The following is a 46514-nucleotide window of genomic DNA, read 5'->3' as shown; positions in this document are numbered from 1 at the left end:
GCCGTGGAACCTGCATGCACAGGATTTAGCCATGAACCTGGCCGCCTGTGAATGATGGGGTTTGTGGATCGCTTACGATGAGCTGACGGCGCACGTGGATGGCGTGGCGCGTCAGGTGGCTGCGAAATCGGGCCTGACCGTCGCGATCGGCAAGAAGGCCTTCTATCGCCAGCGCGAGATGCCGCTGGCACAAGCGTACGAATACGCCGCGGGTGTGATGGTCGGCAACATGCTGGAGCACGACGCCGAGGAGGGGATCAACGCCTTTCTCGACAAGCGCGCCCCGCAATGGTCCGACCGATAGTGCCCAGGCCCAGGAGCGATGCCGTGACTCACCCCTTCAATATCGATCTCGACCGCAACCCGGCCAATTTCCAGCCGCTGACACCGCTGACCTTCCTCGAGCGTGCAGCGAGCGTGATGCCCGATCGCCTTGCCATCATTCATGGCGATTTGCGCTACACCTACGGCGAGTTTTATAGCCGCGCCAGACAGCTCGGCTCTGCATTGTCCGGAAAGGGCGTGGCCCGGGGCGATGCCGTTTCCGTTCTGCTTCCGAACGTGCCGGCGATGCTCGAAGCCCACCACGGCGTGCCGATGTGCGGCGCCGTTTTGCATGCGATCAACACACGCCTGGATGCCAAAACGCTGGCGTTCCAGCTCGACCATGCGGGTTCGCGCGCCCTTATCGTCGACGGCGAACTGTTGCCTCTGGCCCGGTCGGCGCTCGATCTCACGGTGACCGTGAAGCCGACGCTGATCGTCTACGCCGATCCCGAGGCACCCGGCGCGACGGAGAATACGTCGAACGCGCTCGACTACGAGTCGTTTCTTGCCACCGGCGACGCGCACTACGAATGGCTCATGCCCGAAGACGAGTGGGACGCGATCTCGATCAGCTATACCTCCGGAACCACAGGCGACCCCAAGGGCGTGGTCTACCATCACCGGGGCGCCTATCTGCTCGCCCAGGGCAACGCCCTGATCTCCAACATGCCGCGGTATCCCGTGTATTTGTGGACGCTGCCCATGTTCCACTGCAACGGATGGTGCTTTCCGTGGACGATGTCGGTCGTCTTCGGCACGCATGTATGCCTGCGCCAGGTCCGCGCGGAACCCATATGGCGGGCGATCGCCGAACACGGGGTCACGCATATGTGCGGGGCGCCGGCCGTGATGTCCCTGCTGGTCGCATCGGCGCCGGGGCGGGCGCGCCCGGGCGGGCAAACGGTGGAATTCTTCACCGCCGCGGCGCCGCCGCCGGAGAAGGTGCTGGCCGAAATGGAGAGCGCCGGCTTCAACGTGACGCAACTCTACGGCCTGACTGAAACCTATGGCCCGGCTGTGGTCAACGAGTGGAAGCCGGATTGGGATGCGCTCGATCCCACGGCGCGAGCCGCACGAAAGGCCCGCCAGGGCGTGCGCTACCCGCCACTCGAAGGGCTCGAGGTGATGGACCCGGAGACGATGGAAATCGTCCCGCGGGATGGTCAAACCGTCGGCGAGGTGATGTTTCGCGGCAACGCGGTCATGAAGGGCTACTTTCGTAACCCCGAGGCCAATCGAAAGGCGTTTTCCGGCGGCTGGTTCCACTCGGGCGATCTCGGCGTCGTGCACCCGGATGGCTATATCCAGCTCAAGGATCGATCCAAGGACATCATCATCTCCGGCGGAGAAAATATCTCGTCAATCGAGATCGAGGAGGCCCTGTACAAGCATCCGGCGGTCGCGGTGGCCGCCGTCGTGGCGATGCATCACGACAAGTGGGGCGAGACGCCCTGCGCGTTCATCGAATTCGCCGCGGGGCAAACAGCCACCAGCGAGGAACTGGAACAACACTGTCGAAACACATTGGCCTCGTACAAGATCCCGCGCCGCTTCATTTTCGAAGAAGTGCCCCGAACCGCCACCGGCAAGATCCAGAAATACGAATTGCGCAAGCGCCTGACCGGCGACCCCGAAACATAAACCGCGCCACGGGCGTTGCCGCCGCCGAGGCGGACATCGACGCCCGCCGGTAAGCATCCCGTGCTATGACCGAATCCGGCCCGGCAATACAAACGCATGTCGGCGCGCGGTCGGCTCCCCGGGGCTCGCGCGCCCGCGCTGGCTACCAAAAGCTATAGCGCTTATCCGCAGCCAGCGCGACCAGCGGGGCCCGGGCTACAACGCGCGGCCCCAGTTTCACGACCAGGTGCCCGATCGATTGCCCTTGCTTGACGGGCGCCATGATCGAACCGGGCAACTTCACGCTCGCCTTCAGCTGGGCGTATTGCCCGCGCGGTACCGTTACGTAAAGCGTCTTTCGCAGCCCCAGCGGGACCTTGTCCTGGTCTCCGTGTTTAACGGGCGCCTTGAATACGGACTGTCCCGCCGCGTACATCTTGTGCGTGGCGTAATTGTGGAAGCCATAGTCCAGCAGCGAGCCGGTCACCTGTGCCAGGTTGATGTAGTTCGCCGCACTCGATGCCTTGGGCTTGTCTGCGCCCATCACCACACCGATCAGCCGCATGCCATGGCGCTTCGCCGAAGCCGCCAGGTTATATCCCACCGCGCTCACATAGCCCGGTTTCAATCCATCGACACTCGGATCGCGCCACAACAGCTTGTTGTAGTTATTCTGATGGATGTTGTTCCAGGTGAATGATTTCAGGGCAAAAAAGCGCGCGTATTCGTCGGGGAACCGGCGAATGATCGCGCGCGACAACTTGGCCAGATCGAGCGCCGAGCTATGCAGGCCGGGGCGGGGCAGGCCGTTGGGGTCGGTGTAATGCGTGTCGTGCAGGCCGAGCTGGCGGGCGTCGCGATTCATCCGGGCCACGAACGCCTGCTCGCTACCGCTGACACCTTCGGCCAGCGTCATTGCCGCGTCGTTGCCCGAGGGCACCAGCATGCCTTTCAGCAGATTATCGACGCTCACGTGCGAGCCCACCTTGAGGAACATCCGCGAGCCGCCCTCATGCCAGGCCTTCTTGCTCACGCGGAACTTCGTGTCGAGCGTGATCTGCCCACGCTTGAGTTCCTGGAACACCACGAACGCGGTCATCAGCTTCGTGGTACTCGCGGGCGCCAGCTCCTTATCCTTATTCTTCGCGGCCAGTATCCGGCCCGTTCGATAGTCCATCAGCACATAGGACTTGGCGTCGAGCGGCGCCATATGCGGCACGATCACCGGCGGCGCGGCCGGCGTATCGGCCGCCTGCGCCGTTCCGGTGACGACAAAGACAAAGAGCAGGCACGAACAGAGAACTGACTTCCGCATGAGGCGATATGACCGTAAAAATGAAGGGGTTGAGGGGGGCGTGGATAATCGTCGGAGCCGGGGATTCTACATTCACGCCGCGAGATGTACCGTAAGCGTCCTGATCGGTCGCTGGGATAGCCGCCCAATATCCTCTCGCTCGGCGGTCGGCAGCGCCGGATCCGGCCGATCGATCCGTAGGGTATGCGAGCCGGCGCAGCGGGCGAGTTGTGAGCTGGCCGAAAAATCAGGCCTCGGCGCCGAGTGCGTCCCCGCGTGCCACGCTTCAGTTGCTTTGCGAGTTGTCCAACGGAAACTGCCCGGCGATCATTGCCACGCGTTCGCCATAGCGGCGTGCCGTTTCGAGATCGCCGGGTGACATCGCGGCGGGTGGTGCATTGGCATGGTCAGTCTTGCTGCGTCAACGCGCGCGATGCGTGCCGGACGGTGAACCTGCGGACAAGGCATGGCCGCACGCGGCGCGAATCAATGGTGCAGCACGCGGGCGAGGAACGACTGCGTGCGTTCGCTCTGCGGATCTGAAAAGAGCTGCTCGGGGGTACCTTCCTCCACGATGGCGCCGTGGTCCATGTAAATGACCCGTTCGGAGACCTCGCGTGCGAAGCCCATTTCGTGGGTCACCACGATCATGGTCATGCCGCTCTTGGCCAGTTCGCGCATCACGTCGAGCACTTCGCCGACCATTTCCGGGTCCAGCGCCGACGTGGGCTCGTCGAATAGCATGACGTTGGGATGCATGGCCAGGGAACGCGCGATCGCCAGCCGCTGCTGCTGGCCGCCGGAGAGCTGGCCGGGATACTTTCCAGCCTGATCCTTAATGCCGACGCGCTCGAGTAGCTCCATGGCTTCCTGGCGTGCCTCCTGCTGCCCGCGGCCGCGCACCTTGATCGGCGCCAGGGTGATGTTGTCGATGCAGCTCATGTGCGGGAACAGATTGAACTGCTGAAACACCATGCCGGCGTCGCGCCGAACCGAGCGAATCGATTGCTGGCCACCGGCCCCCATCTTGCCGTGGGGCAGGAGTTCGATGCCGTCGACCACGATGCGGCCGGCCTCGAAATCCTCGAGTGCATTCACGCAGCGAATCAATGTCGATTTGCCCGAACCGCTGGCACCGATGACCACCACCACTTCGCCCGTGCTGACCGTCATGTTGACGTCGCGGAGCACATGTAGGTCGCCGAAATGCTTGTGGACGTTCTCGATCTGGACGATGGGGTCGGCCATGAAGTATTCCCGGAAGTTGATATAGGTTTCGATCGTCGCGCACCGGTAGCCGTGCTCGGCCCGAATCATCGGTGGTGCGCTTCCCCTTGACGCATCCTATCGTTTTTTGCCGCGCACGGTGGGGGATTACCGCCACCGGGTGCGGCGGTCGATGTATGCAATACTGGAAAAGGGGATCGTCTAGAGCGATCAATTCAGATCAAATAGCGCGACGTTGAACGCCGCCGCTGCGCGACTACGCGCCAACCAGGGAGATCGTCCGCGTGAGTTTTCCGATCAGTATCAGCGATATCGAATCGGCAATGCCGCTCCTGCTGCAGGGGCTGCAGCTAACGCTCGAGATTACGGTCTTCGGTCTGATTCTGGGGTTTGTCATCGGCTTGTTCGTCGGCCTGAGCACACTCAGCCCGACGCGCTGGCTACGCTGGCCGGGTACGGCCTACATGGAGTTTTTCCGCGGCACACCGATACTCGTGCAGGCGTTGTTCATATTCTATGGTCTGCCCGACGTCATCGGCCATCCAATTCCGGCGTTCGCGGCCGGCGTGGCGGCGATCGCGCTCAATTCCGGGGCCTATATCTGTGAGATCGTTCGCGGCGGGGTGAAATCCATCGAGAAGAGTCAGCGCGAGGCCGGGCTGGCGGTCGGGTTGTCCAACGCCCAGACCTTTCGCTACATCATCTGGCCGCAGGCGCTGCGTCGCATCGTGCCGCCGCTGGGTAACCAGGGCATCATCAGCCTGAAAGACACGTCGGTTTTTTCGGTGATCGGCGTTGGCGAACTCGTGCGCCAGGGGCAGGTGTACATCGCCGCCACTTTCAATGCCTTCGAGATCTACTTCGTCGTGGCGATCATGTACCTGATCATCACGCTCACGTTTTCCTTCTTCCTGCGTAAGTTGGAGAAGCGACAGAACCGAGGATATGCCTGAGACGGGATAGGGCCGCATAAAAAAGGCCGCGCAAAAGCGCGGCCTTTTTCATTACCCGCCCGGGGCAGGGTTACTGGGTCAAGTCGGCCGGCGGTGCCTTGTCGAACCATTTCTTGTAGATCTTGGTGAACGTGCCGTCTTTCTTAATCTGCGTCAGCGCCTTGTTCACCGGCTGTACCCACTTGCTGTTCTGCGGGAAGGCGATGCCGTACTGCTGTCCGGCATACGTCGGGCCGACCGCCTTGACCTTGCCGTGCCCCTTGGTCTTGATGAAGTACAGCACATTGGGCACATCGTAGAACGCCGCGTCCACGTTGCCGCTGATCAACGCCATATACATTTGCGAGGTGCCCGGATACGGCACTACCTTGCCGATCCCCGGGACCTTGTGCGTCAGATAGTCGTAGCTGGTACTGCCGATCTTGGTGGATACCGACTTGCCCTTCAGATCCTTGATCGTCTTGATGGTGTTGTTGTCGGCGCGCACCATCAACTTCAAGCCCGAGTCGTAATAGGGATTGGAGAAGTCGACCTTCTGGGCCCGCTCCTTGGTGATCGTGATGCCCGCGATGGCCATGTCCACGCTCTTGGCCTGCAGCGCCGGGATAATGCCGTTGAAATCCATCGTCCGCAGATGGACCTTGAAGCCGGCGCGTTTCGCGATCGCATGGATGATATCGATATCGTAGCCGACGTGCTTGCGCGTCTTGATATCCAGCGACTCGAAGGGCACGAAGCTCGGGTCGGTGGCGACCGTCAGCGTCGGTTCGGCCGCCAGGGCCGAAGGCGCCGCACAGAACACGGTGGCAGCGGTCACCGCCGCAGCGAAGGCGCCGCGCAGACATCTTTTGATGGGCGTCATTATCAATAATCCTCGTTGTGGTTTTTGTATACCCCAAAGTCCGCGGGTGCGGACCATTCCTTACGAACAATGACCAGCGGTCAAAGCGCGTGTCAACTGACGCGCCTAGCCGCAAGAGCCGAATGCCGGCCGAGCTGGCGCAATTCAGCGTTGGAGAAATAATACGCCAGCGCAGGTAAAGCAACGCAGCACGATCTCAAGTGTGCCGCAAGCGGGCACGTCATCCTGGCTGGCGAAGACGGCGGCGTCGGACGAAGAGCGCCGGTCGATACAGCGCGCGCTTTGCCGGGCGTTTCAAACCGTGAGTTGAAGCGAGGTTCGCTTAACCCGTACGTTGAGGATGGCGGAGAATAGGCGCACGGCGTCGAGTGACCGACCTACGCGGAAACTCGGCCCATCTATACCCCGGGGCTGTTCATGGGTAAGTAGTGAGCGCTGCCGATCCCGGCAGCGGCGATCCGTGTGCTTCGGGTCGCTTCATTATTAACCCGGCACAAAAATAGATGATTTTTCGGGTTAATAACGCGCGTATGCGACCGCATGCTCGCTGCGGCCATCGGCCGCGAAGCCTTTGAAAATAAAAGACGGAAAGTCGCCGGCTTTTATTTTTGAAAGCGTTGAAAACAGCTGATGAAGTCAGCTGTCTTGATGCCGGATTAATAGGCTTTTGCTCTGTCCGGGCCGGATGCCTGTCACTGGTCGCATCGGCGTCGGTTTTGTTTCGGATCGTCCGGCGGCGTCTGCTCATGGTGTCATGGCCAATCGTGTGTCCGGCCTGTTGATCGGGCCGGCGTTCAGGACAAGCCGCGTCGCCCGGGCGGACAGGCGGCGGCAAGGACCAAATTGCGGCCGCCGATCGAGCGCACTACACTACTAGTGCCGCACCCCCGTTTCGGGCCGGGGGATCTGACGAGGACACGTTTCCAAGTCGCCGGCGGCGACCTTGTGAGTCGTGCCCGCCGGCGAAGTTGCGGCCCGGCGTATCAACCGGAATTGGCGGTACCGTAATCCATGTTGCGCAAGTCCTGCATGAGACCAGGCCCGGCCGGCGTCCAGCCCAGCCGGTCGCGGGTCAGTGTGCTCGAGGCCGGCAGGTCCATGGCCACGAAGGCGCCAAGCCAGCCGAAATGCGCTGTGGCCTCGTCGGTCGACAAGGATTTTACCGGCACGCCGAGCCCAGCGCCGATGGCCTCGGCGATGTCTCGGGCCGGCACCCCTTCCTCGGCAACCGCGTGCCAGCGGGCACCTGCCGCATGCTTGTCGAGGGCCAACCGGTAGAGCCGGGCGACATCATGTACATGCGCCGCGGGCCAGCGGTTGGTGCCGCCGTCGATGTACGCCGAGACGCCTTTCTCGCGCGCAAGCGCGATCAGTGGCGAGATCAGCCCCTGCCGAACCGTGTCGTGAACCTGCGGCAGGCGCACCACAGCAACGGATACGCCGCGCCCGGCCATGTTCTCGCCGGTCAGCTCGGACAGCCGGCGCGGATTGGGGTTATTACGGTCGAACACATCTTCGGTGGCCGTCGCGCCGGGCGCGGCGCTGCCCATGCCCGTTCCGGAGGTAATAATCAGTGGTCGGTCCGAGCCGGCCAGCACGCCCGCCATCGCTTCGATCACGCGACGGTCTTTCTCGCAATTCTCGGCGAAGCGCGAAAAGTCGTGGTCGAAGGCAGTGTGGATTACCGCGTCCGCTGCCGACGCACCGCGCGCCAGGCTGTCGGGGTCTTCGAGCGTGCCACGGTGCATCCCGGCGCCAGCTTGCGCAAGCCATCGCGCGCCGGCATCGGAGCGCGTCAGCCCGAGTACCTGATGCCCGGCGTCGATCAGTTCGTGCACGATCCTGGAGCCGATGAAACCGGTCGCGCCGGTGAGGAATACACGCATGGGAGGTCTCCTGTGTTGTCTTGGACCTCATGCTGGCCGATATCCGCTCCTGTTAAAGTAGTGATCGTATCCTGGTATAAAAACCAATAGGGTCACCATGGCTGCCACGACCGGCAATAGGCTCGGCACGTATCTGCGCGACCGCCGAAGCCGCCTCGATCCTGCCGCGTTCGGCTTTGCAACCGGTCGTCGTCGTACACCCGGTCTGCGCCGCGAGGAAGTCGCGCTGCGCGCGCATATCAGCCCCACCTGGTACACGTGGCTGGAGCAGGGCCGTGGTGGCGCACCCTCGGCCGACGTGCTCGACCGGATCGCAACCGCGCTGATGCTGACCGAGCCTGAACGCGAGCACCTGTTCATGCTGGGGCTCGGACGTCCGCCGGAGGTTCGCTACAGGCCGGTTGACGGCGTCAGCCCGCGCCTTCAGCGCGTGCTGGACGCGCTGGAGGTGAACCCCGCCATCGTCAAGACGGCCACCTGGGATGTCGTAGCCTGGAATCGTGCCGCGGCGATGGTGTTTACCGACTACGCGAAACTGCCATCCGGCCAGCGCAATATCCTGCGGCTCATGTTTGCCCATCCACAGGCACGGAGTCGTCAGGAAGACTGGGACAGCATCGCCCGTGTCGTGGTGGGCTCGTTTCGCGCAGACGTCGCGCGTGCCGGCGCGACCGCCGCCATCACCGAGCTTGTCGACGAACTGTCGCGAACGAGCCCCGAGTTCGATGTGCTCTGGCGCGACCACGACGTGGTCGCACCCGGCGAGGGGGTCAAGCGCCTCCACCATCCCGACCTCGGCTTGCTCGAGCTGGAGTTCTCCGCTTTCGCGATCGATGGCCGGCCGGAGTTGGGCATGATCGTCTATAACCCGGCGACCGACGCGCTGGCGGCACGCATACGCGCTCATCTTGCGAAGTGAGCGAGAGCCATCGCATACCCATCATGGGACGGACCGAGACCCGCGGCGCTTATACGGTGCTCCGGGTCACTGGTATTGGCGGCACGTCAAGGTCCGATCGTGCTCACCGGCGGATACGCTTCAACAACCGGCTTCGGTTTCGCGCGCTCCGAAAGGCGAATAGTCGGCTCCAAACGGGCCGTCTAAAGCGAATTTTTTGTCGATCATGTGAGGGTGTAGACAAACCCTTATTCCGTTTGCCGATTGTAAAAACAATGCCTTGGCGGCAGGTCGGATTAGCGCGCAGCGCGTAATCCGACGCTCAATCGGCGAGTTCCGGGGATCGGCTGTCGGATTACGGTGCAAGCACCTGATCCGACCCACGTAAGGATCTGATATTGCGTGTATCACCGGCGGTTGATTTGTCGACACCCTTTGTGCAAAGTTCGGTCAACGGCCTGACGCCGCGATTGGTCTCGCACCTGAAGCAGCATCGCCTTGATCTTCCTGATTATTTGCATTCATTCGCGTGCATTGGCGGACACAATGCGCTCTTGTTCAGTCCGATGCGTTTCGGGTCTGATCAAGATCGGTTTTGCATGCTGCTACTCAATACCGACCCGGGCGCCGCGACGCCAAATCCGCTCCGCGCTGCTTTTAGCGGCGGCGGGTGGCCGTGAGGGCTGAGTCCACGTGTGGCGTAGGCCCGGTCATGTCGTGAAGGTGAACATGACAGCGAGCAGGGCGAGGCCGAACACCGAGACCGCGAGCGCAAAGAACGTGGCCAGATAAGGGCCGTGCCGCGCCGGTAGCTTGTAGCTCCGTTCGTAGGCCCAGGCGTAGCGCACAAAGCGGAGACCCGTGACCACCGACATCAGTACGCCGAAGCTCACCAGCGCCAGGCCGCACCAGCTGGATAGGTCGTTCGAATGGACCAGCGAACCGGGTGGCTTGCCCGGCAGCCGTGAGATCAGCAGGCTGAATCGGTCGATTGCCATGCCAAAGACCATCAGGGCGAGCGCCGTGCGGATCCAGTTCGACAGGGTGCGCTCGGTATTTTGATAGCAGCGTTCGGCGGACATCTTTGTACGCTGGGCCGACATGGCGACCAGCTGATGCATGAGTCTGATCTGTTCGGGCTGTTGCGGCTGCTCGGGTGGTTCTTCTGCCATGGTCTGAATATTGTAAATGTGGCGATCTCCCCGCTTGGATCACGAGTGTACATCGGAGGCGACACCACGGTCAGGTCTCGATCATGCGTGCGCAGTGGCGGGATTCGTGCCCGAGGTTCGCGACACAAAGCGCGATCTGACCCCGCGGGCTGCAAGTCCACCTCGCAGAGCCGCCTGTGAAACGGCGCCGGCCGCTGCGGGCGCGACGAAGACAGCGGCGCTTCATGTCATCTGTGCAATTTAGGGTCGCGTACCACGAGTACCGGGCAATGCGCATGTCCCACCACGGATCCGGAAATACTGCCCAAAAACATATCGGCCAGCCTGGGGTCGTGTGCGGCCAATACAACCATGTCGGGATGTGTTCTGTTGATTTCGTCGATCAAATATCGCGGCATACGCCCGATGAGCACGCTCGTGGCGGAGTCGAGATCGGCCGGGATGTGCTCGGCCGCCACCTCGTCCAGTCGATCCTGAGCGGACTGACGCGATTCCTCGGTGGCCCGTACCGCCACATACGGATACATGCCGGCATTAATGTCCGGCAGTACGGTCACCAGGTGCACAAAGGCATCGCGCGCTCTGGCCCACTGCACAGCATAGGGCAGGGCCATTGCAATGGCATCGGGCTGGGAAAGATCGAGCGGCACGAGTATTTCGCGTGACATGGCAGTCTCCGTTGCAGTCGCCGGTGCAAAGACGAAAGGCGATTACGCCTCCCTGTCTGCAGCATGGCGCCGTCTAGGCGTCAGCGCCTTGACACAAGTCAACGAACGGGCCCGGGCGTTATTCGCGGCTAACGATAGGTGTTATGGGGGCATGCGAGCGGCAGACGGAAACGGTGCCACGCCAAGCACCACAAGCACCTGTCGGCGGCAGGCCGATCGCGGCGTGCATCCGTATCAAATCGTAACTTCAAGGCTTGCAATGACAGCAGTGGATGCGCGGCAGCACGCCGATATATCCTAACCCGGCGCCATTCGGGCCTGTCCGTCGTCATTTTGATGTCGGGACAGGCACTGTCGCGCCATCCGGCGCCAGTGTGCCTGCAACAAGCGCTGGCGATGCCCGCGCATATCGTCTCCGTCCCGATCGGGTCGTGGTTTACTGCCCTCGAAACCCCGCCACAGCTCGCGGTTATAGCTTGCGGTATTGAGCTGGTCCTGCACCTTGAAGTCTTGATCGCGCATCGTCGTCGCCCAGTACGTGGCACTCCGGCGCGACTGCGCAAAACAGTGATCCAGAATGCTCGCCTCGGCCGATGGCGGCTGTGCGTCGCTCGGAGCCGCGGGCACAGCGGTCTTCGGCAGGGGGAGTGTGGTACGGCGTAAAACGGCAGGCACAACCGCGTGGTAGGTCCAGCGTTTCTGATGAATGTCGAAAACCGCCGTCATGGGGGCGGCGAGTTCGTCGTTCAGCCCCATGGGCTGGAAGCCCAGGACATCCTCGATGGTCCGCAGCATGTTCACCGTGGTGTAACGCCGGGATACCACCGCGCCCTGTTTTACGTACGGACCGACCACGAAGGCCACGCTGCGGTGGGCGCTGACGTGGTCCGCGCCGGATTGCGCGTCGTCCTCGACGATGAAGACCAGCGTGTTGTCTTTATACCGACTATGCGCCACCCGCTGGACAAGTCGCGCCACGGCATAGTCGTTATCCGCCACCTGAGTAGCGACGGTATTCACGCCATCGATGGCGCTGGAAAAATTGCCGGTGTGGTCGCGCATCAACCGAACCTGTATCAGGTTGGGAAGATTGTCGTGGGCCACGTACTGGCTGAATTCCCGCGCCCATTCCTGCTCGCGCCAGTAGTCCGGATAACTGTTGTCGAAGCCGCGGAAATACGGGTCGCTATATTTCATCAGGGCCGGCTTGGTCGGGAAAAACTGGCGAACGCCGGCCGCGTGAGGATGTCGTGCCAGCGGCACGAACGCGGGATTTTTCGGCGATACGTAATAGCGCGACAGGTCGCCGAAAAAGCCGTAGTTACGAAGTGTCAACCCGGCCTTCAAGGCCTGATTCCAGATATACCCCTGGCCGTTATCGTGGTCGGTATCGGGCCCCGGGCCCTCGAGCGCCGCCACATCCACGGCGCCGGGCAGGAGGTTGGGTTTGTCCGGGACCGCGGGATTGAACTGCTGGCGTTTGGCCAGCGTCGCCAACCCGACGTTGACGTTACGGTTGGTGCCTTCCTGGTCGTAGGTAAAACCGCGGCCGGCATAGTTCATCGGGCCGGTCTTCTCGGTGTAGTCGTTGGTTCGCGCGGCTGTCGACCAGTCCCAGCCCATGTTGCTGCTTTCGCCGCTGTCGTAGAAATTGTCCAGGTCGACGAACTGGCGGGCCCAGCGGTGGTGGTTGGGCATGTAAGGCGCCAGAAACGCCAGGCTCGGGTCCCCGTTGCCCTCGGGCAAATCCCCCAGAACCTGATCGTAGGTGCGATTCTCCTTGACCACATAGATCACGTGTCGGATGTGGCGATGCAGAAACCGCATCACGGCTCGTTCCCGCCCGTAATCTTTCTGGTTCATGAAGTGATCGTTGTAAGCCACCTGGCGGGTGAGGCGGCCCAGCGCCCGTGGGTTGGGCGTGGGCATTGACAGCAAACCGGCTTTTTCGAGTTGCCAGACATATTCATTGGACCGGTGACAACTGCCGGACTGATGCGTGTTCGGTTTGTGCCCGCAATGGTCGGCATTGCCCCCGGGGGCGCTTTTGCCGTTGGCAATATACAAATGGCGACCGTCCGCACTCACGTTGACCGACTCGGGATACCACCCGGTGGGAATAAGCCCGACCACGCGACTCTGCTGATCGTGCGCATCCGTGGCATCTGCGTGCGATGCGGTGCCCGGGTCGTTCCCGGGTCGCGCGTCAGGCGTGTCGTCGCCCGGTCGAGCTCGCCGTGTCGGGCCCAACCCCGCGCCGGCCAGTTGAATGACGGCCACCGAATTCATGCCACCGTTGGTCACGAAAAGCCAGTGCCCGTTGGGCGAGAGCCGTACGCTGTTCGGCCCGGCCCCCTTGAATCCACCGCTGTTCTGGAAAACATGCGGCGGCGCCACCGTGGGAATGCTTTGCACGATATGGTCGGTCGCCGTATCGATGACCAGCACGCGATCGCTGTTGTCACTCGCGACATACAGGCGGTTGCCGCTCCGGTTCAGCACCATTTTGTTCGGCTGGCCCCGTGTTGGAATACGGGCGCGTACCCTCAGCCGCGGGGCATGCCGCGCGATGGCGAGCACGTCCAGCTCGCGGTCACGCTGGCTGCTCACATAAGCCTTGTCGTTGCCGTCGAACTGCACGGCTACCGGATATTCACCGCCGGGTACGCCGCTCCGGGCCGGGTCGATGATGCCGGGCCGCAGATCCTGCTCCGCGACCACCGAACGCGTGGCCAAATCGATCAGGCTGACGGAATCGTTTTCCAGATTGGCGACAAGCAGCCGTGTGCCGTCCGGACTCACCGACAACCCGGCCGCCATCGGCCGCACCTTGCCCAGTCCGTTGCCCCGGGTATGGCCCAGTTTGATCGGCGCGCCACTCGCCACGTACTGCCCATCCCGAAGCGTGTAAGCGTGAATATCGTCATCCACGCCGCCCGACACATAGAACGTCGGCCGTCCGGACTTCGGTTTCGGGTTCCAGGCGATGCCGAGAAAAGTATTGGCGACCTTGATCACCTGTGTCTTGCGTGGCATGCCCTGGCTGATGTCGTAGACGAACACGTATTCATCGGAGGCCGAATCGATCCGATGCCCCTTTGCGTCGTCCAGCCGATCATAGCCGCTGGTCAGCACCAACAATGTTTGCCCATCGGGGCTGATCGCCGTACTGGCCGCGTGATCGACTCGATAAGCGGGGTGGTCGGCCAAGCCAGGGTTGAGCTCATGGAATGCAGCGCCTCGCGCGGCGGTGGGTGTAATGGCGTAGCCGGTCGGCAAATACTGGCCGTGAATGAGGCCATCGTCCGGCGAGCGCGGGTGCGAAACGTCTTGCACCTGCGCCGTCGCGTAGCCGCAAACGGCCAGTCCGCCGACAAACAACACAGCCCAGCGGGCTGCGCGGGTTTTGCGTCTATATTTCATTTGCGAGTGTCCTGCCGGCAACGCGTCTGCAACTGATACCGGAACAGTAATAGCCCGACGTGACGCGGGTGTGATCAGGAAAGAGTGTTTTTCCCTGAGGACAAAAGCGGGATAGCAGGACCGTAACGATCGGCCGTGGTCTGCCGATATCATGGTGAGTGTTGTGCCGAGCATGTGACGCCGTGCCCGGTATAGTCGAGGTGACGAGTGGCGACCCTGTCGAAAGCCCCGCGTGCCGCGATCATCATTATTACGGCTATAAAACGCGCATTGAACGACAACGATTACAATACCGGGCTGCGGCGCACTCGGCAGGCGTCGCCGCAACATATCGAGCAAGGTCGCGAACAAGCCCGGTGCAGAATGCAGGGCTGTCGTGTGAGCAGTGTCCCAATCAGATGATGACGATATTGATGATTAGTATGCGCAGTGGTTTGCTGGCAATCGGTCTGACGCTTCCGGCACTGTTTTCGACCGGTGTATTCGCCACGGTTTCGGCAAAAACTGCGACGTCCACGGCGCCCGAGCATGACTCGACGTGGCAAACGATCAGGGTTCGCCGCGGCGGTACGCTCTCCGGCGCTTTCGCCAAAGCCGGGCTCGGCACGCAATCCTGGCGGCATGTGCTCGCGTTGGGCGGGCCCACCCAGTCGTTGACGCGACTGCACCCCGGCGACCTAATCCGGCTGAAAAAGAACAGCGCCGGCGAACTCACCCATCTGCGCTATCGCATGGGGCGACTCAAGACGCTGAGGGTCGACCGCCGCGGTGGCCGCTTACGCGCCCACATTCACAAGATCTCCCTGCATGTAGAGCGCCGCATGGTGGCCGGCACGGTGGGGACATCCTTGTCGGGCTCCCTGGCGGCGGCGGGCGTACCCGCCACGATTGCCAATAAACTCAGCCAGGTTTATCGGCCGCGCATGGATTTGTCCCGCCATATTCAGCGCGGCGATCAATTCCGCGTTCTTTACAAGGTGCGCTATGAAGGCGGCAAACGCCTCGGCCCGGGTTCCTTGCTGGCGGCGCGTTTCACCGTCGGCAAGCGCAAAGTGCGGGTTTTTCGTTTCCGCGAGCCCGATGGCCGGGTGCGCTATCTGAACGCCGACGGCAAGAGCTACAAGCTGGGGATCTCGCGCCATCCTGTCAATTACACGCGAATCAGCTCGCCGTTCATGAAGGAGCGCATGGACCCGGCGATTCACGTGCTCCAGCCGCATAATGGCACCGACATGGCCGCACCGGTCGGCACCCCGGTGCGGGCGGCGGCAAACGGCACGGTCAAATACATCGGCTGGGCCCGGGGCTATGGCCGCGTGATTTATCTGCGCAATTTCGACGGCTACACCACGCGCTATGCACATCTCCACAGCTTTGCCCATGGTCTGGCCAAGGGGGACCATGTGAAACAGGGGCAGCGCATTGGAACAGTAGGCAATACCGGCTGGTCGACTGGCCCGCATCTGCTGTTCGAGATCCGCAAGAACGGCGTGCCGCACAACCCCATGACCATGCCCTTACCCTCCGCTCGACCGTTGACCGGCAAACAGTTGGCCCAATTCAAAAAACGTATTGGCCCGCTTGTCGCGATGGTTGATCAACCGGTTCATTCGCGCGGATACGCCAGCGTTCTTGGTCAACACAAAGTGTGTTCAAGCCGTATCGTCGGCCCCGCCGGGCAGGCCACAAGCCCGGGGCGTGCGAGTCGCTCGATCTGTGTCGCCGGCTCGGGCCGATCCAGCTAGGAGCGCCTGGGCCGCGCGTTCAGGAGGGGCAGGGCCTGATTTGTGGGGAACCCTCCGGGTCGGGTTACGCTCGTGGCACTTGAGCGCCGGCCTTTCGTAATCGGTCCCCAGGGGGCGGGCCAACCATTGGCTTGATGCCCGGTAAGATGCCGACCCGTGAGAATTGGGGGGACGACCACGGTTTCATATGAACCCGATCCGGGGCTGATTGACGAGATTCGGAAAGCGACGAACGGCAACTATGTTGTAGGCAGCGACCGGTTCGAGGCCGAAGTAGCGGCGGCGCTGGGGCGCCGCGGGAGTCGCGGTAAGCCGGGGCGGCCGAAGAAGGAATCGAGCTAGGCGAGGGTGTCGGGAACCGTGGTCTGCCCCGGATTGTTCCGTGTCCCCGATGGTTCCTCGCGATTGTTCGGGTCAGTCGCGGTGTGTTGGGGCGGGCGAGCAAGGGGGCGAATAGCGCAGGGTGGCTGGAGGCCATGGTCATCCTCTATTGTGTCGGCCCCTGTTGTTCCTGCACCGACCGAGGCTCGCCTGTTGGCGTAGCGAACTGGCAGTGAAACACATGATCCCGATCGCACTGGCATCGTTATGACTGGCCAGCGTCAAAAGCGCTGAAAAGTGTCTTCCGGGTTTTGCAAGAACAGAATCCTACGCCGACTCAATCGATCTCATCATTTCGCTGATTCATCCCGCATTATGAAAACACCCAAAGCGCTGCTTCCCTTGTTTCATGACGGCATTATCGATGCGGTGGTCAGCCGGCTTCAGAGCGGCAAGGAAGCGACGGTTTATATTGTGACCAGCGGTTCAGAAACCCGCTGCGCCAAGGTTTACAAACACGCACAGCAGCGCAGCTTTCAGAAAGCCGCCGAATATACCGAGGGACGCAAGGCCCGGGGCAGTCGCAATGCGCGCGCTGCCGGCAAGCGTACCCATTACGGACGTAAGGTCCAGGAAACCGAGTGGAAAAACGCCGAGGTTGATGCCTTGTACAAGCTGTACGGTGCGGACGTTCGCGTCCCGAAACCGTTTGGCGTGTTCGACGGGGTGCTGCTGATGGAGCTCGTACTCGATTCGGACGGGCGTCCGGCGCCCAGGCTTGGCGAAGTCGAGATGACGCCCACGCAAGCGGTCGAATGGCACACGTTCATGATCCGGCAAATCGTGCGCATGCTCTGTGCGAGCCTGATTCACGGCGACTTGTCGGAATACAACGTGCTCATCGGCCCGGACGGCCCGGTTATTATCGACTTGCCGCAGGCCGTGGACGCAGCCGGCAATAACAATGCTTTTCGCATGCTTGCTCGGGATGTGAACAACCTACGCGCCACGTTCGGCAAGGTCGCGCCCGAGTTGCTGGAAACCGAATATGCACTCGAGATCTGGGGCTTGTACGAGGCGGCGGAACTCGCGCCGGACACGCCGCTGACCGGGCTATTCACGCGCGACGAGACGGCAGCCGACGTGGGCGCGGTTCTGGATCAGATCGAAGAAGCGCGGCGCGAAGCCGAAGCGCGCCAGCGTGGGCGCGAGCAGGCGCAGGACGATTCCTAGCCTGCATTGCATGTGTTGCCATCTGGGTGGGGGGCACCGAATACCGGAGGGTCAAGGGCACTCGAGAACCTGGATTGAACTATTCAGCTGAAGCTCGGCGGGCAATCGAACGTATTCAGCGCGAACTGCAATCTTATTGTGTCGACCACGACGCTTTGAAGCGTACCGGCCAGATCGATGCGCAAAGCGCAATGGCGCGAGCCATCGATTTGCTACGCTCCAGCATGGGCGCCATGGCGCGACAGCGGGCGCTCGATCTGATGAACCATTACACGCGACAAGCGATCGCATTCGGCAGCGTTAGCAAAGCGGCGGGCAATGTACTGTTATATGTAGCCTGTGGCTGGAGCGGCAAGCGATGCGGCAACACGAACCGGTCAAAGTAGTTGACGTCGGATAGGCCAGCTCAACCTGACCCAAACCCATGTTATTCCCAAGGCCGAAATACCGATGGCATGAATTGAAATTCGACGAGGATCCGAGTCAAATCATGCGGAGAATGGCTATTAGTGTCATGTCTCGCAAGTAACCTTACACTGCGCGCGGCCCTCAGCGCGTCTGGCCGCGTTGCGAAACCCAGCCGTATGCGGCCCGATACGACGGGGTCTCGCGCCTTGCCAGCCACGCCGATGGCTCACGCTCGTTGGATAAGAAAGTTACGAGACAGGACACTGGCGTTGCATTTCGACGCGTGACGCGCCTCCGGCTATGAGCTCGGCCGTGGCGCGCGCGATGGTGAACAGCTCACTTCGACGGGCGCCGGCCCGGGCGCGAACGGCCAAGCTGTGCAGAACGCTGGTTGCGATCCGCGCTAAAACGCCCGCATCGTCGTCCGTGCAATGATCCCCCTCGGCCTGAGCCTTGGCGATTCGAATAGCCATCATGGAATCGATTTCGGCCAGTATTGCTGCGAGCGTGGACCGAATCTCCGGATCCCCAGTGGCCTCACTAACCGCCGTGCAGATGACGAGGCAGCCGCGCGGGGTCTCATTGTCCGATACATAATCCTGGATCGCCCGCGCATAGAAAGCTTCAAGCGCCTCGCGAAGCGAGGGCTTTTCCAGGGCCTGCTGCAATTCGCGCCCTGACTCGGCTGCGAACATCCGAAGCGCCGTGAGGTACATCTCGCGTTTGTGCCCAAAGGCTCGATAAAGGCTTGGCCGATTCATGCCCGCGGCAGTGGCGATGTCGTCGAGAGATGTGGCCGAGAAGCCTTGATCCCAGAAGACGTCGCGGATAGCGCCAAGTGCCACGTCGCGGTCATAGGATAGCGGTCTGCCACGTCGGCGCGATTTTTTTGTACTGGTCGGCATAAAAAGTATTGCTATATTGTTTTCGATACGGTACAAAAATAACAGAAGGTGGCTGTGCGTACGAACCTGCGCGCCGCCGGCCTTGGCTGTTGACCATTGCCCCTGCTCACGTATGACCGTTGATCTCGCCACCCGGAGACCTCATGCCGTCCCTCACCTCGAGCCTCGCCGCCATGAGAATCAAATTCGCCAAGACGCTGCCTGCCAAAGCGAGCGCGGTGACCAACGCGCACTTCGAGCATCTTCGCGCCCAGGCCATGGATGGCATTAAAAAGATCGGCGATCGGGCGCCGACATTCGAGCTGCGTGATGGAACTGGCCAGATGGTCTCGTCCGCGGCATTGCTGTCGAACGGGCCTCTCGTGGTCAGCTTCACTCGCGGATCGTGGTGTCCCTACTGCACCGAGGAGGTGAAGGCATTGAACGCTGCTTATGAGCAGTTCCGCGCGCTCGGAGCCGAACTGGTTGTGATGTCTCCCCAGACTCAGGAACGCGCGGCGAAGCAGACGCAGGCGATGGGTCTGAAGTTCAGTGTCCTGTCCGATGAAAAGAGTGTCATTGCGAAGGCCTTCGGCTTGGCGTATCAGCTGCCCGACGACTTGAAGGACGTGTATCAGCACGTCTTCAAGATCGATCTGTCGCGCGTTAACGCCGGTGCGGAGTGGACGTTGCCGATTCCGGCGCGGCTCGTCATCGACCGCCAGAGCGTCATTCGTGACATCAAGGCCGACCCGGACTATCGGTATAGACCGGAGCCCTCGGACACCGTTGCGGTGCTCCGCGCGCTCTGATTGATTGTATCAAGCGCGAACGCACCGGCGATCGATGCTGAAAAATCAAGGGGAGATTGCAAAATGACGCAGACCGTCGAACCGGAAGCCACGCCCCCTTGGGATGCGGCGCAGGTGAAGCTTACATCGAAGGAACTGGGTCCCGGCGTATTCGCGGTCATGCCTGAGGACGTCTTCACGAAGGACCATGTCGCCACAACGGCAGGCTTTGTTATCGGCGAGCGCAGTGTTCTTGTCATCGAATCAATGTTGAATGGCGATCTCGCCTCGCAACTTATCGGGCTTGTACGCCAGAGAACGAAGAAACCGATCCGCTTTCTCGTCAACACCAGCTATCACGGTGATCACGCTTACGGGAACTACCTGTTTTCCGACAGCACCGCCGTGATCCAGCATCCGGCGACCAAACGCTACATGGAAGAACATTTCGAGGACGATCGCCGTTTCATGATCGGCCTCATGGGTAAGGGCAAGGGCATCGAACGCGTACAGGCACGCACCGCCGATATCACCGTTGCGGACATGCTAAGCGTGGATCTTGGCGGGCGCCGGGTTGAAATTCGCCACTTTGGGTTCGCGCAGACGCCCGGTGATCTCGTGATATGGGCGCCAGAGGCCAAGGTTCTTTGGGTGGGTAACATGATCCAGGCGCCGGCTCCGGCCCTACCGTGGCTTCTTGAAGGGCGGCACAGTGAGACGATGGCGACGCTCACCCGCGTGCGCGAATTCCTGCCGGAAGACGCAATCATCATCCCCGGTCACGGCAGGCCCATGCGCCCGGCGGACATTGAGTTCCCGCTTAACTATCTTCGCGAACTCGATAGCGCCGTGCGCGCGGCGATCGACGCGGGCTGGTCAGCCGAAGCCACGCTCGAGGCTGTCGACATGCCCCGTTATGCCGAGTACAGCCTGTTCGAGTGGGCCCACAAGTCTGTCAATGTGCCGGCTGCGTACCAGCACGTGCAAGAGTTGCGCGGCAGGACAACATAGGAAGAACAGACATGCCGGCACGCGAGACAGCAATCGTTTTCGGGGTAGGGCCCGGCCTGGGTTGGGCTCTGGTACAGCGCTTCGTAACGGCGAACATGCAGGTTGGCGCGGTGGCGCGCGACGAAGCGAAACTCAACGCCCTGATCCACGCCGTAGACAGTCAGGATGTCCGACCTTATGCGGCCGACGTTTCGAACGGCGAAGAGGTTCTCCGTGTCTTCGACCGTGTCGAACGCGACTTCGGGGTTCCCGACGTCGTCGTGTTCAACGCGGGCGCTTTCCAGAAGAACAATGTTCTCGATATCGATCCCGCCGATTTCGAGCGCTGCTGGCGCATCGGCTGTTTCGGCGGGTTTCTCGTCGGGCAAGCGGCTGCACGGCGCATGGCAGAGCGAGGACACGGCACGATTATCTTTACCGGCGCCACTGCAGCGCTGCGTGGTAGCGCCGGCTTCGCCAACCTGGCGGTTCCAAAGTTCGGTTTGCGCGCGCTCGCCCAGAGCATGGCCCGCGAGTTGTGGCCGCAAGGCGTACACGTCTGTTTCGTCGTCATAGACGGACAAATAGAGTCCGAACGCTATGAGTCTCTTATCGACGAACGCGGCGAGGATTCGTTACTCGCGCCGCCCGAGATTGCTGAATTGTATTGGCAGCTGCATCGGCAGCCACGCAGCGCCTGGTCCCAGGAAATCGATGTTCGCCCATGGGCGGAAAAATTCTAGGCCGCGGCTTCGCCCGGGGACATAGCTATGGGTAGGAACTCCTGATGAATCACGTCATAATATTCTGGATGCAACTTGTGGTGAGCTGCGTTGTCCTTGCCCTCATCGCGGCGTGGTACGTATGGCCATTGCTCACCAGGCTGTCACGTAATTCAGCACTAACCCTGCTGCTTTGGGTGCATGTGCCCCGCTATGTGGGAATGACCCTATTGGTTACGGGGATGGTCGACCCGAAACTGCCCAGCGACTTCCTGTCCGCTGCGGCTTACGGTGATCTCTTGGCAGCGGCGCTCGCACTCACGTCGATCGTTGCTCTGCGGAGCAACTGGCGAGGTGCTGTCCCGCTGGTGTGGGTTACCAACACGTGGGGATTCGTGGACCTTCTCAACGGCGTGCGCGGCGTCTTTCAGTTGAACGTTCCGAGCTTCGATCTCGCCACCTTTTGGTATATCTATACCTTTTACGCTCCCTTGGTACTGGTTTCGCACGTGATGATTTTTACGGTTCTGCTCAAGTCCCGTTCCTGGGAGAATCGGGCTTTGAAGGCCACGTCGCCGTCGAGTACGAATGTGGATATCCCAAAGCTGCGGTCCTGATGGCTGTGGGAGTGAAGTCATGGCTCAGCGTGTCGATGCTGCCGCCCGCAGCACAGACAAAAAGAACAGGCCAGAACGGCGCTAAGTTAATTAAGAGTGGATTCAATTTCAAGCTGCAAGGAAGGCCGCCTTTCGAGGGCCTCGCGAAGCGTTCGAAGTTGAATCTACCGCCTTTCTGATGACGATTGCCCGTGCTGTCCGCTGGGGGGAGCGCGCGCTCGGTTGCGCGAACGCAATCCGGCTAGTCGTTTCTCCATTCGTGGATCATGACTACGACCCCGGAGTCAGATCCTGACGTGTGACTGGGCCAGTCCAGTCTGTCCCGGCCTATTCGTGTTGCAGTAGAGAGTTCAGTTGACCTCGCGCCGCGCACATCGCAAGACCTGCCCCTGAGCGTCCGAGTCTGCATGAGATGGATGACCCTGGCAGGGGTTCACCACACTTGTGGTAAAATTTCATTGTTAGCGGTGGACGTACGGCAATGCGTCCCTCGTGTGATCTGCGGCCATGCAGGAGGTCGGTTATGGCTACTGAAAGTGTTCGTCTATCACGCGCCATTCTAGGTCAGGCGCGCAAAGAGGCGGGCGTGATGTCTCGCACCCTTCAAGCGCAACTGGAGCACTGGGCCCGCGTTGGCCAGGCGATCGAGAATGCGCCGGGGTATGACCGTAGCAAGGTCAACGACGCGCTTCGCGGGCGTATCTCTCCCGACGATCTGGACCCTTATCAGCGCGCCGTATACGACGTCGAACATGAGGCCATCATGGAGAAGGCGGGCGACGAAGAGCGCGCATTTTTTAAACGGCTGGCAGAGAAGCAGCGTGCCGAAGGCATCAAATCGGAAGATCTAGGCACCTGAGTTGGAATCGAGGCCGACGATGTACGTGCTCGCCGGCCCGAACGGGGCGGGCAAGTCGACGCTCTATGAGCAACGGGTTCGCCCGATCACTGACGCCCCATTCGTGAACGCCGATGAGATACGCAAGGAAAGACAGGCCCAGGGCGAAGAACTGGATGCCTACGAGGCCGCGCGACTGGCGGCGGCGAGGCGCGACACGTATCTGAACGAGAAGCGCTCGTTTGTCACCGAAACTGTATTCTCGCATCAGAGCAAGCTAAATCTCATCCGGAATGCCAAGGCCCAGGGTTTTCGTGTCGTGATCTTTCACGTCAACGTTCAGAGTGCCGACATATCCGTGGCGCGCGTGCGTTTCCGCGTCACTCAGGGCGGGCATGACGTGCCCGAGCATAAAATCCGCGAGCGATACGAGCGTAACAAGCGGCATATTCGCGCGGCCGTGGCATTGGCCGATCTCGCCCAAATCTTCGACAGCTCGAAGGCAAATAGCCCAGCCCGCCATATTCTCACCTTCAGGAATGGTCAGCTCGATAAGGCCGTGAGCTATATTCCGTGCTGGGCGAAGGATATCTACGGTCTGTAAGTGTTCGTCCGCCCAGCCGAACGAAATAGATGGCATGACGCACAACGCAAGACCTGACCCCGAGCCCTATGCGAGCCCTATGTGAGCGGCTCGGGGGGAGGTTCCCCGGGCCGACTCGACGGATAGGGGGGCGGCCGAAGAAGGAATCGAGCTAGGCGAGGGCGTCGGAAACCGTGGTCTGTCCCCTATTGTCCTACGATCTGACCCCGAAGCTTGAGACGGTCGCGCAAGCTTCGTGAGGCTACCTGAGACAAGGGCCGAGCGTATTTACTCCTTGACTATAGCCTTCATCTGGAAGGCCTTAGCGAGCAAAGGGCTAGGTCCACGGCCGCTAGTCCCAATCATTTGAACTTGGTATTTCGCACGAGTGACTGCGACGTAAAGCCTATTATGAGCAGCGTAGCGAATAAAATGCTTCCCCTCTTCAGTCAAGGCTTCGTCCGTAGGTGGGAGGCGACCGTCATCTGCCCCGACGACGATCACGCCTGAGAACTCCAAGCCTCCAACGTAATCGAGACCGCCGACGACAAACCTACCGCTTTGCTTAGCTCGCTGAACAACTTCTATATCGCCACGCGTCTTAATTAATTCGATAGGTTTATTCGATTTATCAGCGAACGATTTGATCTCTGCGAGCAACTTATTCGTTGTCGCAACTAAAAGGACTTCGGACTTAGAACACTCCATACTTTTGCACATAGTGCTCGCGTGATCGAAAGCCTTTTTCAACATCGCATCGTCGTCAGTACAAGATGCGTAACTCGGGACAATAGCTTTCGATTCCTCATCGTTAGTCATCAACGACATCGCATGATCGAGCGGGTTCTCAAAGTTGGTAAAAAGACTAGCCCCCGCTGTGGTTATATAAAAGGCCAATTCCACGATGGCGGGCGCGCACCGGAATATGTTGCGGATGCTAATGCTAGCCTCTTTCAATCCGTCCTTGGCTAGTTCGACCGATCCACCCCGGTCACCGGTAGCCTGAGAAGTGTCCCTAGAATACACGAAGTTCAAGTTGGTTTCGGCATCGGTAAGCAAATGGAACAACGATAACTCGTTCAAATTGAACAAGTGAATTTCATCCAAATAAATACTTGAATAACCCTCTCTTGATCTCCTGCGGCGCCATATAGGTGTGTCTAGCTGTCCAATAGCAGTTAAAATTATATCATCGCTATCAAACTGACCGATCGAGATGAGACGCTTCTGGTAAGATTTGAATATTTCAAATATAAAAGCGAAATCCGCTTCAATCTCTACTGGTATCCCATATTTGACGCGGCGAAGCTCTTGATAAGCGGACAAGCTCTCACCGCTTCTTCCCTTGATTTCGACAGCTATTTCATGCTGTACAAGCTCCGCAAGCGCCCACCTAGATTCGGAATCGATAAACCTCAGGAATCGCTCCGATAGCATTGGTCGATAACTGGAGAGCGACTTTTCTATTACTTCATCTATCGCTTCGAGAATGTATAAGACTTGTAATTCTTTGGCGTCTGCAGCATCCCTATCCAAGTATTCGGTTTCGGATAAGTCGTCACGCAAATGGTCAATACACCATTCTTGCAACGTCTCAATTTGCAGAGTCACGGGGGCATCGTTCCTCGATAATCCCAGGAATTCAGCGCCGCCGTTATTTTCGAATACTTCTTTAATATTGTTTTTAGTAGCCGAACTGTGTGCTACAAACAGCACATGAAATTCTTTATTATTCTTTTTTGCAGACTGTAGGTTGTTGATGGCCTTCAATGCCATACACAACGTTTTTCCCGTGCCTGCTGGCCCTTCAATGCGCTCAGGGCCATTTGATTCTGTCTTAACGAACTCTTTTTGGTCGCCAGTCAAGATTCTCAGCCAGTTTTCAAACCCAAATGAATTATGTATTGTTGGCCGATCTTGCTTGCCGAGCTCGAAAACTTGCAATGCCGTCGAAGAATGTTCTTGAAGCGCATCGTTCGTCTGCCTATTTTTAGCAATATCCTTTGCTTTAGGTAGGGAATCTATGGCCTTGCGGAAAATATTTAAGGCCGGGTCTGCGGCAGCTGCTCCTTTATCATCGTAACCTGCAGAATAAACCAGCAAAAAATTTCCACCGCGTTTGGCCAGCCGCTTCGCATCAGGTGCACGATCTACCGTTATTCTAAAGGATGACTGAGTAGTTATCGGGTAAGGGAAAATTACGGCCTTATTCGTTGACGATATGATGGTCTCACTTGAGCTTAAGTTAAGTTTGCGCCAATACTTTATTGAAAAACGTAATAGCTTTTGAACAATAAGAAGAAAATCAGAAATTTTTCTGTTATTTTGAAGCGCGCATTGATTAAGATCGAAGACTATGCCGGTATTTTCAGCTGGACCCTCGGCTTTCAAAAAGTATAAGCCGCCGTTGTGTTCTACTATTTCTGTTTTTTTGATTAATGGCGTCGTATCACTGCATTGCGTCAAATATAGTGCGAAAGCTTTTCCCAGCTCGTATTCGGTGCTTTGAAAAAATCTATTTTCGACAATTTGCGAAGCTGCATAATCGTCAAAATATATAAAGTTCCACATTATTTAGATTCTCCGGGAACATGGCGCTTTATTAATTGGTCAGCTGTTTCATTGGGATAGTCTTCAATTCCGATGCGGCTGAAGAGGGCGCTAAAAGATTGCATTAGATGTTCTACATCGGGTGATTTCAAGCAGCCGATAGGCATGGCTGCGCCATAATCACTATGGGATAAATAGTTGTAACCACCATTATTCATTTCGGCTATACGCGTGGTCTGCAAGCCGCGAGAGATCTTTTCAGCCAGCCAAAATGGTAATGTGTTTACTTGGCGCAACAGGACCACGTAACCGTCGTTTTCTTCTCCGCTTGTATCCAAGGAATCCAAAAAGTAGTAGCCGGAAAGTCTATGATCCACGAGCTCTCTCGTTAAAGAGGTCAAGTCTTTGGCTTTTTCTTCGAGTAGTCTTGTGTATTTTTCGCTGTCTCCCTTTAGCGTTTCATTACAGAGTCGAATTTCTTCTCTCGCGTCATCAAATATTTCCCCCTGTTTTTTGACGCGCTTATCGGCTGTGGAAAAATGCGCTGCGCGAATAGAGCTTAAATTAACTCCAGATACGAGTTCGGGGTCTATATCGATAGTTTTTAAGCAATTTTTTGCTTTTCCTATCGCGCTGTTTTTAATTCTTTCTGACAAGATTATTCGTCCGTCAAAAAAAAGCCAGTCGGTGAAATTAACTACCGGTAAATAATTTATTAGGCGTACTTTTTTGTTGGCGACGTCGCAGCGAGCGGTTATAACAATTCCAAACACTTGTTTGCCTTCGTAATTCTCAGCTCTCGCGCCGGTAAATATGTACCCTTGGTCTAGCTTATCTTTACGCGGGTTCGCGATTCGATGATTCGTAGGCACCGTGAGTTCCTAAGTCAGTTGCAGTAACGTTCGGCCATGGCGGACTGCATTGACGCTATATCTTTTTTTTCTGGATCGAAGTGCGAGAGGAGAGTGCCGACAAGCGGGTAATCCGCCGACCGACGGCAAGTCGCAGAGCCGCCCCCTCGGCAAACACAACCAACCGCGCCCTTGTCCGAGTCAACCCCGTATAAAACAACTCCCGAGTCAAAACCGGCACGTCATAATCCGGCAAAACGAGAGTAACGGAATCAAACTCCGACCCCTGACTCTTGTGAATCGTCATCGCATACACGGAATCGTGCGCGGGTAGTGCGCTCGGCAAGAAAGCCCGCAGGCCGTGGTCCCCCATGAACCAGACTCGAATTTGCCCAAATTCGTTGTATAGCGCAATACCCACATCGCCGTTATAGAGCCCGGTGCGATAGTCATTTTGTCTAACCATCACCGGGCGGCCGTGGTACCAGGCATCGGCCGGGTTGAAGTCGAAACGACGGGCCAGGCGTTCAGTAATCCCGGCGTTGATGGTTTCGCTGCCGGCCGTGCCTTTTCGCACGGCGGTGAGTACGCATTGCCGGCCGAGCTGGGCCAGGGCGAGCGTCGGGTCGGTCGTCTCGATGAGGCGGGCGTAATCCTCGGCGAGCCCATCCAAGAGTTGGCTGATGGCGGCGGCGTCGGAGCGGGGGGTATACGCCAGATCGTCGTGGCCGGCATTCAGCAGCGCTTCGGCGGCTTCCACGTCACCGGCGTTCACGGCGGCGGCCAGCCGGCCGATGGTGCTGTCGGCGTTGAAGCGGCGGCTGGTTTGCAGGGTGACGACGTGGTCGGCCAGGGCGTGGTTTGCGGATTCCATCGGCTTGGCGAGCAGGTTGCCGGCGGCGGCTTGTTGCTTGGCGGTGAAGCGGTTGACGCCGGCGTTGGAACAGATCTCGGCCAGCACGGAGCCGGATTCGACGGAGGCGAGCTGGTAGCGGTCGCCGAGCAGGATGAGGCGGGCGTCGTTTCTTATCGCATCCGCCAGCTTGGCCATCATCGGCAGGTCCACCATTGACGCTTCGTCGACGATGACCACGTCATACGGCAGCGGGTTGTCGGCGTTGAAGCGGGGCTGGGTGGTGGCACCGGTGAGGCCGAGCAGGCGGTGCAGGGTGCGGGCGGATTGCGGGATGTGTTCGCCGACGGCGGCGGTGTCGAAGTTTGCGTCCGCGCCCATGTCGTCAAGCCCTTTGCGGACCGATTCGAGCATGCGGGCGGCGGCCTTGCCGGTGGGGGCGGCCAGGGCGATGAGCGGCGGTGTTTCGTTTTTGTCGAGCGCGGCTTCGATCAGCACGCGCAGCAGGCGCACGATGGTGTAGGTCTTGCCCGTGCCGGGGCCGCCGGAAATGACGGTGAAGTGGTGGCGCAGGGCGGCGAAGGCGGCGACGGCCTGCCAGTTGGTGGCGGCGGGGCTGTCGGTGTCCGTTGGGAACAGGCCGTGGCCGGGCTTGAGTGTGGCCACGTTCACCGGGTTGGGTGTGGCCGCCATCAGTTCGCGCAGGCGTTCGGCGAGCCTGGTTTCGTAGGCGTGGTAGCGCTGCAGGTAGAGCCGGTCGTTTTCCAGGATCAGCGGTTTGATTTCGCCCGGTTCGCCGACGAGTTCGCTCGCCGCCAATGCGGTAGCCAGTTCGGCCTGGTTGGCTGCGCTCATCAAGCCAGTCGGGATCGCGTCCAGCGCCAGGCAGGTATGGCCCTGGGCGACGGCCCAGCTCGCCAGGGCGAAGGCGCGGGCGACCAGCCGGTCGGCGCCGTGGCGGGCCGCCCAGTGGGTCAGGGCGTTGTCGAGATCGGACAGGCCGGTGTCTTCGGCGAGTGCTACGGCGTCTATCGGCGTTTCGGTCGCGTGCTCGTGCGTCTTTGCCGGTTTGGACTCGGCCGGCGCGGAATCGAACAGGTCGCCGGTGCTTGATTCATTCATTGGCGGCCCAGCCCGTAATCTTGGTGACGTGCATGGTGGCGCACGACGAGTATCTGCAATATCTGGTTCTGGATGCGATACAGCACGGAGAACGGAAATCTCGGCAGTACGAACATCCGCAAGTTGCGGCGGCGTTCCGGAAACGCGTCGGGCATGGCCCGAATCACGTTGATCTTGCTCGCGTAGTACGCCGCCTGCTCGGCAATATCGGCTGCGGCGTCGGGGTGTATGACGAGCCGCACTAAGACAGCGTGTCGCGAATGCGTTTCATCTCGTCGTGATAGTCGAGCGCGGTTTTCTCACCGGTATCAAGCTCGCGAGCGCGTCGCTCGGCGAGGTCCAATGCCGCCTGCTCGGATAGGCTGGAACGCGTCGCGCCGGGCACGCTGGCCAGCAGTCGGGCGGCCAGACGCAAACGCGCATCAGGCGGGATTTTCAGCGCGTCGTTTTCCGGATCCATTTCGGTTCGCTTTGACATATCGCGCTCTGGTATCGGCATTATCGTCTTCCGATTATGACTCAAAACCGCAAACGCCAGTCTGAGCTTATTGTGCAGTTGTCCGTGCACGGTTCGGTTATTGCCGAGCTCGTCTATTTTCGGCGTTCGGCTTTGTGTGTACAGCGTCAGCGGCGCCATGAGGCGATCCGGTCGCGCATTGTGGCGTTCGACAAGGTTCTGTCCGCGGCTGAATCCGCCAAGCCTCGTTGTACCATCCGCTCGAATGCGGGCTCTTGCTGAGGTTCCTGCTCCGAAGCGTGTTCAGATTTCTTCGTGAAGGAGTGTATGGAATCGCTTTTATCGGTGTTCATCGTTTTTGTGTCCGGTATTGGGTTGGGGTTTCGCACTGCTGTGCAAGTCATTTTGCCCGCCAGTGCTCGCCGCTGTGTCCAAAGCGTCGGAAGGCGAGACGAGCACGGCAAGCCTGCCGCCGGGCACCGGCTTGAGATGTTGCGAGGCGACTATCGGGCATTTCATAGCATGCGAATCAACGGCCAGTGGCGGATCGTATTTCGATGGCAGAGTGCGGATGCGCACGACGTTGCAATCGTGGATTACCACGCGTGAACGATTCAACATCATGCTTTTGGAGGCAATGACATGATTTCGACACATAGAACGGCCACGCGCCCCGGCGTGATCTTGCTGCGCGAATTTCTTGAACCGCTGGGGTTGAGCCAGAAAGCGCTGGCGGCTCATCTGGGTGTTTCGGTTCAGCGCGTGAATGAGATCGTTCGTGGCAAGCGCGGTATTTCGGCGGATATGGCCTGGTTGCTGTCCGAGGCGTTCAATACGTCGCCCGAGTTCTGGATCAATTTGCAGACGACGTGCGATTTGTCGGCGCACCGGCCGACGCGGCATGTCGAGCCGATTGTGGCGGCTTAGTACGTTTTGATGCAGGTAGGCGCTCGCGGGCCTGCGGTCTGTTCGGGCCACCGGGTCGGTCTGAGAGGCGTGCGACTTGAATCGGCGATGAGTTGCGTTCAGCTTGGGGTTTCGCGCTGATGCGCGAGTCACTTTCGTTTGCTTGTCCAAACGAAAGTAACCAAAGGAAACGACACCCTGTCTTGCGCCGATGCTGCGCATCGGTTCCCTCCCACCGCGGACCGCAAGCGGGACGGCCGGAAACTCGCTGACGCTCAAACATCCGGCCGTCTTTTTCCGCTTGCGGTCCGCGCTGCTCGGCGCTACGCCCAAGGGAACAGAATACAGGCAAGCTCGCTGTCGCTCGCTCAAGGTTTCCGCGTGTTCATGTCCGATTGGCCGCAGGCCAATCCGACGGTGGCAGCGCACCGAGTCGGCTTATGGCCTGCGGCCTGAGCCGACCTGCGTGGGGCGTGGGGCTCATGCCGGTATTTCCCGGTCCGCGGTTTGCCCGTCGAACAATGCATCAAGCGCCTCGATAAGCTCGATCGGAGGGCGATCGGAAAACACGCCGATATCGCTTTCGCCGTCCATGGCCCGTACGAACAGATACTGCACGCCGCCCAGATGCGTGGCCGGGTCGTAGGCCTCGCCGAGACAGCGCCGCAGGTGCCGGTGCAGGGCGACGTTGTAGATCAGGTACTGCAGGTCGTAGTGGGCACGGCCGATGGCGCGCGCGAGTGCTTCGTCGCGGTAGGCGGCGGGGGTGTCGCCGAGGCGGTTGGTTTTGTAGTCGAGGATGACGTAGGCGCCGTCGACTTCCACCACCAGGTCGATGAAGCCCTGCATGAGTCCATACAGGACCTGCGCCGGATGGCCGCCAAGGGCAGCGGGCAGGTAGCCGGCGTCGCGCAGGGTGTCGACCAGCGCGCCGAGGCGATGGCCGGACAGCCGCAGCATGAACTCCATTTCCGTGAGCAGTCGCCCGCGATCCAGGCCGGCCAGCGGGCCGATGACGGGCAGCGGTGTATGCAGCGTGCGGGCGACGAGGTCGGCGGTGTCGTCGATTCGCGGGTCGGTTTCGTCCTCGGCGATCAGGCCGTATTGACGCAAGGTGTCGTGGACCTGTCGGCGGTGGGCATGGGCGAGTGGCTGGCCGGGGGCCGGCCAGGGGCCGTGCCTGGCATGCTTGAGCTGTTCTTCCAGCAGATCGTGCACGGCCGAGCCGAAGCGCACGCCGGACAGGCGAGCATCCAGCCGCGGCAGTTCGCCTTCGGCTCCGGCGTCCAGTGCGTCGCCGGGCTGGCTGGCCCGTTCATCCGCGGCCCCCGGCTCGGGCAACTCGGCCGGGGCGGTATCGGCCGGAGCGTGGGCCAGGCGCGAAAAACTGTAGGTGGACCAGCGCGGGCGGGCCGCGGGCAGGTCGCTGCGGGCGGCGCTGAGTTGTTCCGTGTCCAGGGCGGCCGGCGGCTCGACGGCCGGCGCCGGGCGGCTGACGTCGACCCGTTCGACGGCGATCGCCTCGGGCGCGGCCTGTTGCAGGCGATCCAGCGCGCCGCCGCCGGCGATGCCATCGCGATACAGCAGGTCGCCGAGCGCGCCGGATGTGCCGTAGTCATCCGGCTCGCGCCAGCCGACGACGAGCGCCTGTTCGGCGCGGGTGAGTGCGACGTAGAGCAGACGCAGGGCTTCCGAGCGGGCTTCGACGACGGCCTGTTTGACGTTCGCCGGGTCGTCGCCGACCAGATCGATCATGGCCTGGCTGTCGGTGTCGTCTTCGCCCCCGTCGTCGTTTGGGGCGTGAAAGATCAGCGGCGGCTTGTCCGGCGCGCCGGCGGTGCCGAGCCATTGCGCGAACGGCAGGAACACGATCGGGTATTGCAGGCCCTTGGCGGCATGCACGGTGCTGATGCGCACCAGGTCGGCATCGGATTCCAGGCGCAGTTGGCTTTCGTCCTCGGCGCCGAGGGCGCCATCCTCGGCGGCGGCGATGCGCTCGTCCAGCCAGCGCACGACGCTGGCCATGCCGAAGCATTGGCCTTCCGCGTTGGCCAGCAGTTCGCCGAGCTGCAGATAGTTGCTCATGCGGCGCTCGCCGTCGGTGAGCGCGAGTACACCGGGGGCGGCGGCCACGAACAGCTCTTCCAGCGCCGAGAGCACGCCGCGCGCCCGCCAGGCGTCGTGCAGGGCGTGAAAGCGCTCGATGGCGAGTTGCATCGCGTGGTCGTCGTCGGCCAGGGCGATAAGGTCGGCCAGACGCTTGCCGAGCAGTGCGGTGGGCTGGGCGGCGCGCACCGCGGTGGCGTCGTCGGGCTGGGCCATGGCCCGCAGGACGTGCCGCAGGTCGGCGGCCTCGGCGCTGGCGAATACCGAATCCCGATGCTGGCAGACCGCCCGAATACCATGGGCGGCGAGTGTGGTCTGCAGCGTGGTGGCTTCGCGATGATTGTTCACCAGCACGGCGATATCGCGGGCGGCGACCGGCTGCGTGGCGCCGTCGGCCCGCTGCCAGTGGGCGGAGTCGCCGTTCAGCAGCCGGCCAATGGCGGCGACGGTTTCTTCGATCAGGCGGTTCTGGTCGTCGTCTTTGGAGGGATTCTTGATTTTGCCGTTTTTCAGCTCGCTTTCGTTGCCGTGGAGCTGCCAGAACGTGAGCGCGTTCAGCTCCGGGCCGTTGGCGGCGACGAGCCGGCGGTCGCCGGTTTGCCGGCCGGCCTCGACGTGCGGGAAGTCGATCTCGGAGACGATGAAGGGATCGGTGTCCGGCAGCCGGTAGAGCGCTTCGATGGCATCGAGCACCTGCCGGGTCGAGCGGAAGTTGGTGGTCAGCGTATAGCGCGCCTCGCGCGCGGCATGGGCGGCGGCGAGATAGGCATAGATATCGCCGCCGCGAAAGCCGTAGATGGCCTGTTTCGGGTCGCCGATGAGCAGCAGCGCGCCGTGCTCGCGTTCGGGTGACCCATTTTCTTCGGAAGATAAGTAAATGCGCGACAGGCTGGCGTATTGCAGCGGGTCGGTGTCCTGAAATTCGTCCACCAGGGCATAGGGCCAGCGCGTATGCAGGGCATCGGCCAGCGCTGCGCCAGTGCGCTCGTGGGTGAGTGCGGTGTGCAGGGCGACGATGAGGTCGTCGTAGCTGTACTGGCGGCGCTCGATCTTGCGCGCGGCGGCGCGGGCGGCCACGGCCTTCGCGGCGTCGTCGATGGCCACCAGTTTCGCCAGCGGCTGCAGTTCGACGAGCACGGCGAGTGCCGCCTCGAGATCGGCCAGCGGTTCGGCGTAGGCCTGGTGTTTGGCGGCTTTCTTGAACTGCGGCGCCGGTTCGGCCAGCGCGAGCAGCCATTCGGGCAGGGCCGGTGTCGTGCCCGCTTCGATGGCGGCGGTAAGGCGCGTATCCAGATCGGCGATCAGGCCGTGGATATCATCCTGGCCCGCCAGGTGTGGGTAGAGATCGCCGTTCTTGAGCAGGGCATCGGCCGCGAAGGCTTCGGCCAATGTGTTTGCCAGCGGCGCGGCAGTGCCGGGCCAGGTTTCGGCCAGCTTGCCCTGCAGCGTGGCCAGCCGCGTTCGGTCGATGCCGGCCAGCCGGGCATGCGAGCGCGCGAGGATCGGCGCCAGCGTCTGGTACAGCGCATCCGGTGACGGCCACAGCGCCAGCACATCGCCGGCGGCGGCCTCGGCGCCGAACACATGCGCGCGCCAGTAGTCCGCGGCGGCTTCGCGGTAAACGCTCGGGTCGTCGATGGCCTCGCCGCGGTCGAAGGCCAGCGCGGATTCGAAGGCGTTTTCGGTGGCCGCGCGCTGTGCGAAGCCGTGGATGGTCACGATGGTGGCCTCGTCCACCCGGGCGGCGGCGTCGGCGAGCCGGCGGGCGAGGGCGTCGGGCGCCTCGTCGCAACCGGCGATGATTTGTTGCGTGAAGGCATGTTCGGCGTTGCCCGGCTCGGCCAGTTCCGGCGCATGGGCGATACGCGCAGCATCGGCCAGCCGGGCGCGGATGCGTTCGCGCAGCTCCTGGGTGGCCGCACGGGTGAAGGTCATCACCAGAATGTCGCGCACCGAGGCGCGTTCTTCCACGATCAGGCGCAGATACAGCCCGGCCAGCGAAAACGTCTTGCCGGTGCCCGCGCTGGCCTCGATCAGGCGCAGGCCGGAAAGCGGCAGGGTGGCGGCGTCGAAGGGCTGGCTTTCGTTGGCCGCGGGGCTCATGCCGGGGCCTCGGCGTTGCTCTCGATCGGGCGGATCGCCTGATTCATCGGCCCGCTGATGGCATCGATCGCTGCGACGAAGGGGCTGTCGTCCTCGGTGTCGCCGAGCGGTGCCTCGGGCGGGCCGAGCAGCATGGAAAAATACGGATCGCGCAGGAGGTGATGCGGGTGATAGGCCGCGGGCTTGAAACGAAAGCTGAGGTTGTCGAAGGCCTTGCTCTGCGTCGGCTTGTAGCTGTCGTCGAGATCCGGGTGATAGCGCAGTGGCCGGGTTTGGCCCGCGATGTACAACTGCAGTAGACGCGCCAGCTCGGTGCGGGCGGTTTCGGCATCGAGCCGGCCGGCGTATTCGATCCGCTCCGCGGTTTTCTTGTCGGGGGCGAAGCCGGCCATGTGCAGATCGAGTTTGTGACCAGCGGCCACCGCGGCCAGGTAATCGATCCAGTAGCGCAGGCGGAAGCGGGTCTTGAGCTTGCCGGTGCGCAGCCGACGCATCGCCCCGGGCCAGCACTGGGCGATGCGCCCGGTCACACGGACGGTGTGCGACTCAGGAAGGACCAGATCGAGCTGGATATCCAGGGTTTCCGGCGTGCCCTCGGCTTTCCACGCCTGCCAGATCGGCAACAGTTCGTTGACCGCCTCGGCCTGCTCGGCATAGTTCGGCGCGGCCAGGGGTGGCGGCGGCAGCGCACCCCGGGCGCGTTCGAGCGCGGTCGGGGCCAGGTCGATCGCCGGTGCGTTCGTTTTGTCGGCCGATTCGAACAGGCGCTCGCGCAGTTGCGCGGCGGCCAGCGGGTCGAGCGCGACCGGCTCGGCGTCGTCGACCTGGCGATCCTCGATCTCGAGATTGAGTTGGGTACGTTCGCGGAAAAAGGCTCGGGCCGGGTGGTCGAAAAAGCGCTTGAGGGTGTCCAGATCGATGGCTTCAATGGCTTCGGCTATCGGGGCGGTACTGTCGTCGAGCAGCGGTTCGCGTGTCCGGCGGGCGCCGATCGCTGCGCGCGTGGCGTCGCCCCAGTCGTTGACATAGGTGAATACGCGGGCGTCCGGCTCGTGGCGCGAGAAGTAGCGCAGCGAGAACGGCTGCATCGGCTGGTGATGGATCAACCGGCGCTCGAAGGCTTTCTTGTCGTCGCCGGCGAAATAATGTCGGCGCAGGAATTCCAGCGTTTCGCCCACGATCGGCGAGGGCGGCAGTTCTTCGCCGGTATTCACGTCCTGGCCGATATAGCTGATGTAGAAGGCATCGCGCGCGGCGGTGAGCGCCTGCAGGAACAACAGCCGGTCGTCGTCGCGGATGTTGCGGTCGCCCAGCCGCGGGGCGTCGAACATGGCGTTGAAGGCCCGGCCGGCGTCCTGACGCGGGAAGGCCGAATCGTTCATGCCGAGCACGCAGACCACGCGAAACGGCACGGCGCGCAGCGGCACCATGCCGCAGAAGGTGATGCCGCCGGCCAGGAACGGCTGGCGCTCGGTCGCGGTTTCCAGTGTGGCGCGCAGGCTGTCGCGCACGGCCGGCCAGGACAGGCGGCGGTCGGCGGCGAGCGGCTTGTCGCGGGTACAGTTTTCAGCCGGGTCGAAGCGAGCGAATACGCTGCGCAGGGAATCGACCGCGCGTTGCTCGTCCGGCGCGTCCATCGATGGCGCGATCAGCCGATCCACCATGGCGTTGAGCCGCGTCTGCCATTCGCCCGGCGTGCCCGGCTCGGCGAGGCCGTCGGCGACGGTGGCGAGCGTGTTCTCGAAGCGCCAGAGTTTGCCGAGCGCGGCGGTGATGCCGCCTTCCAGATCCGACCACGGCGCCACACCGGCGGTGAGCGTTTCGTCGTCGGACTGGACGACGCCCAGCAGCAGGCGGTCGAGCCCGAAGCGCCAGCTGTTCTGTTCGAATGCACCGGCGCCGAGTCCGGCCCGGTGATCGGCATCGCGACCCCAGCGGATGCCGGCCTCGCCGATCCACTCGGTGATCGCATCCAACTCGCCGGCCGAGAGGCCGAACCGGCGCATGACCGCCGGCACGGCGAGCAGGTCGAGCAGTTCGCTGGCGGCCCAGCGCGACAGCGGCAGGTCGAGCAGGGCCGAGACACAGGTCACGATGGGATGGGCCGCCGAGCGGGCGCGATCGGCCAGGCCGAACGGCAGGTAGCGCTCGGGCGGCGCGCCGCCGAACACGGCCTGGATCGCCGGGGCGTAGGCGGCGACATCCGGCAGCATGACGATGATGTCGCGCGGGGCGAGACGTTCGGGCTCGCTGATCTCGCCGGCCGCGACGCGCGTGTCGTCCGCGGCCAGGCGATCCAGCAGCTGGTCCTGCAGCACCTGGATCTCGCGCAGCGGGCTGTGACAGGCGTGCACCTCGAACGAGGTGTCGGTGTCGTCCATGCCCTGGGCCGAGCCGCTGCAATCCAGCTCGACGATGTCGGCCTGCACGCGATGCAGCAGGGTGTCGCGCCGCGGGATGTCGTAATCCATCAGATCGCCCAGCTCGGGCTCGATCATGCCGGCGAACTCGTCGGAATACAGCACGCGCAGCGTATCCCGCGCCATGCGTCCGAGCGCGGACAGCAGCGGGTGGCCGGCCTCTACCGCGGCTTCGCCGGGCAGCAGGGCGTCTGCGTCCGGGCTGGCGGCCGCCGGCAGCTCGAGCGGCAGCCGGCCGGCGGTGATATCGCCCCAGTAGGCGGCACTCGGGTTCGGCAGCAGGAAATGCACATCCACATGCTCGGCCAGCGCGTAAAGCAGGCGCAGGTGATCGGGCGCGAGCGCCACCAGGCCGAAGCAATACAGCTCGTCCGGACAGAAATCGATCACGCGTTGTTGCAGCGTCTGGTCTTTTCCCAGGCGTGTGATGAAGTTCGTGAGCACGCGGGCGCGGTGCGTGGTGCCGAGGCGATGGTCGCGCGTGAGCCAGTGCCACACGCGCGCCTGCCAGCGGCCGGGGTTGGACGCCGGCACCTCGCCGGCCTCCCAGGCGGCCAGCATGTCGGCGCGATAGACCAGGTACTGGTCGAAGACATCCGCGAGCTGGCGGGCGAGCTGGTAGCGGCGGACTTCGTCCACCGGCGTGCCGAGATAATCCGCCACGGCCGGCACCTCGCGCGCGATCTCGGGCAGCGCGGCATACAGATGCCAGGGCAGGCAATCCGGCTCGAAGTGATTGCCCGCGTCGGCGCCGTCCATGGTGGCGTGCAGCATGTCCCAGATGAACGCGCCGGGCAGGCGACCGTCGATGTTGGCGGCGATGCCTTCGCTTTCGGCCAGCTGGATACGCAGCCAGCGGCCGATGCCGGCGTTGGGGGCCAGTACGGTATCCACAGCCAGCGGTGCCCGCGATCGCCGCCCGCGCAGCGCGCCGAACAGCTCGGCCAGCCGCGACAGATCGTTGTGGTGATAGAGATAGAACATGCGCCAGGCCAGCGTCGAATGAGTGGGGTTGGTGGCGCAATGCAAGCCGCCAGGCATCGTCCGTCCAAGAATTTAACGCGAATCGGGCGTCCTCGAATACCGCGCGTTCCACGATCTGCGGTCGTTTGCCACCGAATTTGCCACCTGGGCCTGGCAACGGTGTGAGTGTGGTTTGCCGCGAAGGACTGAGCCCGTTCGATTTCGCCGAGGTGCCGGTAGTCAACGCTATCGAGCATCCGCGCGATCACGACGACCGCAAGCGGGTCGCGCTGGCGGGCGTGCTGCGGTTCGAGCCGATCGAGCCGCGTTAGGCGTGCTATTCAGTCGGCCTGGGCGAGAATTACGCTGGAGGCCTTGAACAGGGCCGTGGCGGTATCGCCTTCGGCCAGCGCCAGGGTATCGGCCGATTCGCGCGTGATCACGGCCGCCAGTGTGGCGCCGCCCGGCAGGCGCAGCGTGACTTCCGAGGCGACATCGTCGCGAATCACCGATTCGACGGTACCCACCAGGCGGTTGCGTGTCGACAGCCGGCTGTCCGACATATCGCCGGCAGCCACGATCAGCCAACTGGCCTTGATCAACGCGGTAATGGCGACACCGGGCTCGATGCCCAGGTTGTCCGCGCTGGCGTTGGTGATCACTGCCGCCAGCCGGTCGCCGCCGGCCAGCTCAAGATCCACTTCGACATTCACCGCACCTCGGGTGACCGCGGTGACCCGGCCGAGCAGCTGATTGCGTGCACTGGTCTGCATGGCGAGACGCTCCATGAGGTTGAGATCGTCGCCGGCCAGATGGGCGAGACGGCGATTGAGTTGTGCCAGGAACCGCGCCTGCTCGGCTTCGGCCGCGCGATAGGTCGCCACCAGGCGATGCCCGCGCTCGGTCAGCCGCGTGCCGCCACCGCCGACGCCGCCGGTGCTGCGTTCCACCAGGGGCGTATCGGACAGATTGTTGGCCGCGTTAACGGCATCCCACGCGCCCTTGTAGCTCAGCCCGACCGCCTTGGCCGCCGCGGTAATCGAGCCGGTGTAGCCGATGGCCTCGAGCAGGGCGATGCGACGTGCGCCGATGCCGCCGGTGCGCGGACCGAGGTGCAGCTGACCGTCGAGGCGGGAAACATCGGATGCCATGCGCGATACTCGCGTTGCCGGCGCGGCGAGAATGAGAATTGGCGTCCCCGACAGGAGTCGAACCTGTGACCTGCCGCTTAGGAGGCGGCTGCTCTATCCTGCTGAGCTACGGGGACGCGCCGAGCGCGTAGATTAACGCAGCGCACCGGCGAACACGAAGTCGCCAACGGATGCGGGCCGTCCATGGGCCCGCGCGTGATTCCCGGCATCACGCGGAAGGCCAGTCCGGTACGCGAAAGTGCGCGGGACAGTTGTGCTGCGCGATGGGCGCTTTCATCAGCCCGGCATCCTGCGGGAATTCGGCCAGATGGGCGCGCGGGATGGTGAACCAGAGCTGGCTCAGATAGCGCGAATCGTACGGCCCGCTGCAGCGCAGCTGCAGGGCCTGGGTCTTGCTTGTGTCGAACGCGCGATCGAACTCGGCGCGCAGATCGGCGCGTGCGACGCGCTGGCCCGCATGCTGTCGCAGCCAGTCGCCAAGCGGGCTGTCGGTAACGCGCTGGCGCAGGCCCAGTTCGGTGGCGAAGAATCGCTGCGTATCGAAGTCGAAGCACTGCACGTGCTTGTCGTATTCGTGCGTCAGCAGGCTGCGGTCGAGCTGCGGCATGACGCGTTCGAGATGGCGCCGCGTGGCGCCGTCGAGTTGCGGGGCCGCGTCGCTGTGGTGATAAAAGTCGCAGCCGCGCGACCACCATTGCCGGGCGGCCACGCCGCGCGAGATCAGATCCTGTGGGCGCGAGGCCCAGAGGCCATGCAGGCCGAGGCGTACGTCGTGGTTCTGGTCGGCCGCGCACTGGCCTTCGGCACAGAACCCCGGCTGCCAGGTCAGGGCCAGGGTGTAGTGGCCGAAATCGCCGTGCTTTTTCGGCGACAACGGCGAATCGGCCTGGGCCGTGGCCACCGCGGCGACGGCAACAACGAACGTGGCGATGGCGATATGAATGCGCATGGGCGGCGTTGACTCGGGTTGTCGAACGGGTCGGGCGGCGCGGGCCGCGGTGGCCGGGCGTTGATTATCCGCATACGGTTCAGTGTGTACGCGGCGGATTGTAATGCCCGCCGGGCTCGATGGTATGCACGTACGGGCCGTTCCAATCGCGTTCGAAGATGTCGTTGAGCGTGTGGGCGGTATCGGCATCGTGCATGAACAGCGCGGCATCGACGCTGGCATCGAAATAACTGCGCGTCCAGTTGCCGGTGCCGATGTAGAGCGCGTCGCCGTCGGCCACCGCGTACTTGCAGTGCTCGACCCGGGCATAGGGAATGAAACCGCGTGGCGCGGCCGGCACATGGCTGTACTTGACCGTAATGTTGGGCAGTACCGTCAGACTCTTCAAATAGGCCTGCATCGGTTCGCGCAATGCCCAGTCGGCAACCACGATCTTCACAGTAACGCCGCGCGCGGCCGCATCGCGCAGCGCGGTGTCCAGCACTGGCCAGTAACCGTGCGCGCCGTATTCGTTGATCGCCGATAGCGTCATCACCTGAAGGTGGACATCATGACGGGCCGAGCGAATGAGCTGGACCAGGGCCGATTGTTCGCTGGTGATCCAGTCGGGCATGAGCGTCGGCGGCGAGAACGCTTCGAATGCGGTGCCGGTGAGCCGGCCATCAGCGTTGGCGACCGGGACCGGCGCCTGCCGCGTGACCGGCTCGAATGTCGACGGCTCGGCGGCGCGCTTGCGCGCGGCCGGCAGATCGCCGTCAGCGGCCAGGCGCCAATCGAAGTCGAAGGTGGCGTCCAGCGTTCGGGCCATGCGCGGGCTGTCGATGCGGGCGCCGAGTTCGTGAATCTGGTTCATGGCACGCCAGTCCCAGTTGGCGCTGCCGATGAATGCCTCGCGGCCGTCGACCACGAAATACTTGGCATGCAGGACGCCCCCGGTAAGCCGGTCCACGGGCAGACGCCGGATCGTCACGTTGGCGAGCCTGGCCAGCGGCGCCAGGCTTTTGTTGGTTTCGCTGGCGAATGTCGGGCCGGTGAGGATACGAATCTTCACGCCGGCCTGCGCGCGGGCGGCGATGGCGTGCATCACCGGTGCCAGGGCTTCGCCCGGTTTATCGGCCACGTAGAAGGCCGCGATGTCGATGCGATGGTGCGCCGACTCGATCATGGCACGCCACACATCCGGCGTGCGCGGAACCCCGGGTTCGCCGTAGATGCTGTGCTTCGGCACGCTCTCGACGATCTGGATATGGGCCGGCGCGATAGCGGGGGCGCTTGCGGGCGCAGCGACGGCGATGGTGTGAATGACCACACCCAGCAGCCCCATCGCGGCCTGCGCGAGATGCCGATCAATTCGCATTCGACGCCGCCGGTTGCGCGCTGGCCTGCGGTGCCGCGGGCGTCGCCTTGGCTGCGGGCGGCGGCTGCCAGGCCTGGAGCGGGGCGTGGGTCCAGTTCCCGTAGCTCGCGTTGGGCAGCACGATGAAGCGGTTACCGAAGGCTTGGCGCATGCGCCTGACGGTCGATCGTTGGCTCGCCAGCGAGGTGCCCGCGAATTCGGCGTCGAAGTCGTGCAGCGTATCGCCCACGAGCAGCAGAATGTCGTGATTCCGGGCGATCGCATCGCGTCGCTTCTTCTTCGACGGGCCTTTCAGGCGCACCGAGTCGGTCGAGACCTGGGGCAGATCGTCGCGCTTGAGATTGGCGATGGTGGCGGCTTCATGCTTGGCCGAGCGATTGGATACATAGTAAATGGCCACACCGCGCGCATTGGCGTGGCGGAGAAACGCGCGGGCGCCCGGGATCAGGCGCGCCTGGGCGGACTCGACCCACTGATCCCAGTGCTTTGGGTACGAAAACCCGTCGATGACGCTGGCGGCTTCGTAGGGCGAGTTGTCGAGCACCGTCTCGTCGAGATCAAGCACGACCGCCGGCTGGCGCTTGCCCTGGTGTTCGGCCAGCAGCCGGTCGAGTCGGCGGGTGGCCACGTTGTAGGCCTGCAGCTGCAGTGCCCGGACTTCGGCACTCGCCTGCTGGTACCGATCCGCCATCAGGTGCGGGTTGGAAGTGATCGTTGCTGCATCCGGCTCGCCGCTGTCGGCGAAGGCGGGCGGCAGGAAGGCGACCAGAACGAGCGCCGCGGTGGCGCACGAAATCGAGTACTTCATCAGCTTGGGTCCGGGCGTGTTCACAAGAGATTGAGTATGCCGAGCCGGCCACATGCGACAGGCAGCAAGCCGACATCACAGCGCGTATGCATGACGACCGTATGTCACGCCAGCTGTGGGGCGCTCAAAACAAGCCGGCACGTCCGGGCGATTCGTCGAGCGCCTCCATATGGTCGGGTGCGGCGGAGCGCGGCATCGCGTGCGGGCCTGAGCGCAGGATAGGCAAGGCGCCGTATTCCGGGGTGCGGCCGATTACCGCGCCTTGCATGGCGCGAACAACCCCCGCGAAATGCACGCCGCGCACCGACACTAGCGCGCGAGGGTGGTATTGAGCACGGTCGCAAGCCGAACCCCACCGCGCTGGATCTGGCGGCGCACGACGGGCCAGGTCTTGTGCTGATATGCCGCGGACCCGTCGCGGCGTGGTGGCGCAGGGAGATCGGCGTACGCCACGCGGCGGGCGAGCCGGTGGGCCTGGTTGGCCCAGCGGACCGCGGCGGCGCTCAATCGCGCGCCATGGATGCCACGGCGCCAGTTGGCGCGCTCGCGTGGTGTGATGTCAGCGTCGAGCCGTGCGGCCGCGGCGCGGGTCGGGGCGTAGTCGATCGAGTAATCGCGTCCGACATGCAGATGCAGCGCATGATCGACGATACCGCTGTCCCAGATGCGATGCAGATTGCTGCGATGACCGAAATAGCTGAGTCTGACATCGTTACCGCCCCTGTCGTCGTGGTCTTCGGCGTGTAGCGGCTGCTCCCGCCATCGGTTATTGCGGGCGAATATGACGGCATACCGCGACTGTTGGATGAAGGTTCCGATGCCAGCGCCGTTCGGGCCGTTGATGCTAGGCCGCGAGCGTAAACCACGGCGGGCGAAACTCCTCAATCTTGAGGATGACATGCGTTGGCGTGCGCGATCGACGAGCCACATTCGGTCATGCCACGCGTCCGCCAATGCCAGGTCACGGGACGTACGCATGGGTTTTTACCGTGTCGCGGCGAGGCCGCCGCAAGCCGGCGTAGCATGTCAAAAATTGTTTTTTTAGATGTCATGGCACGGTCACCGATGAATGGAGATAATACAAAAAAACCAGTATTTCGCCCCGCATCGCTGTGCGCATTGCGTTTACTTTTCTGAACCGCTTTCTTCGGGGGATTTATGCGATCAGGATGGGTGGCCGCCATGGCGGCGCTATCGTTGGCAATTCCGGCGGCACATGCGGCCGGCGGCGTTTATTTCAGCGAATACGTCGAGGGCAGTGGTCATAACAAAGCGTTGGAGATTTACAACGCCATCGGCGGGTCGGTTGATTTAAGCCAGTACGCGGTATCGATTTACTTCAATGGGCGTGCCAATGCGGGCGCCACCATCGATCTGACCGGTACTTTGCCCGCCGGCAAAACCTATGTTCTGGCAAGCAGCCGAGCGGAGCCCGCTATTTTGGCCGTCGCGGATCAGACCTACGGCGGTAGCCTGTTCAATGGTAACGACGCTGTTGCGCTGACCCACGCCGGCAGCACGGACGACGTCATCGGTCAGATCGGCCAGGATCCCGGCTCGGCCTGGGGCCGCGGTGACGTGACCACGAAACATCACACGCTGCTTCGTGACACCAGTGTTACGTCGGGCCGCACCGACGGATCCAGCGTGTTCGATCCCGCGACGCAATGGACCAGCGAGCCGGAGGATACCGTCGACGACCTGGGGCAGTACGCGGGTAGCCATGGTAGCGATTCCGGCGGCTCGTCCTCATCAGTCGCTTTCGGTCGCTGCGGCGAAGACACGACGCGGATTCACGCAATCCAGGGGCTCGGCGACGCGTCGCCGCTGGTCGGTCAGACCCGGGTGGTTGAGGCCGTCGTGACGGATGTTTCCCTCGGGGCCGGTTCATTCCACGGCTTCTACCTCCAGGCGCTGGATCGCAACGCCGATGCCGATCCCGCGACATCGGAGGGGCTTTTCGTCTATGACCGCGATGCCAGCGCCGACATCAAGCGCGGCGATCTCGTGCGCGTTCGGGGCGAGGTCACCGAATACAAGGGTGAGACGGAGCTCCAGAACGTCAATGGGCTGGCGATCTGCGATACGGGACGGAGTGTCACCCCCGCCCAGCTGCGATTGCCGTTTACCGACACCGATGCGCCGAAAGCCTATGAAGGGATGGCCGTGACCATTGCCCAGAAATTGACGGTGACCGGCGACTCGGGTCTTGGTCGGTACGGCGAACTGACGCTATCCGCGGCCGGCCGGCTGTACACACCCACAAATGTGGTGCCGCCGGGCGCGCCGGCCAAGGCGCTCGCCGCCTTCAATGCTCGAAACCGTATTGTTCTGGACGACGGCAGCAGCGCTCAGGATCCGGATCCGGTTATCTATCCCGCGCCCCAACTTACCGCCTATCACACGGTACGGGATGGCGACACGATTACCGGCATACAGGGTGTTCTGAGCTACCGTTTCGGCGCGTGGGTGATCGAGCCGACGACCCAACCCGCCATCGATCCGGTCAATCCGCGCCCCGATGCCAGCGCACTGCCGAGCGGCGGCAATCTGCGAGTCGCCAGCGCCAATATCGAGAATTACTTCAATGGCAACGGTGAAGGCGGCGGATTTCCGACGCAGCGTGGCGCGAACACTTATGCCGAGTATCAGCGCCAGCGCGCCAAAACGATTGCGGCACTGAGCAGCCTGCATGCGGATGTCATCGGACTCATGGAGGTCGAAAACGACGGCTACGGGCCGGACAGCGCGATCCAGGATATCGTCAGTGGCTTGAATGCCGCCGCGCCCGCGGGCACGCATTATGCGTTCGTCGATCCGGGTGGTCATCAACTGGGTACCGACGCAATCGCCAACGACATCGTCTACAACACCGAGGCGGTGACCCCGGTCGGCGTGCCGGCCACGCTCCTGGCGCCGCCGTTTGACTACGGCAATCGCCCGCCGCTGGCGCAGACCTTCGAAACCAATAATCACGCCCGCTTCACTTATGTGGCGAACCATCTGCGGTCAAAAGGCGGGTGCCCGTCCGGCGATGCCCCGAATGCGGCGCAAGGCGATGGGCAGGGTTGCTGGAACGTTCAGCGTACCAAGGCAGCGCAGAAAACGGCCGCCTGGCTTGCCACCGACCCAACGGGTAGCGGCGATCCGGACTTCATTCTCATGGGGGACCTCAACAGTTATACCCGCGAGGACCCGATTACCGCCTTCAAGACATCGGGATACACCAGCCTTCTCCAGGCCCGGGCGAATGCGCATGCCTATACATACACCTACCAGGCTGAAGCGGGCGCCCTTGATCACGCGCTTGTGAGTCAATCGATGCTGGATCAAGTGCGGGCCGTGATGCCCGTGCACTTGAACGCCGACGAACCGAAGGCGCTCGACTACAACACGGAATACAAGAGTGCCAGTCAGCTGTCGTCGCTATACGCGCCGACGCCGTATCGCGCCTCGGATCACGACCCGTTGGTGGTCGAACTCGATCTTACCCCCTGAACACATGGAACCGGGCGGAATGCCTATCGCCCCGCTATTGCCGCCTCGTATCGTTCATTACGCAAGGGAGACTCAATCATGAAACTGCAACTTCTCGCCGTTCTGGCCACGGCCGGCCTGGCTTGCGGTGTGGCGAATGCGACCGTCATCAACTTTTCCGGTTCGATCACAGGTGTGACGAATGCCGGCTCGGGATTCTCGGTGGGCGACGCGCTCACCGGGTATCTGGATCTCGCCGACGATGTGAATATGAGCCCGGGTGCGACGTTCGGTAACGGCGACGGCGCCTATCCGGATGATTTGCTCCGCACGCTCAATCTGACGATTGACGGTATCGATTTCGTGAATCCGCTGACGTCTTACAGCGGGACGGTCGCGCCGTCGGGTAATACGCTGAGCGGATTCGTCGCGGCTTCCGGCCCCGACAACTTTGGCAGGAATTGCAGCTACTGCGTTGGCGAATTCCATGCGGATGGCTTCAGAATCACCAATTTCCTGGACGGCAATGCGGTGACGGGCCAGCTGTCGGCTGAAATTCAGCCATCGGGCTCACTGCCGGTGGCCGAGCCGTCGAACCTGGCAATGTTCGGGCTCGCCGTGTTCGGCATTGGTGGCCTGGTTCGCCGGCGGATTGCTCGCGGACAGCACTACGCGTAGGGCCGGCCGCGGTAGCACGCGCCGTCACCGCCGGGCGGCTCGAAAATCGTTTTAGCCAGCGGGGCAGGGCTTGGCCGCAATCAGTCCGCGGTCAAGCCTCGCGACGCCGGAAAGCGCCCATCGCTCCCGGCCATGCGCGCTGGCGAAGCGCGGCTCGGCGGCCCTGCAACTTCATGCGGAATTGCCGCGATTTCATGATCTGCGGCGCCGGGCGAGGTGTCGCCTAAGGCGCTGCTGAAATAGAAGCCAAATGATGTCCCGAGAGTCGTCTGCCGTAGGTTCGGATTCGGGCCTTGGTCAA

The 46514-nt window shown here is 62.1% G+C and carries 39 protein-coding genes, 1 tRNA gene and 1 pseudogene; 18 read left to right on the top strand and 23 right to left on the bottom strand.

The annotated features are described in order from the left end of the window. Positions 1-61: 61 nt before the first annotated feature. Both ACS8YF_RS15055 and ACS8YF_RS15050 read left to right on the top strand, forming a co-directional pair. Positions 62-304, top strand: coding sequence for an enoyl-CoA hydratase-related protein (locus ACS8YF_RS15055; protein WP_440850966.1), 243 nt, complete (start codon positions 62-64; stop codon positions 302-304). Continuing rightward, positions 289-1968 (top strand): acyl-CoA synthetase, encoded by a 1680-nt coding sequence (locus ACS8YF_RS15050; RefSeq protein WP_440850965.1) that lies wholly within the window; start codon positions 289-291, stop codon positions 1966-1968. Before ACS8YF_RS15055 ends, ACS8YF_RS15050 begins: the two co-directional genes overlap by 16 nt. A 142-nt stretch (positions 1969-2110) precedes the next feature. Here ACS8YF_RS15050 and ACS8YF_RS15045 read toward each other — a convergent pair whose 3' ends face one another. The 3 genes and pseudogenes from ACS8YF_RS15045 to ACS8YF_RS15035 all read right to left on the bottom strand — a co-directional run bounded on the left by ACS8YF_RS15045 (position 2111) and on the right by ACS8YF_RS15035 (position 4489). Next, positions 2111-3262, bottom strand: coding sequence for a D-alanyl-D-alanine carboxypeptidase family protein (locus ACS8YF_RS15045; protein ID WP_440850964.1), 1152 nt, complete (start codon positions 3260-3262; stop codon positions 2111-2113). A 265-nt stretch (positions 3263-3527) separates the two neighbouring features. Further along, positions 3528-3644, bottom strand: a pseudogene (locus ACS8YF_RS15040) (NADPH-dependent FMN reductase); the annotation flags it as partial. Between the two features lie 83 nt (positions 3645-3727). Beyond that, the gene (locus ACS8YF_RS15035) at positions 3728-4489 is read right to left on the bottom strand and encodes an amino acid ABC transporter ATP-binding protein (RefSeq protein ID WP_440850968.1); all 762 of its coding nucleotides are present in this window, start codon (positions 4487-4489) and stop codon (positions 3728-3730) included. 302 nt (positions 4490-4791) lie between these two features. Here ACS8YF_RS15035 and ACS8YF_RS15030 point away from each other — a divergent pair, with 302 nt between their 5' ends. Further along, complete coding sequence (locus tag ACS8YF_RS15030) at positions 4792-5421, top strand: amino acid ABC transporter permease (protein WP_440850967.1); 630 nt, start codon at positions 4792-4794, stop codon at positions 5419-5421. Positions 5422-5491: 70 nt separating this feature from the next. On the opposite strand, the gene ACS8YF_RS15025 is transcribed toward ACS8YF_RS15030, so the two are convergent. Both ACS8YF_RS15025 and ACS8YF_RS15020 read right to left on the bottom strand, forming a co-directional pair. After that, a complete protein-coding gene (locus tag ACS8YF_RS15025; protein ID WP_440850963.1) occupies positions 5492-6283 on the bottom strand; it encodes a transporter substrate-binding domain-containing protein in 792 nt (263 codons plus the stop codon). Between the two features lie 983 nt (positions 6284-7266). Then, on the bottom strand, positions 7267-8169 hold the full coding sequence (locus ACS8YF_RS15020; RefSeq protein WP_440850962.1) for an SDR family oxidoreductase: 903 nt from the start codon (positions 8167-8169) through the stop codon (positions 7267-7269). A 97-nt stretch (positions 8170-8266) separates the two neighbouring features. Here ACS8YF_RS15020 and ACS8YF_RS15015 point away from each other — a divergent pair, with 97 nt between their 5' ends. After that, positions 8267-9088 (top strand): helix-turn-helix transcriptional regulator, encoded by an 822-nt coding sequence (locus ACS8YF_RS15015; RefSeq protein WP_440850961.1) that lies wholly within the window; start codon positions 8267-8269, stop codon positions 9086-9088. A 689-nt stretch (positions 9089-9777) separates the two neighbouring features. Here the strand turns inward: ACS8YF_RS15015 and ACS8YF_RS15010 are convergent. The 3 genes from ACS8YF_RS15010 to ACS8YF_RS15000 all read right to left on the bottom strand — a co-directional run bounded on the left by ACS8YF_RS15010 (position 9778) and on the right by ACS8YF_RS15000 (position 14330). After that, the gene (locus tag ACS8YF_RS15010) at positions 9778-10239 is read right to left on the bottom strand and encodes a YidH family protein (protein ID WP_440850960.1); all 462 of its coding nucleotides are present in this window, start codon (positions 10237-10239) and stop codon (positions 9778-9780) included. A gap of 227 nt (positions 10240-10466) precedes the next feature. After that, a complete protein-coding gene (locus ACS8YF_RS15005) occupies positions 10467-10907 on the bottom strand; it encodes a universal stress protein (protein WP_440850959.1) in 441 nt (146 codons plus the stop codon). A 297-nt stretch (positions 10908-11204) separates the two neighbouring features. Continuing rightward, positions 11205-14330 carry a bifunctional YncE family protein/alkaline phosphatase family protein gene (locus ACS8YF_RS15000; protein ID WP_440850958.1) on the bottom strand — a complete coding sequence of 1042 codons (3126 nt, stop codon included), beginning with the start codon at positions 14328-14330 and terminating at the stop codon, positions 11205-11207. A gap of 200 nt (positions 14331-14530) precedes the next feature. Here ACS8YF_RS15000 and ACS8YF_RS14995 point away from each other — a divergent pair, with 200 nt between their 5' ends. From ACS8YF_RS14995 to ACS8YF_RS14985, 3 genes are all read left to right on the top strand, one after another. Beyond that, the gene (locus ACS8YF_RS14995; protein WP_440850957.1) at positions 14531-16075 is read left to right on the top strand and encodes a peptidoglycan DD-metalloendopeptidase family protein; all 1545 of its coding nucleotides are present in this window, start codon (positions 14531-14533) and stop codon (positions 16073-16075) included. Positions 16076-16771: 696 nt separating this feature from the next. After that, a complete protein-coding gene (locus ACS8YF_RS14990; protein ID WP_440850956.1) occupies positions 16772-17629 on the top strand; it encodes a PA4780 family RIO1-like protein kinase in 858 nt (285 codons plus the stop codon). Between the two features lie 74 nt (positions 17630-17703). Then, on the top strand, positions 17704-18015 hold the full coding sequence (locus tag ACS8YF_RS14985) for a hypothetical protein (RefSeq protein ID WP_440850955.1): 312 nt from the start codon (positions 17704-17706) through the stop codon (positions 18013-18015). A 270-nt stretch (positions 18016-18285) separates the two neighbouring features. Here the strand turns inward: ACS8YF_RS14985 and ACS8YF_RS14980 are convergent, their stop codons facing one another. Further along, on the bottom strand, positions 18286-19074 hold the full coding sequence (locus tag ACS8YF_RS14980; protein ID WP_440850954.1) for a TetR/AcrR family transcriptional regulator: 789 nt from the start codon (positions 19072-19074) through the stop codon (positions 18286-18288). Positions 19075-19085: 11 nt separating this feature from the next. On the opposite strand from ACS8YF_RS14980, the gene ACS8YF_RS14975 reads away from it, so the two are divergent. The 6 genes from ACS8YF_RS14975 (at position 19086) to ACS8YF_RS14950 (ending at position 23483) form a co-directional block, all read left to right on the top strand. Next, positions 19086-19733: a peroxiredoxin-like family protein gene (locus ACS8YF_RS14975; RefSeq protein ID WP_440850953.1), complete on the top strand. Its 648-nt coding sequence runs from the start codon at positions 19086-19088 to the stop codon at positions 19731-19733. A 63-nt stretch (positions 19734-19796) separates the two neighbouring features. Further along, entirely contained in the window at positions 19797-20723 is a 927-nt protein-coding gene (locus ACS8YF_RS14970; RefSeq protein WP_440850952.1) for an MBL fold metallo-hydrolase, read from the top strand. A gap of 11 nt (positions 20724-20734) precedes the next feature. Then, on the top strand, positions 20735-21445 hold the full coding sequence (locus tag ACS8YF_RS14965) for an SDR family NAD(P)-dependent oxidoreductase (RefSeq protein WP_440850951.1): 711 nt from the start codon (positions 20735-20737) through the stop codon (positions 21443-21445). Between the two features lie 44 nt (positions 21446-21489). Beyond that, positions 21490-22041 carry a hypothetical protein gene (locus ACS8YF_RS14960; protein WP_440850950.1) on the top strand — a complete coding sequence of 184 codons (552 nt, stop codon included), beginning with the start codon at positions 21490-21492 and terminating at the stop codon, positions 22039-22041. Positions 22042-22564: 523 nt separating this feature from the next. Continuing rightward, positions 22565-22900, top strand: coding sequence for a TA system antitoxin ParD family protein (locus ACS8YF_RS14955; RefSeq protein ID WP_440850949.1), 336 nt, complete (start codon positions 22565-22567; stop codon positions 22898-22900). A 19-nt stretch (positions 22901-22919) separates the two neighbouring features. Continuing rightward, complete coding sequence (locus ACS8YF_RS14950; protein WP_440850948.1) at positions 22920-23483, top strand: AAA family ATPase; 564 nt, start codon at positions 22920-22922, stop codon at positions 23481-23483. 267 nt (positions 23484-23750) lie between these two features. On the opposite strand, the gene ACS8YF_RS14945 is transcribed toward ACS8YF_RS14950, so the two are convergent. From ACS8YF_RS14945 to ACS8YF_RS14925, 5 genes are read right to left on the bottom strand one after another with little or no spacing between them, the layout of a single operon-like run. Next, positions 23751-26033: a UvrD-helicase domain-containing protein gene (locus ACS8YF_RS14945; protein WP_440850947.1), complete on the bottom strand. Its 2283-nt coding sequence runs from the start codon at positions 26031-26033 to the stop codon at positions 23751-23753. Further along, positions 26033-26884: a hypothetical protein gene (locus ACS8YF_RS14940; RefSeq protein WP_440850946.1), complete on the bottom strand. Its 852-nt coding sequence runs from the start codon at positions 26882-26884 to the stop codon at positions 26033-26035. The genes ACS8YF_RS14945 and ACS8YF_RS14940 overlap by 1 nt, the downstream gene beginning before the upstream one ends. A gap of 55 nt (positions 26885-26939) precedes the next feature. Then, positions 26940-28838 carry an exodeoxyribonuclease V subunit alpha gene (recD, locus tag ACS8YF_RS14935; RefSeq protein ID WP_440850945.1) on the bottom strand — a complete coding sequence of 633 codons (1899 nt, stop codon included), beginning with the start codon at positions 28836-28838 and terminating at the stop codon, positions 26940-26942. Continuing rightward, the gene (locus ACS8YF_RS14930; protein WP_440850944.1) at positions 28835-29080 is read right to left on the bottom strand and encodes a type II toxin-antitoxin system RelE/ParE family toxin; all 246 of its coding nucleotides are present in this window, start codon (positions 29078-29080) and stop codon (positions 28835-28837) included. The genes recD and ACS8YF_RS14930 overlap by 4 nt, the downstream gene beginning before the upstream one ends. Further along, the gene (locus tag ACS8YF_RS14925) at positions 29080-29475 is read right to left on the bottom strand and encodes a hypothetical protein (RefSeq protein ID WP_440850943.1); all 396 of its coding nucleotides are present in this window, start codon (positions 29473-29475) and stop codon (positions 29080-29082) included. Before ACS8YF_RS14925 ends, ACS8YF_RS14930 begins: the two co-directional genes overlap by 1 nt. A 147-nt stretch (positions 29476-29622) precedes the next feature. On the opposite strand from ACS8YF_RS14925, the gene ACS8YF_RS14920 reads away from it, so the two are divergent. Both ACS8YF_RS14920 and ACS8YF_RS14915 read left to right on the top strand, forming a co-directional pair. Next, entirely contained in the window at positions 29623-29904 is a 282-nt protein-coding gene (locus ACS8YF_RS14920) for a type II toxin-antitoxin system RelE/ParE family toxin (protein WP_440850942.1), read from the top strand. A 33-nt stretch (positions 29905-29937) separates the two neighbouring features. Continuing rightward, positions 29938-30222 (top strand): HigA family addiction module antitoxin, encoded by a 285-nt coding sequence (locus tag ACS8YF_RS14915; RefSeq protein ID WP_440850941.1) that lies wholly within the window; start codon positions 29938-29940, stop codon positions 30220-30222. Between the two features lie 459 nt (positions 30223-30681). Here the strand turns inward: ACS8YF_RS14915 and recB are convergent, their stop codons facing one another. Continuing rightward, positions 30682-34410 carry an exodeoxyribonuclease V subunit beta gene (gene recB, locus ACS8YF_RS14910; RefSeq protein ID WP_440850940.1) on the bottom strand — a complete coding sequence of 1243 codons (3729 nt, stop codon included), beginning with the start codon at positions 34408-34410 and terminating at the stop codon, positions 30682-30684. Continuing rightward, on the bottom strand, positions 34407-37871 hold the full coding sequence (gene recC, locus ACS8YF_RS14905; RefSeq protein WP_440850939.1) for an exodeoxyribonuclease V subunit gamma: 3465 nt from the start codon (positions 37869-37871) through the stop codon (positions 34407-34409). The genes recB and recC overlap by 4 nt, the downstream gene beginning before the upstream one ends. A 104-nt stretch (positions 37872-37975) precedes the next feature. On the opposite strand from recC, the gene ACS8YF_RS14900 reads away from it, so the two are divergent. Then, positions 37976-38125: a hypothetical protein gene (locus ACS8YF_RS14900; protein ID WP_440850938.1), complete on the top strand. Its 150-nt coding sequence runs from the start codon at positions 37976-37978 to the stop codon at positions 38123-38125. A gap of 9 nt (positions 38126-38134) precedes the next feature. Here the strand turns inward: ACS8YF_RS14900 and ACS8YF_RS14895 are convergent, their stop codons facing one another. The 6 genes from ACS8YF_RS14895 to ACS8YF_RS14870 form a co-directional block, all read right to left on the bottom strand. Next, on the bottom strand, positions 38135-38944 hold the full coding sequence (locus ACS8YF_RS14895; protein ID WP_440850937.1) for a TOBE domain-containing protein: 810 nt from the start codon (positions 38942-38944) through the stop codon (positions 38135-38137). Between the two features lie 39 nt (positions 38945-38983). Further along, a tRNA-Arg gene (locus ACS8YF_RS14890) sits at positions 38984-39060 on the bottom strand. Between the two features lie 92 nt (positions 39061-39152). Continuing rightward, entirely contained in the window at positions 39153-39893 is a 741-nt protein-coding gene (locus ACS8YF_RS14885) for a ribonuclease T2 family protein (protein ID WP_440850936.1), read from the bottom strand. Positions 39894-39972: 79 nt separating this feature from the next. Then, positions 39973-41250 (bottom strand): phospholipase D-like domain-containing protein, encoded by a 1278-nt coding sequence (locus ACS8YF_RS14880; protein WP_440850935.1) that lies wholly within the window; start codon positions 41248-41250, stop codon positions 39973-39975. Then, positions 41240-42058 carry a 5'-nucleotidase, lipoprotein e(P4) family gene (locus ACS8YF_RS14875; protein ID WP_440850934.1) on the bottom strand — a complete coding sequence of 273 codons (819 nt, stop codon included), beginning with the start codon at positions 42056-42058 and terminating at the stop codon, positions 41240-41242. The genes ACS8YF_RS14880 and ACS8YF_RS14875 overlap by 11 nt, the downstream gene beginning before the upstream one ends. 309 nt (positions 42059-42367) lie before the next feature. After that, the gene (locus ACS8YF_RS14870) at positions 42368-43012 is read right to left on the bottom strand and encodes a S1/P1 nuclease (protein WP_440850933.1); all 645 of its coding nucleotides are present in this window, start codon (positions 43010-43012) and stop codon (positions 42368-42370) included. Between the two features lie 228 nt (positions 43013-43240). Here ACS8YF_RS14870 and ACS8YF_RS14865 point away from each other — a divergent pair, with 228 nt between their 5' ends. Continuing rightward, positions 43241-45556 (top strand): ExeM/NucH family extracellular endonuclease, encoded by a 2316-nt coding sequence (locus ACS8YF_RS14865; protein ID WP_440850932.1) that lies wholly within the window; start codon positions 43241-43243, stop codon positions 45554-45556. Positions 45557-45685: 129 nt separating this feature from the next. Further along, positions 45686-46213 (top strand): hypothetical protein, encoded by a 528-nt coding sequence (locus tag ACS8YF_RS14860; protein ID WP_440850931.1) that lies wholly within the window; start codon positions 45686-45688, stop codon positions 46211-46213. An 80-nt stretch (positions 46214-46293) separates the two neighbouring features. On the opposite strand, the gene ACS8YF_RS14855 is transcribed toward ACS8YF_RS14860, so the two are convergent. Continuing rightward, positions 46294-46514 (bottom strand): hypothetical protein (locus ACS8YF_RS14855; RefSeq protein ID WP_440850930.1); only part of this gene is annotated, 221 nt, incomplete at its 5' end.

It is taken from the genome of Salinisphaera sp. SWV1 (assembly GCF_052044155.1).
Taxonomy (GTDB): Bacteria; Pseudomonadota; Gammaproteobacteria; order Nevskiales; family Salinisphaeraceae; genus Salinisphaera.
This window is presented reverse-complemented; position numbering and strand designations above follow the sequence as displayed.

What these genes read in the sequence shown, in the direction of transcription:
- ACS8YF_RS15050 (WP_440850965.1), top strand. Translation starts at nt 289, where the DNA reads ATGGTCCGACCGATAGTGCCCAGGCCCAGGAGCGATGCCGTGACTCAC.
- ACS8YF_RS15045 (WP_440850964.1), bottom strand. Translation starts at nt 3,262, where the DNA reads ATGCGGAAGTCAGTTCTCTGTTCGTGCCTGCTCTTTGTCTTTGTCGTC.
- ACS8YF_RS15035 (WP_440850968.1), bottom strand. Translation starts at nt 4,489, where the DNA reads ATGGCCGACCCCATCGTCCAGATCGAGAACGTCCACAAGCATTTCGGC.
- ACS8YF_RS15030 (WP_440850967.1), top strand. Translation starts at nt 4,792, where the DNA reads ATGCCGCTCCTGCTGCAGGGGCTGCAGCTAACGCTCGAGATTACGGTC.
- ACS8YF_RS15025 (WP_440850963.1), bottom strand. Translation starts at nt 6,283, where the DNA reads ATGACGCCCATCAAAAGATGTCTGCGCGGCGCCTTCGCTGCGGCGGTG.
- ACS8YF_RS15020 (WP_440850962.1), bottom strand. Translation starts at nt 8,169, where the DNA reads ATGCGTGTATTCCTCACCGGCGCGACCGGTTTCATCGGCTCCAGGATC.
- ACS8YF_RS15015 (WP_440850961.1), top strand. Translation starts at nt 8,267, where the DNA reads ATGGCTGCCACGACCGGCAATAGGCTCGGCACGTATCTGCGCGACCGC.
- ACS8YF_RS15010 (WP_440850960.1), bottom strand. Translation starts at nt 10,239, where the DNA reads ATGGCAGAAGAACCACCCGAGCAGCCGCAACAGCCCGAACAGATCAGA.
- ACS8YF_RS15005 (WP_440850959.1), bottom strand. Translation starts at nt 10,907, where the DNA reads ATGTCACGCGAAATACTCGTGCCGCTCGATCTTTCCCAGCCCGATGCC.
- ACS8YF_RS15000 (WP_440850958.1), bottom strand. Translation starts at nt 14,330, where the DNA reads ATGAAATATAGACGCAAAACCCGCGCAGCCCGCTGGGCTGTGTTGTTT.
- ACS8YF_RS14990 (WP_440850956.1), top strand. Translation starts at nt 16,772, where the DNA reads ATGAAAACACCCAAAGCGCTGCTTCCCTTGTTTCATGACGGCATTATC.
- ACS8YF_RS14975 (WP_440850953.1), top strand. Translation starts at nt 19,086, where the DNA reads ATGCCGTCCCTCACCTCGAGCCTCGCCGCCATGAGAATCAAATTCGCC.
- ACS8YF_RS14970 (WP_440850952.1), top strand. Translation starts at nt 19,797, where the DNA reads ATGACGCAGACCGTCGAACCGGAAGCCACGCCCCCTTGGGATGCGGCG.
- ACS8YF_RS14965 (WP_440850951.1), top strand. Translation starts at nt 20,735, where the DNA reads ATGCCGGCACGCGAGACAGCAATCGTTTTCGGGGTAGGGCCCGGCCTG.
- ACS8YF_RS14960 (WP_440850950.1), top strand. Translation starts at nt 21,490, where the DNA reads ATGAATCACGTCATAATATTCTGGATGCAACTTGTGGTGAGCTGCGTT.
- ACS8YF_RS14955 (WP_440850949.1), top strand. Translation starts at nt 22,565, where the DNA reads ATGGCTACTGAAAGTGTTCGTCTATCACGCGCCATTCTAGGTCAGGCG.
- ACS8YF_RS14950 (WP_440850948.1), top strand. Translation starts at nt 22,920, where the DNA reads ATGTACGTGCTCGCCGGCCCGAACGGGGCGGGCAAGTCGACGCTCTAT.
- ACS8YF_RS14945 (WP_440850947.1), bottom strand. Translation starts at nt 26,033, where the DNA reads ATGTGGAACTTTATATATTTTGACGATTATGCAGCTTCGCAAATTGTC.
- recD (WP_440850945.1), bottom strand. Translation starts at nt 28,838, where the DNA reads ATGAATGAATCAAGCACCGGCGACCTGTTCGATTCCGCGCCGGCCGAG.
- ACS8YF_RS14925 (WP_440850943.1), bottom strand. Translation starts at nt 29,475, where the DNA reads ATGGCGCCGCTGACGCTGTACACACAAAGCCGAACGCCGAAAATAGAC.
- ACS8YF_RS14920 (WP_440850942.1), top strand. Translation starts at nt 29,623, where the DNA reads ATGGAATCGCTTTTATCGGTGTTCATCGTTTTTGTGTCCGGTATTGGG.
- ACS8YF_RS14915 (WP_440850941.1), top strand. Translation starts at nt 29,938, where the DNA reads ATGATTTCGACACATAGAACGGCCACGCGCCCCGGCGTGATCTTGCTG.
- recB (WP_440850940.1), bottom strand. Translation starts at nt 34,410, where the DNA reads ATGAGCCCCGCGGCCAACGAAAGCCAGCCCTTCGACGCCGCCACCCTG.
- recC (WP_440850939.1), bottom strand. Translation starts at nt 37,871, where the DNA reads ATGCCTGGCGGCTTGCATTGCGCCACCAACCCCACTCATTCGACGCTG.
- ACS8YF_RS14895 (WP_440850937.1), bottom strand. Translation starts at nt 38,944, where the DNA reads ATGGCATCCGATGTTTCCCGCCTCGACGGTCAGCTGCACCTCGGTCCG.
- ACS8YF_RS14885 (WP_440850936.1), bottom strand. Translation starts at nt 39,893, where the DNA reads ATGCGCATTCATATCGCCATCGCCACGTTCGTTGTTGCCGTCGCCGCG.
- ACS8YF_RS14880 (WP_440850935.1), bottom strand. Translation starts at nt 41,250, where the DNA reads ATGCGAATTGATCGGCATCTCGCGCAGGCCGCGATGGGGCTGCTGGGT.
- ACS8YF_RS14875 (WP_440850934.1), bottom strand. Translation starts at nt 42,058, where the DNA reads ATGAAGTACTCGATTTCGTGCGCCACCGCGGCGCTCGTTCTGGTCGCC.
- ACS8YF_RS14865 (WP_440850932.1), top strand. Translation starts at nt 43,241, where the DNA reads ATGGCGGCGCTATCGTTGGCAATTCCGGCGGCACATGCGGCCGGCGGC.